The organism is Streptomyces sp. NPDC086077 (assembly GCF_040686175.1).
GTDB lineage: Bacteria > Actinomycetota > Actinomycetes > Streptomycetales > Streptomycetaceae > Streptomyces.
The window spans coordinates 56,799-114,469 of record NZ_JBFBJT010000003.1; the positions used below are offsets into that span (position 1 = coordinate 56,799).

The window sequence follows — 57,671 nt, forward strand, 5'->3', positions numbered from 1 at the left end:
CCGGCGGCCTTCTCCCAGTGGCGGCGCATGTCGTCGGGGTAGCCGCGGCCGTGGACGGGGTCGAGGAACCAGCGGTTGACATACCCGTCGGAGTGCCGGGCGGCCTCGCGGTCGGCGGGGTCGCCGGCGTTGTCGGGGGTGTGCGGGAACAGGCTGTAGGCGATGCCGGTTCTGGTGTCGCCGCGGGCGCCGGAGCGCAGTTCTCCAGCCGCCAGACCGTGCGCGAGCAGCAGGTGGTGCATGACGGTGACCGACGCCCTGACGTCCTTCTCACCGGGGGCGTGCAGGCCGAGCTGGTGGCCGAGCACTCCGACGATCCAGGGCTCGTTGACGGTCACCCAGTCGCGCACCCGGTCACCGAAGGCGTCCCGGCAGACGGCGGCGTACCGGGCGAAGTACTCGGCGGTGTCGCGGTTTCGCCAGCCGCCGGACTCCTGCAGCTTCTGCGGCAGATCCCAGTGGTAGAGGGTGACCAGCGGCTCGATGCCCCGCTCCAGCAAGCAGTCGATGAAGCGGTCGTAGTGCGCGAGGCCGCGCTGTTCCACACTTCCCCGACCGTCGGGCACGATCCGGGGCCAGGCGATCGAGAAGCGGTGCGCGTTGGTGTGGAGGCGGGCCATGAGGTCGGCGTCCTCCTCGGCGCGCCGGTAGTGGTCGCAGGCGACGTCCCCGGTGTCGCCGTGCTCGACGGCGCCGGGGGAACGGCAGAAGCGGTCCCAGATGGACTCGCCCCGACCGTCGGCGCCGACGGCGCCCTCCACCTGGTACGCCGAGGTCGAGGTGCCCCAGCGGAAGCCGGGCGGGAAGCGCAGCGCGCCGGTGGGGCCAGGTCGGTCGGTGCTCACAGCTCCTCCTGGAATTCGGGCAGGCCGAGGGCGTGTTCGCAGGCGTACAGCAGCACTCCGGCGGACCAGGCGTGGGAGAGCGTGAGCAGCATGCCCTTGGCCTGGAAGCAGTCGGTCTGGTAGAAGCGCTCGCTGACCATGCCTCGGTAGGCGTTGAAGTCTCCGTCGGCCCGGGCGACGAACTGCCGGAAGCAGTCCAGGTTCTCGCGTGCCGAGCGCAGGTAGTAGGGGTCGCCGAGGTGGCGGGCCAGGCGGACGGTCTCCGGCAGACAGATCAGGCCGAAGGCGTGCAGGTGCTGGTTGGAGGGGGAGGCCTGGTCCGCGCCGCGGGTGCGGAAGCCGTAGCGGCCGAGCAGGGTGCGGGGATCGAAGCGAACGTCGTAGGTGTAGCGGAACGTCAGTGTCCAGTCGGCGGACCGTCGTGCCAGGTCCAGCCACCGGCCGTCGTGGTCGCCGGCCTCGTGCAGGAGGGTGTAGGCGATGACCGCGTTGTAGCCGTCCTCGGAGGTCGGGGCGAGGGAGACGTCCTCCGGCGCGCCGCACAGGAACTCGGATGTGACGTCGGCGGCGTAGGCGTGCCCGGCCCGCCGTGCCGCTTCCAGGTAGTCGGGGGCGTCGAACAGGGCGGCCGCCTCGACGAGGGCGCTGACGAAGGCGAGCCCGGCCGCACCGCGGTGGTCGACGGCCCCACCGGTGTCGGCGCGGTGAGCCGCGGCGAGGCGTCCGGTGACCGGATCCTGCCCCCGCAGCGCGGCCCTGAGGTTGGCCCTCGCCGCCCGCTCCCACAAGGGGTGGTCGACGCCTCGGGCCCGTTCGGCGCGCAGTGCGCGCAGAACGAAGAGGGTGGCGTCGCCGAGGGTGCGGGCGTGCAGCTTGTTGGGGTCACCCGTCCAGCCCGCCGACCAGCCTCGCGCGGCCGTCCACTGGCCCCAGAAGGTGCCGCCGGGCGTCACATGGGAGCAGATGTGGTCCAGCACGCCGGTGGCGGCGTCGGCCAAGGCCGCGTCACCGGTGCGGTGCGCGTGCAGCAGCAGGGCGTGCGCGTAGGGTGCGCCACTGACCCAGGAGACGTGCATGGCCTGCCGGTCGCCGCGCTCGCCCAGCGCCTCACGGTCGAAGGCGGCGGTCTCCAGCAGGACGGGCGGATCGGCCCGGTAGTGCCACCGGTGCAGGCCCTCCGCGCTCAGCGCGGCCGCCTCGCGCACACCGACCCACGCGGCGGCTTCGCCCGGCCTCGCGGTGTCGGTGTGCAGGGTGCGCAGGACGGGCGCGTAGGCGTGCGGATCGGCGTCGAGGAGGTGCAGCGTGAAGGTCAGGGTGTGCCGCTCCCCCGGTTGCCAGCGGTGCTCGGGCAGGTCGGCGGGGCGTGGCCGCTCCGAGCCGTAGTACGACACCGGCTCCTCACGGTAGGGAGCGTGCAGCCGCAGCGCCGGGTGGTTGTCGTCGACCAGGGCGAAGCCGACGCCGTGCTGGCCCAGGCTGCCGTGTTCCCCGGTGGCGAGCGCGGCACCGGCGCGGCGGTCGCGGGCGAAGACGGCGGGTGTGGCGCAGCGATCGGCCCGGAACGACCAGGCCGGCGCGGTGAGGCCCGTCGGGTCGTCGTCGCCGGCCGGGGCGAAGCGCGGGAAAGGGCGGGAGGAGCCGGGCAGGCGGTTCTGCCCGTAGAACACGCCGGGCACGAGCCAGCCGGGGTCGTCGGTGGGGCCGAGCCGCACCTCGACGCGCAGGCCCGCCGCGACGGGGGCCCGCTCGGTGCGGGTGACTGTGAGGATTGCCGTGTGCCGACCGTGACCGACGGGTTCGAGGCGCAGGTCGGCGTGGAACCCGCCGGCGGAGCCGGTGGCATGGACGGTGCCCGCCGCGCCGGTCACCACGGAGGTGGCGGGCACGGCCAGGCACGTGCCGTCGGCGGCGAGGAGGCCGACCACGTAGGGGAACCGTACGAGGCCGTCGTCCGCGTCACGCAGGGTGAACCCGCCGTGCCCGCAGCGGGGTTGCGCGATGGCGGAGGCGAGCGAGTCAGTCGAGGAGACGGGCATCGGTGTTCCAGCCTTCGAGTAGCAGGGCGCGCCCTTCGAGAGGTGCGTCGCGCCAGGTGACGGGGAGGCGGACGGTTTCGCCCGGCAGCAGGTCGATCATGGAGTCGTCCGGTACGGCCCAGCCGGCGGCGGCGTAGGGCCGGGCGTCGGTCAGGGACAGGCCCAGTGCCGCGGGGCCGCCCATGTGGGTCAGGCGCACGGCTGCGAGACCTGTCTCGGCCTCGGTCTCGATGCGGGCCGGCGCGAGGTCGAACAGCGGGGCCAGGTCATCGGTGGTGCTGTGGACGTAGCGGTTGGCCGCCAGCAGTCCGCCTTCGTCGTCGCGCAGCGTCAGGTCGAGCAGAAACAAGGGGCCGGGGATCTCGGAGAGGGGCACGTTCAGTTCGCCGTTGCTCTCACCGATGACCTCGCCCTCCAGGGTCAGGACACGGACCAGGACGGTGCCGGCCCCGCCACCGCTGCCGGTGTCCGGGTGCGTGCGCCACGCACGGGGCGTCGCGGTGAAGAGTCGGCGCCCGCCCCACGCCTGGGTGGCGAAGGACGCGCAGACGTGGTCGGGCCGGTAGGCGCGGCGCACTCCGTAATAGGCCGGCTTGGGATCGCCCCGGTGATCCACGGCGGCCGTGCACCAGGCGTTGGGGAAGGGCTCGTTGAACTGCCACGGCAGGGCACCGCTGCTGCGCGGAGCACGGCGGAGGTTGGCCTCGACGGCGTAGCGCAGTCCGTCGTACTGGAGCTGCTGGCTGGCCCGCCGCATTCCGTCCACGTCGACCGGTCGGCCGCCGAACGCGGCGCGGACCAAAGGGGTGTTGTTCCACCATGCGCCGAGGTGCTCCATGACGGGGTTGTCGCGTCCGGTGGGCCACTGCTGGTCCTCGGGTACGACGTGCTGCCAGGTGCGGCGGTTGGCCATGCCCTCGACGCCGAACTCCGAGTGCAGCAGGCACGTACCCGCGTCGTACAACTCCTGGTGGGCTCCGAGGCCCTGGTGCTCCCAGGGCCCGTGCACGTCGTGCTGTGCCTCGGGGTCGGCGCGGATCAGGTCGAGGCGGTTCAGGAAGGCGCGACCGGAGGGGGATCCGGGCAACCACGCGCGGCCGGGGTCGAGTTCGGCGACGACGCCGGCGAGGCGGGCGATCACGGGGGCGTCCGACTCGGACAGCGGGCGGGCCGTGGCGGTGTCGTGCAGTTCGTTGCCCGGACCCCACAGTGCGAGTGCGGGGTGGTGGCGCAGCCCCGGGACGATGTGCCGCGCCTCCTCCTCCATGAGCGTGAGGTAGTCCGGGTGCTCGGAGGGCACGCTGTCGATGCCGGAGCTTGACAGGCTGAACTCCTGCCACACCAGCAGGCCCAGCCGGTCACAGGCGTCGTAGAATTCCTCGCTCTCGATCAGCCCGCCGCCCCACACCCGCAGCAGGGTCACGTGTGCGTCGGCGGCGAGCGTGAGCAGGTGGTCCAGGCGCCCCGGCCGGGCGGCACCGTACAGGATGTCGTGGGGTACCCAGTTCCACCCCTTGGTGTACAGCCGGCGGCCGTTGACCTCCAGGGTGTACGGCAGGGCGTCGGCGGGCGCGCCGGGGTTGGGGCGCAGCGTGACGCGGCGGAAGCCGCAGCGGCGCTCGGCCCGGCCCACGGTCGGTCCGGCCGCGTCGCGCAGGCTCACGGTGACCGTGTAAAGAGGCCTGTCGCCGTGGCCGTTGGGCCACCACAGGCGTGGGGCGCGGACGGTGAGGCGTGCCGAGACCTCCTGCGCCCCTGCGGCGTGGCCCACTTCGGTCCCGGCGACGTCCCTCCCCTCGGGGTCGTGGACGGTGATGCGTACGCTGCCCGGTGTGGTGGCGTCGAGCCGGGCGGTGACGTCCACCGTGCCGTCGGTGCCGTCGTCGGCCAGAGTGGCTCCGACAGTGGTGCCGGCCAGGCGAACCGGTCCGGCGATCTCCAGTCGCACCGGCTTCCACACCCCCTGGTGGACCATCCGCGGGCAGAAGTCCCAGCCGTAGCCCATCCGGGACTTGTGGGTGCGGACCCGGTCGGTGCGGCCCACCTGCGGCTCGCCGGGCGGCGCTGCGTGCACGGCGACGGCGAGCAGCACGCTGCCCCCACCGCTGGGCACCCGGTCCGTGAGGTCACACGTGAAAGGCGTGTACATCCCGACGTGGTGGGCCACCTCCGCGCCGTCGACCAGGACGGTCGCCTCGTGATCGATTCCGTCGCAGTGCAGCAGGACCCGCTGCCCGGGCCCGAGCGGCGGCACGGTCAGCGTGCGCCGGTAGAGCCAGGTGCGCTGCGGCACCCATTCGCTGAGCAGGCTGTCGGTGCCCCGGTACGGGTCCGGTACGACGCCGGCCTCCCGCAGGTCGTCGAGGACGGACCCGGGTACCCGGGCGGGCAGCCACCCGGGTTCCCCGCCGGGCCGGCCGGGTCCGCACAGCCAGCGCCAGGTGTCGCCGAGGCAGCCGCGCAGTTCCCAGCCATCTGTGAGGAGCTGCACGTCAGGCGTCCTCGGGGCTGCGTGGGTGGTCCGGGGTGAGCTCCAGCAGATCGGTCTCGGTCACCGGCATTTCCGGATCGCGCGGTACGCGGAAGGTCCTGATCTCGTGACGGCCGAACTCGGCCTCGATGACGCGGTCGCCGAGCATGGGCAGAGCGATGCGCGCACCTGCCGGCCGCCCCTGGGACTCGTACGCCCGCACGACGAGGTCTCCCGACCCGTCCTCGGCACCCTTGACGACGGTGACGACGACGGCGCCCGCTGCGTCGTCGACGTTGGCCCGCACCTGCGCCAGCGGGCCGCTGTGGAAGGTCTCCAGAAGGGCGAAGGCGGGCTGGTTGAGTTCGGCGGCGCGGCGCGCGGGGTCGGCGACACGCCAGTCGCCACCGTGCGGCAGGAGCAGGTAGCGGAACTCCTGCCGGCCCTGGTCCAGGTACTCGTAGACGCCGTCGTCGTCGAGGACGCGCGGCTCGTGCCAGGCGTAGACCGGGCTGCGCAGGGCTGTCATCCCGATCTCGGCACCGCGCACGTCGTGTCCGTGCTTGCTGTCGTTGACCACGGTCAGTCCGCCCCGCGCGCCATCCGGCAGCGTGCCGGTGACGTCGACCCACGCCTGAGTGGGCTCCTCGGTGCCGTCGGGGCTGCGCTCCAAGTGGCCGTAGGGGATCTCGTGGGTGGCGGTGACGTCGGTGAGTGCGGTGGGGAAGCGCAGCTTGAGCAGCTTCAGCCGTTCGTGCCAGTCGACGACGGTGCGGACTTCGACGTGGCGCGCGCCGGCGGACAGGACGAGTTCCTCCGCCATCTCCGAGCGGCCGTAGGTGCTCTCGATGCGCAGGACTGCGCGGACGGGGCCGGACTCGACCAGGCGGCAGCGGCCGGTCGTGAAATGGCCGATGACCTTGTCGTAGGAGTGGATGCGATGGCCCCAGGTGTCGCTGGGATCGTCGACGACCACGGCATGGGCGCCGGGGCCCTTGGGCATCAACTCGGCGCCGGTCTCCTTGTCCACCAGGGAGCTCAGCCAGCCGGTGGCCGGGTCGACCTCGATCCGCAGGTGCTCGTTCTCCAAGCTGCTGTCGGTGGCGGTGACGGGCCCCTGGCTGCCTTGCTCCGCGCCGTTCATGAGGTGGTAGACGCGGTGGCCGAGCGGCGGGACGCTCGCGCGGAACGCGAGGCGCCCGCGGTTTCCGACCATGGTCGCCTCCGACCGGGTCAGCTGAGCAGGCACGGGTGCGCCGGTGTCGTCGGTCAGCCGGACGGCTGCGGCCTGGCCGAACTCGACCTCCACATCGCCGTCGAGGGTCCAGGGGTGCGGGTTGAAGACGACCAGGGGCGTCGTGTCCTCGCGCAACGGGATGTCGATGCGGCGGGCCACGGCCTGCACGGCCCTGTTGAACACGTCGGCTGCGATCGAGCGGGCCCGGCCGTACTCGTCGCGGGCGTCGTCGTAGGCGGAGCGGACGGAGGTGCCTGCCAGGATGTCGTGGAACTGGTTGAACAGCACCAGCTTCCAGGCCTCGGTGAGCTGGTCGCCGGGGTACTGCTCGCCGGTGACGACGGAGGCCACGGACGCCCATTTCTCGGCACGCTGCAGTTCGTTCTCGGCGCGGCGGTTCCAGGCCTTCACCCCCGAGTGCGCCGAGTAGCAGCCGGGTCCGTGATGCTGGAGCTCCCCGGTGTGCACGGGGACGTCGTCGCGGTCGCTTATGCGGGAGAAGAACGCCTCGGGGTGGCTCAGGCGCAGGGTGGGCAGGCCGCCGAGGGAGTCCAGGCGCCGGATGGAGTCGAGGTTGGCCTTGGTGGGTCCGCCACCGTGGTTGCCCACGCCGTAGAAGACCATGAGTTCGGGTTCGTCCGGCGGCATCAGCGCCAGCGACTTGTCGAGGTGGTTGCCGATGTCGGTGCCTGGTGTGCCGTACTCGTTGGGCAACCGGTAGGCGGTGACGCGGGAGCCGTCGGGGGATTCCCAGTGGAAGAACTGGCCCGGCAGAACCTGCTCGTGGGGACCGGGGCGCAGGAACACGTAGCCGTCCATGCCGGATTTGCGCAGGAGCTGCGGGATGGTCGCGTTGTGCCCGAAGGGGTCGAGGTTGCTGCCGATCGTCGCGGCCCTCCCGAACTTCTCCAGCAGGTAGCGCTGCCCGTACAGCGCCTGGCGGACGAAGGACTCACCGGCGGGAATGTTGCAGTCAGGCTCGATCCACCAGCCGCCGATGACCTGCCAGCGTCCCTCGGACACACGTTTTGCGATGGTCGCGAACAGCTCGGGATCGTGCTGTTCGATCCACTCCAGGTACATCACGGAGTCGCAGGTGAAGACGAAGTCGGGGTATTCCTCCATGCGGTCGACGGCGGACTGGAAGGTGGCGCGTATCTCCTGCAGGCCCTCGGGTTTGCGCCACAGCCATACGGGGTCGATGTGCGCGTTGCCGACGAGGTGCAGCAGCCGGTCGCGGGAGGCGGGGCGGGGCGTGCTCATACGGCGGCGGTCTCCTGTCGGTCGTCGTGCGGTGCGGTCGTCGTGTCGTCGCCGGCACCGCGCTCGCCGGCGGCCCAGGCGTCGACGTGCTCGCTGAGCAGGTGCAGGAGGGTGAGGTGTGTCTCCTGGATGCGCGCGGTGGCGGTGGCCGGCGCGACCAGCGTGATGTCGGCGTGCTCGGCGGCAGGCATGCCCTCCTCCGTCCCGCCGGTGAACAGGACGGTCACGGCTCCGCAGGAACGTGCCTGCTGCAGTCCGCGGACGACGTTGCCCGAGCGGCCCGAGGTGCTGAAGGCGATCACCATGTCCTCGGGCGTGGCGAGCGCCTGGACCTGGCGGGCGAAGACCTCGTCGAACGAGTAGTCGTTCGCGATGCACGACACGACCGTGGGGTCGGTCACCAGGGAGACGGCGGGCAGCGGACGGCGCTCGCGCAGGAAGCGTCCGATGAGCTCACCGGCGAGGTGCTGGGCGTCGGCGGCGCTGCCGCCGTTGCCGAAGGTGTAAAGGCGGCCGCCGCGACGGTAGACCTCGATGAGCCGGTCGCCCACGGCGCGCAGCGCGGGCAGGAGGGCGTGCAGCCCTTCGACGGCGGCGAGGTGGTCGGCGAGCTGGTCGGCGGGGGTGAGGGGCCCGCCTGGGCGGGCGATGGGGGTGGACATGTGTCTCCAGGGATGACAGCGGTGTGCGGCGGTCCGGCGGCCCGCCATGACGTTCGGGCGCGGGCACAGGGAGGGGCGGCGGGGGGACGTGGTGGGTGTACGGGACGGGAAGAGCGGTGGGTGCGCCGTGGCCGGGGCGCGGGCGACCGCGGCTTTGCGGTAGTCGTCCGCCTTGCCGCGGCTCGGCGGTCCGGCCCCTGACGGGAAGAGCGCGAAATACGAGGAGTGAACGATCAGTTGAGCTCCCCCTCGTCGTAAACGTGAGGTACGTCGACTGTGCCGACCAGTCGTTCGAAGGCGATGGCGGCGGCGCCGAGCACGCCGGCCCGGTCGCCGTTCGCGGCGGGGACAACGCGGACCGCCCGCGCCGCCGGGCGCATCGCGAGGCCGGCGACCGCGCTGCGTACGGGTGCCAGGAGTTGCTCACCGGCCCGGGTGACTCCGCCGCCCAGGACCACGACCTCGGGCTCGTAGAGGTTGACGATGGAGGTCACGCCCTGCCCCAGCAGCGCGGTGGCCTCGTCCCACAGCCGGGCGGCCAGCGGATCGCCTGCGCGTGCCTCGCGGGCCACGTCGGCGGCCGTGGCATCCTGCGGCAACGAGGTGTACTCCCCCCGCCCGACGGCCTCCCGGGCCAGCTCGCCCAGGGACGTGCCGGAGGCGTACGCCTCCAGGCACCCGGTCCGGCCGCAGCCGCGGCAGGGCCGGCCCTCGGAGCGGACGGTGATGTGGCCGGGTTCGCCGCCGTTGCCGGCCGCCCCGCGGTAGGTGCGTCCGTCGACGACGAACCCGCCGCCGATCCCCGTCGAGACCGTGAGATAGGCCAGGTGCCGGGTACCGCGGCCGGCACCGAAGCGCCACTCCCCCGCGGCGCCGGCCGTGCCGTCGTTGTCCAGGACGGCGGGCAGTCCGTAAGTGCTCTCGGCGAGCCGGGTGATGGGAACGTCGACCCACCCCGGCAGGTGCGGCGGGCACAGCACAACCCCCCGCGCGGAGTCCAGCGGGCCGCCGCAGCCGATGCCGCACCCCAGCAGCCGCGCCGGCGCGTCGCCCGGCTCCACGCCTGCCTGATCGAGCGCATGCTTCCCCAGGTCGAACAGGCGCGCGAGCGATGCCTCCGGGCCCCCTGCGATGTCGGTGGGACATGTCACGAACGACCGCACCTCGCCGTTGCCCCGCACGACTCCAGCGGCGAGCTTGGTGCCTCCTACATCCAGCGCGAGCACGGCATCTCGGGCGCGGATCTGTGGGGGGTGGGTCATTGTTTCCTCATCCCTTGCTTCCGGTCGTCGCCACGCCCTCGGTGAAGTGCCGCTGGCAGACGAGGAAGGCGATGATCATGGGCAGGGTGACGACGAGGGACGCCGCGCAGACGATCTCCCAGCGCATCTCACCACCGGCGCCGAACTGGTCCAGCACCGCCTTGAGTCCACGGGGCACGGTGTACAGGGCGGGGTCGCGAAGGTAGATCAGGGGGCGCACGAGGTCCGTCCAGGCGGCCTGGACCTCGAAGATGAAGGTGACGACGAGCGCCGGCCGGCACAGGGGAACGGCGATCCGCCAGAACAGCGTCCAGTAACTGGCGCCGTCGACGCGCGCCGCCTCGAACAGTTCGCGGGGCAGCCCCAGGAAGAACTGCCGCAGCAGGAAGATGTAGAAGGCGCTCCCGAACAGGTTGGGTGCCCACAGGGGTACCTGACTGCTGGCCAGGTGGAGCCAGTTCCACACCAAGTACTGGGGCACCATGGTGACCGCTGCCGGCAGCATCATCGTGCCGATCACCACGGCGAACAGGGCGTTGCGGCCGGGGAAGCGGAAGTAGGCGAATCCGAAGGCCACGAGCGCGCTGCTCACGGTGACGGTGACAGCGGCGGCGAGGGTGACCGCGACGCTGTTGCCGACCCAGGTGAGCAACGGCACCGCGTCCCAGATGGCGACGTAGTTCTGCCACTGCCACACATGCGGCACCAGCGCGTTGTCGAAGACGTCCGCGGAAGGCTTGACGGAGGCGCTGAGCAACCACAGGAACGGGTAGAGGAACGTCACCGTGGCGGCGCCCAGACCGAGCCCGCGCAGGATGCGGCTGAGGGTTCCGGCTCCGGCCCGGGACGTAAGAGTTCCCTCTCCCGCGTGACCGGGCAGCTTACGGCCCCGGTCGTCCCGGTGTGCGCGGCGAGCGGCCGCCTCGGTCGCGGAGAGCTGTGTCACCGCTCCTCCCCTTCGTAGTAGACGAACCGCTTGCTGACCCTGGCCTGGATGAGCGTGATGGCGACGATCACGAGGAACAGCAACCATGCGAGGGCGGAGGCGTAACCCATGTGGAGGTACTGGAAGGCCTGCTGGAAGAGGTAGACGACGTAGAACAACGCGGCGTCGTTGCTGTACGTCTGGGAGTTGGCACTGCCGAAGAAGGCGGTGTACGCCTCGGTGAAGGTCTGCAGCGACGCGATGGTGTTGACGACGAGGGTGAAGAAGAGGGTCCCGGAGATCTGCGGCACGGTCACATGGCGGAACCGGTTCCACCGGCCCACTCCGTCGAGTTCGGCCGCTTCGTACAGCTCACGTGGCACGCTGCGCAGCGCGGCGAAGTAGATGATCACCGTCGACCCGACCGACCAGAGGCTCGTCAGCACCAGGCCCGGTTTCACCCACTGGCCGTCCGTCGTCCAGCTGGGGCCGGTGATACCCACCCAGCCCAGCACCTCGTTGATCAGTCCGACGTTGCCGTTGAACAGCAGCAGGAAGAGGATGCCGATGGCCACGGGCGGGGTCATCACCGGCAGGTAGAAGATGGTGCGGAAGACACCCGAGGCGCGGCCGGCCTTCATCAGGAGCATCGCGAGCACGAGGGCCAGCGCCATCTGCAGGGGCACGCGCAGCGCGGTGAACACCAGCGTGTTGGTGAGGGACTTGGCCACCGAGGGGTCGGCGAAGAGCTGCTGGTAGTTGGCGGTGCCCACGCCGTGCGTGGTGCCGATGCCGTCGTAGTCGGTGAACGACAGAACCAGGCTGGCGATCATCGGGCCTGCGGTGAAGACGAGGAACCCGAAGACCCACGGGGACAGGAAGCCGTAGGCGGCCCAGGTCTCACGGCGGCGCCGGCGCTTCACGGCGGCGCCGGCCGCGACGGCACGTGGTGCGGGAGTGGTGGTCGTCATGGGGGTGGTCACCTGCCCTCGTTGGCGATGTCGAGGGCGCTCTGAGCCTGCCGCTGAGCCTGGTCGAGCGCCTGCCGCGGGCTCTGCTCACCGGAGAGCACCCGGTTGACCGCGTTCTGCCAGGCGTTCTTGAACTCCGTGCCCGCGGCGTTGGAAGGCACGGCGAAGCCCTGCCGGGAGATGTCGAAGAGGGTGCGGGTGGCCTTGTCGAACGCCGCGTTTCCGGTGGGCTTCCAGATGTCGTGCTCGATGATGCGGTCGGCCTGCAGGTTGCCCGTGACGTCGCCGGTGTAGGCGTGACCGGCGTCCCGCACCTCCTTGGCCTTGGTCCTCGCCGCGTGCACCCAGGTGCTGGTCGCCGTCATGGTCTTGATGAACGTGCAGGCCTCGTGGAGGTGGCGGGTGCCCTGGGGGATGGCCCATCCGAAGCCGGACGTCCAGTTCAGCGTCTTTCCTCGGCGATCCTCGAACACGCCGGTGGCGAGGGCCACGTCAGGGGACGAGCCGGCGAGGACGTCGACGTACCAGTCCTCCATCGGCATCGCCCCGATCTGGTCCGTGGCGAACTGGTTCTCGGCACCGAACTGGTCGAACGAGTCCCGCAGGGACTTGAACCGGCCCCAGCCGCCCTGGGCGTTGATCAGGCCGACGGTGTAGGTCAGCGCCTCAACGACCTTCGGGTCGCTCAGCCGCGCGGTGCGTCCGTCAGGGCTGATGAGGTCGGCGCCGTTGGCCTTCGCCCACAAGGGGAGGAATTCGGGGATCTTCGGATCGAAGCCGATGCGGGTGAGCTTCTTCCCGTCCGACTTCTTCAGCCGCTCGGTGAGGCTGCGCAGGGCCTCCCAGTCCCCCGTGTTCACGTCGGACGCCTGCATGCCGTTCTGTTTGACCACGTTGTCACCGATGAGCAGCAGGCGGCTGTTGTACGAGTCGGGCAGTGCGTAGACCGTCCCGTCGAGCGATCCCTCGGCGAGAGCCGTCTTGTTGAACAGGCCGAGGTCGATCCGCTCCTTCTTGATGCAGTCGGTCAGTGGCACCAGCGCTCCGCGGGCGGCGTAGCCTCCGATCAGGGTCCGGTCCATGTGCACGGCGTCGGGCGGATCACCCGCGGCGACGGCCGACAGGAACTGCTGCTCGTCGAACTGGCCCTCATTGACCTGGATGTTCAGACCCTTCAGAGCGGCTCGCGCCGTGTCCATACGGTCCGCGGCGAGGGCATCGTCCATGCCGTACCCCAGGGTGGTGAAGGTCGTCGACGCGGTGTCCGCGAGACTCACGCCACCGCACCCCGTGAGGACGGCGAGCGCCGCGGTCACGGAGACGAGCGCGAGAGTGCGGTGTGCGGTGCGGTGATGTGCTGCCACCATCGGCTCTCCTTTGAGGAAGCTGGCTACACGGGAGATCGAAGGGCTGACGCGACAGCAGGCGGGTCAGACGGCTCCAGGAGTGTGGCATCGATCCCACATGAGAACGTAACCACACCCCCTCCGTGCGTCAACGGGTCTGCGGGGACTCTTGGAGTCGAGGTGCGCATCGTTATCTCGCTTCAGCGGTCGCCCCGTTGGGCGCAGCGGAGGCAGCCGGAGCCGAACGTCACGCCGAGCCAGGTCCGGCAGAGCATCCCTCACAGCGGCACGCATGTCGGCGAACGGGCCATGTCGGAGCGTGGGAGTCGTCCTCACAACCTCGCACGAAGCCCACGGCCTCGTCCTCATGACGTTGCGTCAATCGGGTGTCGGGGCGGCCGGCGCGTGCCGCCCACACAGGGTCTTGCCCGACGGCCCGTCAGCCCTGCGGGACGGCGCGCGGGCGTCCAGGTACCGCGGCGCAGTTCGTGCGCGGGCTCAGCGCGCAGGTGCGGAGGTCGAGTCCCGAACCACCAGTTCCGGCTGGAGCACATGAGAGGCGCTGCGGCCGCCACCCCCGCGGCGCACCCGTTCGAGCAGCAGTCCGGCAGCACGCTCCCCCATGGCGAACACCGGCTGGCGCACCGCCGTCACAGCGGGGCTCACCATGCGCATCCATGGCAGGTCGTCGAAGGAGACCACGGAGCACTGCTCCGGCACGCGGACGGCCCGCCTCTTCAGCTCCAGCCACACCAGTTCCGCCACTACGTTGTTGGCGGCGAAGACGGCCGTAAGGGGAGGCTGCGAGTCCAGGAACCGGGCCACCTCCTCACGCGCGGGACGGTCGGTCTGCCCCAGGTCGAGGACGTACCGGCGCTGAGCGGTCACTCCGGCCGCGCGCAGAGCCCCCCGGTATCCCTTGAGCCGGTCGCGCCCCGTGTCCCAGAACGTCTCGTCAATCACGACGCCGACGGCCCGGTGTCCGAGGGCGAGGAGGTGGTCGACGGCTGCCCGTGCACCCGCCTCGCTGTCGATGCTCACCACGTCGCAGCCGCGCACGCCCGAGCGGCGGTCGACCTCCGTCACCGGCATGCCGTGTCCCACGAGCAGTTCGGTGGCTTGCCGGCCGACGGGAGCGAGGAGAACTCCGTCGGCCCGCATCGCGAGAAAAGCCCGGGCGGCGTCAACGGCCCGCTCCGCGCTGCCGTGGTCGTCGACCAGCACCACCTGGTAGCCCTCGGCCGACAGGGTGTGTTCCACCCCGGCGGCCAGTTCCGCGTAGAACTGGTTGCGCAGGTCGGACACCAGGAGGCCGATCACCCCACTGGCCCGGCCCTTCAGAGTCCGGGCGGACACGTCCGGCACGTATCCGAGGCGGTCGGCCGCCGCCTGCACCCGCTCCCTGATGTGCTCCGCGACGTACCCGCTCCCGCTCAGGGCCCGGGAGGCCGTGGAGCGCGAGGTCTGTGCCGACTCGGCGACGTCGCGCAGAGTCACCCGCGTCCGCTTGCCCCGCTCCGGCCCGCCGCCTGCCATGGCCCCCCGCCTTTCTCCCTGTCAACGGGACGCGCACGCCACCGGCTCCACAGCTCACGCAGCGCAGCGTAGTCGAGTTCCTCCAACGGTTCGCCGGTGCGGTCCAGGTGGCTGGAGACGTACAGGGCGGGCACGCCGAGTCGGTCCTTGACGCGTGTGTAGGCACGCCACTGCTCCCGGTCCGGCGCACACCAGTCGTCGGTGTCGATCAGTGTGTCCGGACAGGCCGCGGCGGCCACGGCGGCGCGCATCCGCATCTGCGGTACCACGGGCGCCCACGGATCGGGATCGTCCAGGCGGAGCATGTCGTTGAGGCGGACCATGTCCGTCACGTCGGCGAACGCGGGGTGCGGTGTGTGCGTCACGACCAGCGCGTCGGGCTTGGTCTGCTTGGCGGACCTGTGGAGGACCGCGAGGTATTGGTGCAGCAACGCGATCCCCCACCGGCCTGGTTGGGCGGTCAGGCCTTCGCCTGTCGGCGTGTCGGCGGTGAAGTCCACCTTGAGTCCGTCGGCGTTCAGGCCGTCCGGGTCGAGAATGCGGCGGACGTTCTCCGCGAGCAGCGCTCGCGCGTCAGGGCGACCGGGGTCCAGGGTCACGGGACGGCCGTCACCTGTGCGCACGCACCATTCTTCCGGTACGCCCTCCGTGGACCAGGCCTTCCACCACAGCAGCACCCGCCGGCCCCGCGCGTGCTGCCGCTCGATCCAGCCGCGCAGGTCGGGCCAGCGTTCCTCGTCGGGCTCCCAATGGCCGTAGCTGCGCTGCCACTTGTCGTCCACGACGACCGTCCCCGGGTCCAGTCCGTGCTCACGCAGATGCTCGAGGTGGGCGTCGTACTCCGCCTGCGTGCTCAGGTCGGGGGCCGGCACACCGGTGACACGGGTCCTGGCCATCTGGGCCCCCCAGCCGCAGAACATCGGCTCGCTCCACCACAACGGACGTGCCCCGGGGCCTTGGTACGGGACGGCGGCCCAGCCGTGCCCCTCCAGCCAGCGCCGGTGGGCGTGCAATCCCGCGTACGGGTCGGTGTGCCCCGGCGAGACCAGGACGGCCGGAGTGCGGTACCGCCCGTCGACCTCGGTGTGTCCCTCGTACTCCAGTCGCAGGTGGAGGCCGCCGTCGGAAGGCACATAGTGCAGTTGAGTGAACGTCAGGTCCCTCACGTCGGCGCCGACCGACAGGGTCCACCACGGCAGGGGGCCGCGCGCTCGCGCCGGATCGGTGTCATCGGGGAACCGGTTCTCCGAGAGGGCCAGGCAGAGCGGAGCGGGGGTGAAGAACCAGTGCCCACGCCCGGGCCGAGCGTCACCCACCACGCCGATGACCGCGCTCTCCCCTGCACCGCGCAGCAGGCGCCTGGGCGGGCCGGGATTGGGGCTGAACAAAGTGGAGAACGCGTGGCCGCTGGGCCGCAGTCCTCCCCCGCGCCCGCCGAACGCGGCACGTACCGCGAGGCACAGCACGTCGCGCAGCAGGCCTCGGCCCGCAACCTCCCAGCTGATCTCCGGTCCTTCGTCTGTGCACACGACGCGGGTCAGCGCCTCCCGCCAAACCGTGCTACGGCGCGGGACGACCAGCACCGGGCGGTCGTCCTCCGTGTGCCATGCGACAGGCCCCGTCTCCAGCGTCTCGTCCGTGCCGTCCGTGCGGTCGAGCGCGCCCGCCAACTGGAGCTCGACCGGGTGTCCGCCGCCGGCGGCGTGCACGAACGCCGTCTGGCCGTGCGCCGGCAGGGTCATCCGCCATCGCGCGGCCCTGATCGTGACCGTGCCGTCCTTGCGGCACACCACCTCGGGTGCGGTCGACTCGGCCCCCTTCGCGCCCGCGGCACGGGTCATCGCACACTCACCAGAGCCTCGGCCTGCTGACCCAAGGCAATCTGACCGACCGACATGTCGACGCCCACACGCTGCCGCTCCGTGCTCCGCTCGTCCGCCGGTATCCGCACGGCGAACGTCTCCGTCACCGACTCCCCGGCCCCGGCCTTCACTTCACGGAACGGCGGCTCGGCACTCCAGCCCCGCGGCAGCACGGGGACGAGCCGGACAACCTCGGCATGCGGCAGGGGGTTGCGGGCCTCCACGGTGACCCGCAGCGTGTCGCCCGGCGCGCGTACGGAGCGGTAGGGCGTGAGGCGGGCACCCAGGCCCTCGGCCTCCAGGTAGAAACCGGCGGGAAGAAGCTCGCGGTGCAGCCGTGCCAGGTGCTCCCCCTCCGACGCCAGCATGTCCAGGTAGGCCTCGGTGACCTCGTAGGGCGGCCAGTGCCCGCTGATCAGCACATCTGGCCGCAGTCGCCGGTAGAGGTCGGCGCTGCGGGCGAAGTCGTCGATGCGGAAGCGGTTGCGGTACTGGTAGTTGAGGATCTCGACCTCACCGCGTACCGGATCCCACGCGGTGTTCTGCTGGTCGCCGCTCGCCACGATGCGGCGTCCGTCGACGTTCATGGAGTACGCGGAGGCGTACAGGGTGTGCCCGGGGAGGTCGTGGACACCGATCTCGTACTCGCGCCAGCGGAATGCCCCCTCGCGGGGCAGGACGCGATCGACCGGGATCGGCTCGTACCACAAGCAGGGCAGATCCCAGTCGGTGGGCACGGACAGGACCTCGGCAATGTGCGCGGGCGACCAGACTTCGGTTCCGTGCACCTCGCGAAGCAGGTTGAACCCGGCGACGTGGTCGTCGTGGTAGTGCGTGGGCAGCGCGACCTCCACCCGGTCGACGCCGTACTGACGCCGCAGCGCTTCGACGGAGGCGAGCAGGGGCCGCCGTGAGGAACGGTCGTGTCCGCCGGGCAGCCCGGTGGTGAGGTCGTAGCCGAAGTCCAGCAGGAGCGCGCCGCCCTGATCCGACAGCAGGGCGTAGGACTGCGCCACGCTCGTGGTGTTGCGCAGCAAATGGGGTGTAACGGGCTCCCACGGCCGGTCCAGCAGCGCTTCGGGATCCCAGGGCGTACGCCGCCGGGAGTCGATCAGTTCGCGCAGCAGGGGCGTCAGACGTGCCACGGCCGCTTCCGGGTCGGTGACCGGTTCACCGTGCGAGGGCAGCAGGAGATCCACCCGCTCACGCAGCAGCAGGGCGCAGGACAGGACGGTCGCGGCGACTCCCTCCAGGCCGGCGTTCGGGTGGAAGCCCGTGTAGGCCCACTGGGTGGCGGCCAGGGACCACACGCGGCCGTCGCCGTGTATCAGGTCGCCGGTGAACGCCAGCCTGCGGCCGCAGGTTTCGACGAGGTAGCCGACCGAGCCGGGGGTGTGACCCGGGAGCGGCAGCGTGGTGATGTCGAAGGCGCCGAAGCGCCGGGTGCGGTACTCGGGCACCGTCCCGGTGACGGGCACCTGCCACAGCAGTGAGAAGCGGTCCTGTCGGACGTCGTAGTCGTTGTCCAGTGGCCTGGTCCGCCAGTGTTCGTCGACGTCGTCGATGAGGTGTCGCTCCGCCGGCGGCACCCAGATGCCGATTCCGCGGGCCGACGCGAGCGCCAGGCCTTGGACCTGATCCCGGTGGTGGTGCGTCACCAGGATGTCGGTGACCCGGGCGACGCCGACCTCGACCAGGTGGTTCAGCACACTCCCGGAACCGAAGTCGACCAGCACTGCCTCGTCGCCGTGCCGCAGGAGGTAGACGTGACAGGTGTCCTCCCAGCGAAAGACGTCTTGACCCACCTGAGTCCAGCCCACGTCCAGCACTTCCTCTCTCCCGTGACGACTGACCGGCGGCATGGGAACGATGCCAGATGGGAACGATGCCAGGCGCCGCATACGACGTCAATGGAGTCGCCCTGAGCGGAAGTCGCCTGCGCCAGCAGCACTTTCGGGACGAATGGGTGCTCCAGCAGGCATGCCATCGAGTCACCCGACGCCCGACTCACCACCTTCTATCCCCGTGCTCCAGGGACCCCAGGCAAGCAGCCGGCGAACTCACCGGCCGACGCGCAGCGCAGTAGCGCTGTTCGAAGGCTGCCGTGTCACCCCGGCGTGGGACGTGACCTTCGAGGATGTCCGACGGATGGACCCGTACGCGGGTGCGCGGACCACTGTCATAACGGCGGCGCAGACCCACGGCTGACCGCGGAGCGATGGGGGCCGGATCAAGTGAAAGACCTCCGGGCGGCGGAGCGTTTGCAGCGTCGGCCGATTTGGCGTCGCGTCTTGCCCTCGTGATGCGGCGTTCGCAACAGTCCTGGGTGCGCGGGTCGACGCGCACGCGAGTCTGCACGACTGGCCGTCGCCGATGTCGATGTCGATGTCGCCGGCCGTGCCCGATTCCGCGGCGGCCGGCACCGTGGGGCCGGTGCCCACGTTCCGGGGGTCCCGTTGCAGGCGGGCTCCATCCGGCTCTCGGGCTCGGACGCCTCGGACCCCTCAGACGTCCGGTGGCCAGCCGACTGGACGGTCGTGGCTGACGCCCCTCTTGGCCTCATCCCCTCGAACCCATGGCCAGGGGACCGTCGACACGCGGCACAACCGTGCCCGCGCCCCCCACTACAACCGGCTCGCCACGAGGCATCCGGTGCGGGTGCCCCGTTCCCTCGGAGAGAGGAGACCGCACAGGCAATGGATCACGCCGTCCCGCTTTCCGGGTACCGTCAGGGTATGAGTCACCCACACCCCGAACTGAAAGCAGCCCCACCCCTTCCCGAAGGAGGGCTGCGGGTCATCGCCCTGGGCGGCCTGGGTGAGATCGGCCGCAACATGACCGTCTTCGAGCACGCCGGCAAGCTGCTCATCGTCGACTGCGGCGTGCTGTTCCCCGAGGAGACCCAGCCCGGCGTGGACGTGATCCTGCCGGACTTCACCTCGATCCGGGACCGACTGGACGACATCGTGGCCGTGGTACTCACCCACGGCCACGAGGACCACATCGGCGGCGTGCCGTACCTGCTGCGCGAGCGGTCCGACATTCCTCTCGTCGGCTCCAAGCTGACGCTGGCGTTCCTGGAGGCCAAGCTCAAGGAACACGGGATCCGGCCGCGCACGGTGCGGGTGCGGGAGGGCGACCGGCGCGGCTTCGGGCCCTTCGACTGCGAGTTCGTGGCGGTCAACCACTCCATCCCGGACAGCCTCGCGGTCGCGATCCGCACCAGCGCCGGGATGGTGCTGCACACCGGCGACTTCAAGATGGACCAGTTCCCTCTCGACGATCGCATCACCGATCTGCGCGCCTTCGCCCGCCTCGGCGAGGAGGGCGTGGACCTGTTCCTCACCGACTCCACCAACGCCGAAGTACCCGGCTTCACCACCTCCGAGCGTGAGCTGAACCCCGCGATCGAGCAGGTGATGCGCACCGCGCCGCGCCGGGTCATCGTCTCCAGCTTCGCCAGTCATGTGCACCGCATCCAGCAGGTCCTGGACGCCGCCCACCAGCACGGCCGTAAGGTCGCCTTCGTAGGCCGGTCGATGGTCCGCAACATGGGCATCGCCCGTGACCTGGGTTATCTGAAGGTCCCGTCCGGTCTGGTCGTGAGCACTAAGGAGCTGGAGAAGCTCCCGGACCACAAGATCACTCTGGTGTGCACCGGCTCCCAGGGCGAACCGATGGCCGCCCTGTCACGGATGGCCAACCGCGACCACGTGATCCGCATCGGCAAGGGCGACACCGTCCTGCTCGCCAGCTCCCTCATCCCCGGCAACGAGAACGCCATCTACCGGGTGATCAACGGACTTACCCGGTGGGGCGCCCACGTGGTCCACAAGGGCAACGCCAAGGTGCACGTCTCCGGGCACGCCAGCGCCGGCGAACTCGTCTACTGCTACAACATCGTCAAACCCCGACACGTCATGCCCGTGCACGGCGAATGGCGCCACCTGCGGGCCAACGGTGACCTCGCCATCCGCACCGGTGTCGACCCCGACCGGGTCGTCATCGCCGAGGACGGCGTCGTCGTCGACCTCGTCGACGGGCGCGCGTCCATCACCGGCAAGGTCCCCGCCGGCAACGTCTACGTGGACGGCATGGAAGTCGGCGGCGCCACCGAGGCGTCCCTCAAGGACCGCCTCACCCTTGCCGCTGAAGGCGTGGTCACGGTGGTGGCGATCGTCGACGCGGACACCGGCGCCCTCGCGGAGGCCCCCGACTTCCTGGCCCGGGGCTTCGTCCACGACGACACCACCTTCGAGCCGGTCATCCCTGTCATCGAGAAGACCCTGGCCACCGCGGCGGAGGAAGGAGTCGGGGACGCGCGCCAACTCGAACAACTCGTCGCCCGCGCCGTGGCGAACTGGGCGTTCCGCACCCACCGCCGCAAGCCCCTCATCATCCCCGTCATCATCGACGCCTGAGCCACAGCCCGGCAGCACGGTCTGCGGTTCCAGTCGTCGCCCCGCGTGCATCGGGGTCGGGCGCGGGCGTCAGCAGCCACCCCCAGGAGGCCGGGGTGGCTGCTGCGAGGACTCTGGGGGCGGCGGAGGCCACGGCGCCCGTGGAGTCGCACGACGTGGTCGCGCACGCTCAAGGAGCACCTCGGCGGTCGGTGGTCTTGCCGCAGGGAAGGCGGTGTACAGGTGGGCGAGGTCCCGGACACCCTCGCATGCCGTGAGTCCTGGCGGATCTTCCGCAGTGGCCCGTTCGCAGCCCGAGTCAACCCGGGACCGAGCAGTCCAGGATCCGCCCGTCCACCGTCCCCACGACCAGCCGCTGTTGCTCTGCCCGGTACGCGACGGACACCGGCGTGACCGGGTGGCCGTGCGCGCGCAGGGTGTGCCGGGCTCGGACCTCGCCCGTCGCCGTGTCCAGGGTCTCCACCTCACCGGTGAGGTACACGACGTACACCCTCCGCTCGTCGCCGTCGAGATCCGCGAGCGGCTTGTCGGTGCCGTACACCCAGCGTGCCTGTCCGTCCGGCAGTCGGCGGCTCACGACGTATGTCCCCTCGCGGGCTTCCCCGTAGGTGGCGCCCTGTTCGTACGACCGGCCCGCGTGGACGAGGGTGTGTGTCAGCTCGACGGCGGGGCCGAACCAGGGCCTGAGTGCGGACGCCGGGTCCCAGCGCAAGGGGAAGAGGGCGCGCACAGCGGGGGGACCGTGGGCGCCTGGAGGGTCGATCGCGTGGATCCACGGCGCGTCGTCGTCCGGGCCGGGGCCGTCCACATACAGCAGACGGGCGCTGTGTCTGACGCGCAGCGCCGGGGAGTTGGAGCTGCTGGGGCCGAGGCCGAGGCGTGCCGCCTCCTCATTCGTGGGGGCGAGCAGCAGCGCGGCGTGTGCGTCGCGCCCTTGTGGACGCAGGGCGAGCCAGCCTTCGTCCGTGGCGCACAGTGCGGGGACCGATGGCACGTCCACGCGGTCCACCGCGCCACCGTCAGCCGTCGATATCCGCCGAACAGTGGTCGCGCGGTCAACCGGGCGACCGATCACTTCGTCGCGCCGGTAGCCCCGGTACGTCACCCACGCCGACTCGCCGTCAAAGGCCGCCTCGACCCGGACGCTCCCCTCCCCGTCCGCAGGAAGAGCCCACCTCAGCGCGCCCGACGGATCCCAGCATTCGAGGTCCGTGTGCCGGCCGGTGGCAAGCACCCGGCCGTCGGCCAGCACCGCCAGGTCCCGCACCTCCGCCCGCCGCCGCCACCGGCCCTCCGTCAGCCGCGCGAGGGTGTTCTCCACACGCGGGTCGTAGAGGAGCCCGCTCTCGACCATCGGATGGCGTGTGTCGTCGGGGTCGACCAGACCGGCCGGAGCAGACATCCAGTCGTCCACCGCGACGGCCAGCTCGAAGCCCTTACGGAAACCGCCGTCCTTGTCCTCGGGGGAGAGCAGCATCGCGAGCCTGCCGTCCTCCAGCCAGCGCAGGTGGCGCACTTGGCGGCTCTTGCTCAGCAGGTTCGTCACGCGCCCGGTCTCCAGGTGCAGCAGGAGCAGCTGTCCCTGAAAGTCCCACGAGCCGTCGTAGCGGCCGGTACCGACGGCGACGAGCGGCAGCTCGGGGTGAGGCTCGATGGCGCATACGGGGTAGCGGGAGGCGACGACGTGTCGCGGACGGAGGGTGCCGGCCTCGTACACGCCGATCCGGTAGCCGAGCCAGTGACCCGCACCGCGCCACATGACGTGCCCGAGGTCACCGGCCGCGATGACACAGCCGTGACCCTCGTCGGTCACCGCCCACACGGGGCGCCCGATCTCGGCGAACGGCTGGTCCCCGAGTACCCGGCGGACGCTCAGCTCATCCGGCACGACAACCTCCCCCTCCCAGCTGGCGCACAGTCTGCCAGTCCCGGCGCCTTCCTGCGGTCTTCCGAGGGCAGCGGCTCATCCATGTACGTGATCGGGAACAGATCCTTGCGGCACGCGTACCGAGGCCAGGTCGCAGACTGCCGTTTTGGCATCCCGAGGAGCAACCCCAGCAATTCCCCAACTCTCGTTTGGAGGAAGCCATTTATGGGGGCCGGGGTGAGCGAGCAGCCGCGCTCGCCGGCTTCCTGGGCACCGTTCCCGTCCTCGTCGCACCACTCGCCGACGGGTACGCGACGGGCCGGCAGCAACTGTCTGGCACCCCGACCGCCGCAGCACCGAGGAGGAGACATCTGAGGCCTGTGCCTCTTGCTACCACCCGTGGTGACTTCGACGCTGCCCTCGTCGTCAGGACCGACTACCAGGACGACCGGGCGTGTCGTGACGGTCACCACGCTGACGCGCCAGGACTGCGTGGACGACGAGGACTACGAGCAACTCACCGAGCTAGACAACGTCGAATTCGTTACCTTCCGGGTCCTGCAGCAGGACGGCGTAATGCCCCATGTCCGGCTCATCCGTGATCCGAAGCACGCTGGCGCCGGCGTTGACCAGTCTTTCCACCGTGGAGGTGACCCGCTGCGTGCGGACCGCCAGCGGGACGTCGCGCCCGCCGCCGACCTTCAGGTCCAGGTGTATCCGGTTCTTGGCGGCTTTTGGTTCCGGAACCTGCTGGAACCACACCCGGGGCCCTCGTCCTGCGGGATCCACGATCGACTCCGGGGTGTCGCCCGCCCCTGCCGGCAGCTCTTCTTCGGGCACCCCCATGGCTGCCCAGTACTCCCGCCACGTGGCATGGCCGCCCGGTGGAGGTTCGGGTACGTATCCCAGAGCCTCACTCCAGAACGCCACCAGCCTCTGCGGGTCGGCACAGTCGATCGTCAGTTGCAACGTCATCTCCATGACCAGAGCCTGACAGACACCTCTGACATTCATGCCGGACCGAACCCCGCAGGCGGGAGAGGCACACGTTCGAAGTACGCCTTGGTCGAGCGCCTGGACTTCGGCCGCGTTCCGGAATCCGGATCCCGCGAAGGGGGCCCTTGCAGGCCAAGCACCTTTCCCGCGGCCGTCCTTGCTGACCGCACCCAGAGCAGGATCCTGTCGCCGGCAGCGGACGCGCTGGCGGCGATCACGGGCCCATCACCCGGAACATGCCGATCGAGTCGTGGATGGCGGTATCGGCGAAGCCGAACATCTCGTAGAGGAAGCGGGCGGGGCCGTCCGCGATCAGCGAGACGTAGGCGGTGGCGGGCGCCCGGCGTTCCAGTTCCTCGGTGAGCGCGGCCATGATGCGCCTGCCCAGGCCGCGTCCTTGGTGGGAGGGGTGGACGCAGATGTCGACGATCTGGAACGCGGTACCGCCGTCACCGATGATCCTCCCCATGCCGATGGGCTCCCCCTTGTGGTGGAGGACCACCCCGTGCCAGGTGTGGGGCAGGGCGATCGCGACCGCCTCGGGGGCCTTGTCAGAAAGGCCGGCATCGGTGCGCAGCCGGCGGTAATCCTCGGCGGAGGGCACGCCCACGCTCAACTCGTACGGGTCGTCCAAACTGTCCGCCTCCGTTCGTGCGTCGTGCGCGGTGAGGGCTTCGGTGATGCCCGACCGCTGGTCAATGGCCGGCTTCGGCGTGGTCGCCATGGTCGCTGAGCTGCGCTTGGAACCAATCGTGCAGGGCGTCGACCAGGGCGGGCTCGACGGTGGTGTAGGTGAGGGTGGCTCCGTCGGACCGTTCCCGGTAGCGCACCTCGATTCGCTCGTAGCCGTCTTGCAGTGCTGCCAGGCCCGGCATGCTGCCGCCGTGGATCCGCGCGGGGTCGCCGAAGTCTCCCCGTCCGAACGCCTTGGCCTCCTGCTTCAGGTGGGTGCGGATGAGCGCTATCTGCTTGGCGTCATCGGGCTGGTCTGCGACGACGTCCTGGATGCCGCCAGATTCGGCCGGGGTGAAGTGGTGGGTGGTCTCTTCGAGATCGAAGGGCATCACGCTCCGGCCGCGTTCGGCGACCGCTTGCTGCCGGCCGGTCCGCCCCTGGTCGCCGCCCTGCTGCGGGCCGCCGATCCACAAGGCTGCGCCCAGTACCGCGCCGGCACATGCCGTAATGATGCCGGCTGACAGCAGCAGACGTCTTGCGCTGTTCATCGAGTACCTCCGTGAGCATGTCCAACGCGTCAGGCACGCCCGACGGTTGCGGGTGACATGGCTGCTGTATGGCCTGCAGGGTCCACGGGTCGTCGGCCTTGTCCTCGCCTCGGTTGCGGAGATGCGAACATGGCCCGCCCCATTGGGCTGGGGCCTACTCGTGCTCGGCGGGGATCAGCCACCGGGCGATGACGCCGGAGACCGCGGCCAGGCCGGCGGCGACGAGGAATGCGTTCTCGAAACCGGCAGCGGTCTGGGCACCGGTGCGGGCAGCGATGCTCGCGGCAGCGGCGCTGGAGACGGCCGCCGCGCCGGCCGCGGCACCGAACTCGTGGAAGGTGCTGACGATGCCCGACGTCACACCGGCCTCGTGGGGGGCGACGCCGGCCAACGCGGTGGCAGAGGCGACCACGAACAGAGCGCCCAGACCCGCAGCGGCGACGCTCACGCCGGTGACCATCGCGGCGGTTCCCGACCCAAGCACCGGAACGAGGAACCCGGCGGCTGCCACAGCCAGGGACATCACAGCCAGCAGTCGTGCCCCCAGACGGCCGATCACGCGGCCGGCAGCTGCGGCGGCGGCCATGGTCAGCAGCGCCACCGGCAGGAACAGTACGCCCGTCATCAGGGCACCGTGGCCCTGGCGGTTCTGGAGATAGAAGGAACCGAGGAAGAAGGCCCCCACCATCAGTGCCGTGGTGACGGCGATGACGAAGGTGCCCGCCACCACGGGGCGCCGACCCAGCAGCCGCAGGTCCATCAGCGGTGCCGCCGCCCTGCGTTGCCGGACGGCGAAACTCGCGTAGAGGGCTGCCGCAGAGGCGGCCAGAGCGACCGTGAGGAGGTCGAGCCAGCCGTGGTCACCGGCACGGATCAGGGAGTAGATGAGGGCGCCGGTCGCCGCGGCGACCAGGACGGCCCCGGCTATGTCGAGGGAGCCGGTGCCCGCGCGGGGAAGGCTCGGCAGGATCCGGGCGAGCGCGAGAAGGATGATCAGACCGACGGGGACGTTGACGAAGAACACCCAGGCCCAGCCCGGACCCGCCGTGATCAGCCCGCCCAGCAGCACGCCGAGCGCGGCACCCCCGCCACCGAGCGCCGACCAGATACCCAGCGCGCGGTTGCGCTCCTCGCCGTCGAACAGCCGCACCACCACCGACAGCGCAGCAGGCGACAACATTGCGGCACCCGCCCCCTGCGCGCTCCGGGCGGTGAGCAGCAGCGGGGCGCCGGTGGCCAGTCCGGCGGCCAATGACGCGCCGGTGAACATGGCGAGCCCGGCCAGGACGATGCGCTTCGGGCCGAACAGGTCCGCGGCCCGGCCGCCGAGCAGCATCAAGCTCCCGAATGTGAGGGCGTAGCCGCTGACCACCCAGGTCAGCGTCGCGCGGCCCAGGCCCAGTTCGTCACCCATGTCAGGCAGTGCGATCGCGACCACCGTGATGTCGAGGATCAGCATCAGCTGGGCCAGCCCGAGCAGTCCGAGGGCCGTCCAGCGCAGCGGATGCGGCGCATCCGGTGCGCGTGTGGTGGTGGTTTCCGCGTCACTCATGACACTCCCCCTCACAAACAAGTCGTACAGCGGTGTTCAGGTTATACACGCCAGGGGCATAACTTGAACAGCCCTGTACGACTTACTGGGGTACAGTTGGCGCATGGGCAGCAAGAACTCCCCGGGCACCAAACGCGCCGACGCTCTGCGCAGCATCGAAGCGATCGTGCAGGCCGCCGCCGAATGCCTCGGACGGAACCCCGAGGCGAGCCTGAGCGAGATCGCGCGGGCCGCAGGCGTGGGCCGGGTGACGCTGTATGCGCACTTCACCTCACGGGCGGAGGTAGTGGACGCGGCGATGAGCCGCGCCATCGACCGGGGCAACGAAGTACTGGACACGGTCGACCTCACCGGCGACCCCCAGCTCGCCCTTGCCCGGTACATCGAAGCGGGCTGGCCTCTGGTGGACCAGGCACGGGCGCTGCTCGCCGCCGCGCAACGCGAACTTCCCGCCGGACGCATCCGCGAACTGCACGCCGCCCCCGCCGCCCGGGTCGAGACGCTGGTCGCCCGCGGCCGCGCCGAAGGCGCCTTCCGCAGCGACCTGCCGATCGCCTGGATGGTCAATGTCCTGCACGCGCTCATGCACAGCGCGGCAGAGGAGATTCGCGCCGGCCGCCTTACCTCCGACCACGCCGCCGACCACATCACAGCGACAGCCCTCGCCGCCTTCACCCCGCCCGGCAGACCAGTACCCGGCAGTGGCAGCGGGACGTAACACCAAAGGCCTCGCGGCAGCTCGGCACATGAGGGCACGTCAGCCGCCCAAGGCCGACAGCCGAATCAAGGCGGTACGGGCACGTCGAACTGCTCAGCACGGGGTGCCTCGCGCGATCACCCCGAGCCCGTCAGCAGCTCACCCCTATGGGCGCCTGCTTCGCTGCGCTCGGCCGCACCCAGGTCCGTCGAGGAGAGCCCTGCCGCGGGACAGCTCACCGCGGTGACCATTCGCGCCAAGGGCCTAGCTGTAAGTGCCGATCAGGCCCAGCGCCCCTCTGGTCCATCAGTTTCGTGCCTAACGTGAGCCCGTGAACAACTACGTTATCCGGGCGGCCCGACTGTTCGACGGGAGCGTGTGGTCCGGCCCTCGCGCCCTGTACGTCGAGGAGGGACGCATCGCGAAGGTCACCGGCGTCGCCGACGCGGAGTCCGACCTCAGCGTGTCCGAACTCATCGATTTCGGGGACGACGCCAGCGTCGTGCCGGGGCTCATAGACACCCACCTGCACCTCGCTTTCGACGCCGGCGCCGACCCCGTCGCCACCCTCACCGGCTCCCACGACGAAGCAGTGCTGGATCAGATGCGGCGTGCGGCCGACACGGCAGTGTCGGCCGGCATCACGACCGTGCGTGACCTGGGCGACCGCGCGTACTTGGCGGTGGCGGTGGCACACGAGTTCCAGCACCACCCGGACCGGGGCCCGCACGTCGTCGCTGCAGGCCCGCCCCTGACGCCCGCCGGTGGGCACTTCCACTTCCTCGGGGGCGAGACCGAGGGGCAGGACGCCCTGCGGGCCGCCGTCCGTGCACGCAAGGAGCGGGGGTGCGACGTGGTCAAGGTCATGGTCAGCGGCGGTCACATGACGCCGGGTTCGAAGCCCGCTTACGCCTCGCAGTACACCCTCGACGAGCTGCGGATCGTCGTCGAGGAGGCGCACGGGCTCGGACTGCCGGTGGCCGCGCACGTGCACGGCACGGCCTCGATATTCGACGCGTTGGACGCGGGTGTCGACACGCTGGAGCACGTCAGTTTCATGACCCCCGCGAAGGGGTCGCCCCGAACGATGATGCCCTGGCCGCGGTGGCCGGAACAGCGCGTTCGCCAGCGTGACGATGGGCTTGGATCCCACCGTGCCGCTGCCGCCGCCTCTCGCCGCGGAGCTGGCCAAAGCTCGGGCAGGATACGGAGCCCTTCACGAGAGAGGGGCACGCGTCGTGGTGGGCACGGATGCCGGTGTCGCGCCGTTCAAGCCGCACAACGTGCTGCCCCACGCGGTCGCCGAACTCCGCACGGTCGGGTTCTCGGCCGAGGAGGCCCTGTCCGCGGTGACCGCGGTCGCCGCGGAGGCGGTCGGCCTCGAAGGCCGCAAAGGACGACTCGCCGCCGGCTTCGACGCCGACGTGCTCGTCGTCAACGGTGATCCGTCACAGGATCCGGCGGCGCTCCGGAATGTGACCGCGGTATTCCGTCGAGGGATCCGCGTGCGCTGACAGCGACCGGACCTCCCGCGCTGTCGAGGGGACTCGGCATGGAGAGTCCTAGACCACACGGCTCTTTGAGGGTGAGGGCCCCGGCACGTTCCGCCCGGGGCCCTCTCGCACCCTCTCGCTTTCCACACCGAAAGGCGGGGAAAGCAGGTCCGCGACCGCTGTGTCCTAGCGGTGCAGCCACTCCAGCACGTCCGACGGCGCCAATCGACGCGCACGATCCTCGTAATGGGCGAGTTCGCCAGAGGTGAGCACCTTTCGCCCCGTGTCGGAGGCGCCCCGGTGGAAAAGGCCTCAGGGTCCTTGAGAACGCCGCCCGCGTTGGGTGCAAGCCGGTGGGCACGAGACTTCATGCCGTCGAACGTGGCGGCCGCAACAAGCGCGGGCCACGCTTAATCGGCGCACGTTGCGATCCCTGCACGCTTCATGGATTCTCGTTGCAGCGGGCGCTGTAATATCAATTGAGTCGATACGCGCCCTCACCGCCAAATCTGGTCCACCGCAGAGGTGGAGACCCCGGACGCATTCCGTTATTGGTCGGACGCCGTCTGTGACGCCTGTTGCGTCCGTCTCGCGGCCAGGACGACGGGCGGCGCCCCTCTCTCAGGCCGGGTCGAGCGCAGTGTCGTGGACAATCTCAGCATTTCGATCGTGTCCTCGAAACAGCAGGAAGTAGCCAGGACGAAGCGCCTGATCGAGCTCGACCAGGCGGAATTCGTCCTGGCCTACGTTCAGATGAAGGGAGCGACACGCTTGCGGCAGGACGGCCGGCATGTCGCGATGTCGCCAGGATCCATGGCCTTTACCGACAGCGCCCGTCCCTACGTCTTGGAATTCGACGAGGACTTCCCGCAACTCGCCGTGCAGGTGCCTCGCTCCATGCTGCCGAGCCGTGTGCTCGCTGACGCCACAGCGGTCGAGCTGAACGGCTCCGGGCCCGGGAGGCTGGTTGCGAACTTCCTGGTGGGTCTGGAACGTGAACAGCGACTCGACGCGGACGCGGTGGCATCGATGATGCCGCACACACTGGGACTGCTCGACTTCGCTCTCGAATGGGCCGGGAAGGGACGCATCAGCCACAAAGGCGACGCAGCGCTCACCCGCGAGCGGATCCACCACTTCGTCCGGCGTCACGTCCACGATCCCTCCCTGGACGCGTCCACCGTCGCCACCGGCTGCCACATATCCCGGCGTACCCCTCTTCCGTGCCCTCTCCTCGGACAATGAGACGCTCACGGGCCTCATCCGCAGGTTGCGGGTCGGACGTGCCCAGCAGATCTTGCGCACGGCACCGCAACGGCCGCTTCACCTCGTGGCTCAGCAGTCCGGCTTCGGCAGTGCGGCTCAGTTGCACCGCGCTTTCCGCACTGTCACGGGTACAACCCCTGGCGTCTATCGGGAGATGTGGTGATCAGCGGGCAGTCAGCCCGAGGAGGTGGTCTCGCGTGGCGAAGGTCTGCTTCGAGGGCACGTCGACGCAGGAATCACTCCTCGTCGGCATGAGGACACCTGAGCGCACGCGCCGGAAGCGGTGAGATCCGCGTTCATGCCACCCTCGGCACCGCCTTCGCAGGCGCCATCTCATCAGCCGGCGCCGACGGCGTCTTCCTCGCCCGCCCCACGAGCCCATGGCAACGCGGTACGAACGAGAACACGTTCGCCATACCCACTGCCACCTGCGATTTTTCCTCGACTAACGGACGTTGTGGACAGTCGTACAGACGGGGCCGAGCAGGGGAAGGTGACGATGAAGCAGCCGGTAGAGGTATCACGCGCTCCTCGAACCATGAGTATTCACCGCGGAAGCGGTCTTCGGTTCTTTGAGTCGCATCCGAGTGAACCGGGAAAGGGCGTCAGCGTGGCGCCCGTCCTCGGGCCCGACAGCGGCGCCAGTCATTTGTCCATCGCGATCGTCGAACTCGAGCCCGGTGGTCACGTCATCGGCCACCGGCACCCGTTCGAGGAGTCGTTCTTCGTTCTGGAGGGCAACCCGCTGCTCGCGGTCGCAGACCACCAGTACGCCTTGGGTCCACAGGACTTCGGCCTTGTGCCCTATGCCGTCGGTCACGCCTGGAACAACCCGACTGAGCAGCGTGTACGCATGCTGCGGGTGTACGCTCCACAGCCGCGGCCGCTCGACGGCAGGGGGACATGGGGGGTGTTCGAGGCCAATGAGACACAGGTGCCGATCCACGGTGTGGCTGTCGACGAGCTCGACCCGGCCAGGCCGTATGTCGGTCACTTCGATCAAGCGGACATGGCACCGCCCGGTTCGATCTCGATGCCGGGATACCACGGCGCCAACGTGCAGAACGTCCAAATCCGCATGATGGTGGACGAGCTCCTCGGGGCGCGTCACCATGCCATGTTCATCGTGCAGTTCACGCCTGGGATAGTGAACAACGCCCCACTCAAGACCGCGAAGGAACATTTCCACCCGTTCGAGGAGATCTACTACCTGATCTCCGGCCAGGCGCGAGCCTTCTGCGACGGCAAGCAGGACCTGGCCGCTGCCGGCGACCTCGTCTTCGCCCCTGTCGGCGCATCGCACGGCTTCGCCGCCCTCGGCACGGAACCCCTGTGCTGGATCGAAGTGCAGTCACCGATGCCGCCGGCGAGCGGCGGATTCACGTTCCACAACGATTGGGCGCACCTCAAGAACATCGGTTGACCTCATCGTCGCGCGCTACCTCGCGGCCGCACCAACCTCCTGTCAGCTGGCGAGTCCGCGGCACGGCCTGCCACGCCGCGGCAGCCAGTCCATCTGCTGCTCGACAGCCTGTACGAACCGCGCGTCACCCGTTCCGAAAGGCTGGAAATGCGGCGGCGCAACGACCCTCGGGCCTGGAGCGCAGTGGAACGGCCATCTCCACAGCACCTGGCCCAAGCAGACGGCCCTGCCCTGCCCTGCCTTGACCAACGCTCCCGTTCATCACCTGCCCCGGCTCAGCGGCGGTAGGTGACACGGTTCAGCGTGTCTGGTAGCGCGCATAAATCAGTCCGCTGTCGAAGGCACGCTTCTCGACCAGCTTGAGATCGAGGCGCACGCCGTCGGGGAAGAACCGTCTGCCGCCGCCGACCACGCTCGTGGTGATGAACAGGTGGTACTCGTCCACCAGTCCGGCCGCGATCGCCTGGGCCGCGAGGTTCGGGCCGTCGACGGTGAGGTCGTGATCCGCCTCGGCCTTGAGTTTGCGCACCGCGTCCGGATCGAAGGCCCGCTCGATCCTGGTCTTCGTGCTGGACACCGACTCAAGCGTCGTGGAGTACACGATCTTCTCCGCCGCTTGCCAGTCGCGGGCGTACTGCAGGATGTGCGGCGGCTGCTCGGGCTCGGTGTGCGCGGTCTCCCTACGAGCGCGACAGTCTGCCAGCGGTCCTGCAGCCTCCGACCTCTGCACGGGCCATAACTCATCGGTCGACCGGCCCGCCGGTTCCCCCAACCGTCACGTGCCGTACGAAGCGCGCATCTCTTCGGCGGGTTGCCCGCGCGATTCGGCACCATGCCACTACACGTGACGTCATCGACACACCGCTCACCGAGCCGGCCTCGCCCCCGAACGCGCCCGCAGCCCTCGCATCGCCCGCCGCCACGTCACCGAACAAGGCCCACACGTGGCGGTCTGCCACAGAAGCGCCGTTGGCCTGCAACGGCCGTTCCGGCCTCGGGGTCCCGATCGGGCGCGGGGCCGCCCCGGGCGCGCGGCCACAGGTGGCCGAGCACCATCAGGTCAGGCTGCCCTGTCGATGTGTATTGGCGCCAGTGCCGGCAGCGAGCCCAACGAACGGCACCCCACCCCCGCAAGCGAGGCCACCCGCACATTGCGCCTCACCTGGCCGGCGGCGCCGTCCAAGGACAGGGCGAGCGGTCAATCGTCCAGCGGCGAGGGACCTCTGTGCCGTCGGTGGTTTCAGCGATGGCCTCGCGAGGCCGTGGCGCCGCTGGTCGTGGCTGTCGCGAAGATGCCCGCTGTGAGCTGACTCGGCCAGTCAGAAGTCGTAGTCGTCGATGTTGTCGGCGTCGAAGATCGTCGGTTCGCCGAGCGTGATGACGCTGTCCTCGCCGATGTAGAACCAACCCATGTCATCGGCCTGGAACATCTGGCCCTCCCTGCCGGTGACCTGCCCGGAAGCCAGCGCGACCGCGGCGTGACCCGCCAACTCGCCAAGCTTGGCCGGGTCCCACAGCAGGAAGGCCTCCACCGTTCCGTCCTTGATGTACGGCCGCATGTCGTTCGGGGCACCGAGGCCGGTGAGCTTCACGTTGCCTTTGTGAGGCGACTGCGAGAGATACCGCGCGGCGGCGGCGATCCCGTTGGTGGTGGGGGAGATGATCCCCTTCAGGTTCTCGTGTTCCACCACCAGCTCCTCGCTCTTCTGGTACGACTTTGCCGCCTCGTCGTCGCCGTAGACGACGTCGACGAGGCGCATGTCCTCATATCGCGGATTCGTCAGCTCCTCCTTGATGCTACTGATCCAGGCGTTCTGGTTCGTCGCCGTCTGCGCGGCGGACAGGATCGCGATGTCGCCTTTGTAGCCGATCTGTTTGCCGAGCAGTTCCAGCTGTCCCAGGGCGATGTCCTCGGCGCTGGCCGGCGAGATGAAGGCGTAGCGGCACTCCGGCTTGGTGTCGGAGTCGTAGGTGACTACCTTGATGCCCTCGTCCATGGCCTGCTTGAGTGCGTCACACAGCGCGTCGGGGTCCAGTGCGGAGACGGCGATCGCGTCGACCTTCGCCTGGGTGAGGGCGTTGATGTGCGACACCTGTCCGGCCGCGTCGGCGCCCTGCTCCGTGCCCACCTCCTCGAAGGTCGAGCCCAGCTCCTCGACAGCTCGCTCCCCGCCACGGTCGGCTACCGAGAAGTACGGCGTGTTGACCTGCTTTGGCAGAAAACCGACCGTCAGGCCCGTCTTGGTAGGCGCTTTGGGGGAGGCCTCGGCGTTCTTGGTGTTCGTGGCACCGTCGCCGTCGCCGTCACTGTCACCGCACGCGGCGGTGAGCAGACTCAGGGAGGACACAACGGCGAGGAGTATGGCGGCGCGGTGTGTGGGGGTGATGCGCATGTGCTTCTTTCGCGGATTCGAGGTGTGCAAACCAAGAGGCCGTTCACCGGCTCCGTTCAAGCAGGTGGTCTTGCGAATGCACGGGAAGTCAGGTGGGGGCGGCCCGAGTGTGGACCCAGAGTGCTGAAAGGATTCAAATGAAGCTGACGGGGACATTAAACAGAAACATCATTGAGGTCAATGGGTCCACAGGAAAGTGTCGTTGAGCACCCGGCCGTCAGCTGCACGTCACTCCCCCGAGGACCGCGGAACCGTCACCGGGGAGCAGAGGTTGGACCTGCGGCACCAGGAGTGGGCGAACGCCTCAGCAGGCCAGGCACTTCCGGGTCACGCTCGCGAGCGGCGCGGACGTACCACGATTCCACCCATGCAAGGAGAATTACCCCGCGGCACACAATGCCGTGCGAATTCCGCTTCCCCCGTGAACCATGCAGAGCAAGTAGAAGAGCGACTTCCACAAGAGTTGTCCAGAACACGCCAAGATACGGGGAACCCGGCCAGCAAATCTGTCGTCACTCCACCCAGCCCGGACGCACCTCTCCCGCTGCCGACCTGTGGCGGTACAGGAGGGGCGCAGACGTGCAACGCGCTCGCACCCCTCCTGTAAACCCCCGACCCCCGCCGGAACCTGTCGCGCGCCACCTCCTCACTCCCCCATCAGCCGTGCGGCACCGGCCGGCCACCAGCGGCGAGCAGCAGATGACAGCGGCCGGGACCGCATGCGAGGCGGACCCCTCCCCACCGGCCCGGCTCACGCACGATCGCAGCTTTCGCTCCGGCTCGGCCGGCTGCACCGACGCCCTGGTCCACCATGCCAACGGCCTCCCCGATCTGCCGGATCGTCGGCGCCTGGCCGTGATCGGCGATGTGCTGACACGCCTCGTGGTAGATCTCAGCCGTCTCCTGATGGAGGGTCGACGTTGCGCGCGTCGGCGTTCGTCGTCTCGATGCGCGGCCGTCCGGGCGGCCCTGCCGGGGCCGGGTAGACGTCAGTGGTATGCGACCCGGCAGGATCAGGCAAAAGTGCGGGAGGATCGTTCTTTCCGCGCGAAAGGCGGCGCGGTTGGCTTCATGTGTCACGTTCCGTACGAAGCCAAGGCTTCGCATGTAGGAGGCACAACATATGAAGGTAGCCGTCGTCACCGGCGCGAGCTCGGGCATCGGCCAGAGCGCAGCACTCCAGATCGCCCGACGCGGAGCCGGAGTCATCCTGACTTACAGCTCCAACGAGCAGGGCGCCAAGGACACCGTCAGCAGGATCGAGCAGTTGAGCGGCACCGCTGCGGCGCTGCACCTGGACATCGGCGATGCCGCGACCTTCCCGGCCTTTCGCGACGCCGTGGCCGACGTTCTGCGCGGGACCTTCCAGCGGGACTCCTTCGATTACTTGGTCAACAACGCGGGCTTTGCTGGATCGGCGATGATCGAAGACACCAGCGAGCAGGAGTTCGACAGGCTCACTGACGGCCTGTTCAAGGGTCCGTTCTTCCTCACCCAGGCCCTGCTGCCCCTGCTGGTCGACGGCGCCGCCATTGTCAACGTGACCAGCAACTCGGCCCTGCCCCACGTCACCGCGCCCGGCTACTCCGTCTACGCCTCACTCAAGGGCGCCATGGTCGTTCTGAGCCGCTACATGGCCAAGGAGTTCAGCGCGCGGGGCATCCGCGTCAACTCCGTCGCGCCCGGCGCCACCCGCACCCGGTTTGCCGATGACGCCTTCGCGAAACATCCCGAGATCATCCCGGAGTTGGCGAAGACTTTCGCCCTCGGACGGATCGGCGAGCCGGACGACATCGGGATGGCAATCGCCGTGCTCGTATCCGAAGAGGGGCGCTGGATCACCGGTCAGGACATCGAGGTCTCCGGCGGCATGAACCTCTGACCAGGCGCGGGACGCACACGCCGGACCGGTCCGCCACCGAAAGGGTGCCTGGCGCCGGTGCGTGATCAATCCATGCCTCTTGACGCCTCAGGGCACGGCCCCACACACCGCCTGTTGCACAATCCTGCTGGGATCTCGGCTGGATCGGTCGGATGGTGCAAAACTGGCGGCATGCTTCTGGACGAGATGAGCAAGCTGCTCGACCGCCATGCGCGCACTGACCGGAAGACAGCTGTGGAAGGCGTCCAGGCATGCAGATTCGACCGCACAGCACCCCCGGTGGTCGGCATGTCGGGAACCGTCCTCGCGGTGATCGCCCAGGGCGGCAAGCGCCTAGCCCTGGGTGATCACCTGTACGAGTACGGGCGAGGGCAGTACCTCGTGACCTCGGTCGACCTTCCGGTAACCGGGCGGCCGATCGACACGGGAGAGCCCACTCTGGGCTTCGGCATGGTCCTCAACCCCGCGGACATCGCCGAGCTGCTGCTGGAAGCCGACCCCCAGGATCTGCCGGCACCGGCGCGCTCGATCCGAGCTGGGATCGCAGTCACGGACGCCCCGGCCGAACTGCTCGACGCCATCGTTCGCCTGTTGCGTCTGCTGGACCGGCCCGCCGACCGCAAGATCCTCGCCCCGATGATCAAAAAGGAGATCCTCTGGTACCTGCTACGCGGTCAGCAGGGGTCGGTGATCCGCCAGCTCGGTCTCGCCGACAGCAGCCTGGCTCACATCAGCCGCGCCGCCCGGTGGATCAGGGAGAACTATGCGGACAGCTTCCGGGTCGAGGACCTGGCCCGGACAGTCGGCATGAGCGCTTCCACCTTCCACCGCAATTTCTCGGCTGTCACCGGGACGAGCCCTGTTCAGTTCCAAAAGCATATTCGCCTACAAGAAGCACGCCTCCTGCTCGCCAGCCACCCCTCCGACATCGCCGGAGTCAGCCACGCCGTCGGCTATGACAGTTCCTCACAGTTCAGCCGGGAATACCGCCGCATGTTCGGCGCGGCCCCCAGCCAGGACTCCGCCCGACTGCGTGCCACGCAGACACCGTCCGCGTTCCCTGTGCCATGACAGGGCAGCCGACAGCACACGCCGTCAGCACGTGCTCTGGACGGGTAGCTCACCGGCTTACCCTGTCGATGCACGGTTCGCCCGGTATCTACCCCTATGTCGAAGCCTGAGCACGCCCTTGACGGGCCTCATGGCTGGTATGCCTCGCACTGCTACGGCGGCGGTGGCAGGGGAACGGGGCGAGACTCTCGGGACGCCCTACGAGTCAGGCAAGCCCGGTTGCCTGTACCCCTCGTTCGCCGGTCCCCCGGTAGTCACCGTAGAAGGCAACACCGTATGACGTTGCCCAGGCGGCCTGGCGGCGGCTGGCTACGTAGGCGTCGCGGCGGGAGTTGCCGACCGCGTCCAGCAGCGGCTCGCGGTGGTCGCCGCCGAAGCGCCGGAACACGGGTCCGACCGGCCGTGTTCGCGCAGCAGCCTCATGGCAGGTGAGGTCGGCGACCCTGGCCATCTGGTTCTTGGTGGAGCGCTTGCCTGCCTGGTGGAAGACGAGCAGGACCGGTGGGCGCCCGCGAGGAGGACACTCAGGCATATGGCGGCCGCCCCGCGACCCGCTCATCAGCTCCTGCGGACCGCCCACGTCGGCGGCTGTGGCATCGCCGCGTGAGCGGAGCGCCCCGTTACGCGGTTCGGTCGAGTTTCCTGCCCGGCAGAGAGTCGGATGCCGTGACGAAGGCCCGGAGGAGGGGACGGTCGTCTCCTCGGCGTGTGGCGATCTGGATCCGGCTCGGTACGGGAGTCCCGGCAAGTTCGAGTCTTCGGGCACCTGGGGGAAGCAGTCTCGTGACGCTGTATGGGGCGACGCTGACGCCCAGGCCCGCCGCGACGAAGCTGATGATCGTGTACCAGCTTGAACACTCCTGCGCGACGTGGACGTCGATCCCGGAGCTCCGCAACGGCTGCGTGTAGAGGTCGAACGCGTGGGCCGCCGCCGAGCGCGGGAAGAGAACCAGCGGGTCGGAGGCCAGCGTCCTCGGGTCCACGTGGTCGCGCCCCGCGGCGGGATGCTCTGCGGGGACGACAGCGACGAGCCGTTCCGACGCCAGCAGGGACAGGTCGATGTCGTCACGCTCCTCGGCATCGCGCACGATCGCGACGTCGGCTGTACCCCGTTCCAGGGCCGCCAGGACGTCGGCGGTCAAGCCGTCGTGCGGCGTGACCTGGACGTTCGGGCGCAGGCGGCAGAACTCACGGAGGTGCTCGCTGACGATCGCGGCGGCGGAGGTACTGAAGGCGACATGCAGGCGGCCGGCCTCGCCGCGGCCCACGCGGCCGGCCTCATCGAGGTCGGCCGATAGGCGACTCAGCAGGTCGCGGGCCCTCTGCTGGAACGTCGCCCCCGCTTCGGTGAGCTGGACGCTGCGGGAGGTCCGCCGGAACAGCTCGACGCCGATGATCCTTTCGAGTTGCCTGATCTGCTGGGACAGGGCGGGCTGAGCGATGTGCAGTCGCTGGGCGGCCCGCCCGAAGTGCAGTTCCTCGGCCACGGCCACGAAATACCGCAGATGGCGAAACTCGACAGGCCGATCCATAGTTCCAAGTTATCAATAGCGGCGCAGTTCGATATTGGACGTACGGCTGAGGGGATTGCAGGCTCAAAGTATGAAGACAAACATCCGGGAAGGAACCGGTTTCATGTCCGATGTTGCCGTGTCGACCGCGGATTTTCCTGGAGGGCGCACTCGCGTGTCGATGGCGGTAGTCGGCGCCGGCGCCTTGGGAGGAGTCTTTGCCTGGGCGATGCACAGGGCCGGGCACGATGTGTCCGTCTGCGTCAGGTCGCCGCTCGACGAACTGGTGGTCACGACCGCCGCCGGCGAGGAACGGGTCCCGGTGCAAATCGTCACCGAACCCGGCCGGTTGAGGCCCGTGCAGTGGGTCCTGCTCGCCGTGAAGGCATTCGACACAATGGGTACCGCACCGTGGCTCACGGCCCTGTGTGACGAAAACACCACCGTTCTCGCGCTCCAGAACGGAGTCGACCAGGCTGAAAGCGTACGCGAACTCGTACCAGAGGCGACCGTCGTGCCTGCAATGGTGTACGTACAGGCAGAGCGCGAGGCACCCGGCCACATCAGGCTCGCCATCAACCAGGGCATTGACATCCCAGCGGGCCGCAAGGCAATGCAGGTAAGAGCACTGTTCAACGGCAGTGGTGTGGACGTGCGGCTACAGGAGGACCTGACCACTGCCGCGTGGCTCAAGCTCATGCTGAATGTCGCCACCAACTCTCTCACCGCGCTCACCTTGCGCCGCATGGAGGTGCTCCAGGACGACGGGGTACGCGAGCTGGCCGTGGGACTCATGCGTGAGGCGGCCGAGGTGGGCGTCAGTGCCGGCGCTCATCTCACCGAGCAGGACGTACAGCGGACACTCGACCTTGCGTCCACATACGCCGACGGAGGGACATCCATGTTGCACGACCGTCTGGCGGGCAGCCCATTGGAGCACGAGGCACTCAACGGCGCTGTGGTCAGGCTTGCCGAGGTCCACGGGATCGACGTCCCCCTCAACCGGGCGGTGGCAGCGCTTCTGCGCGCCCTTCGCCCATTGGACTCGGTAACCACCACAGCCGGCAGGACCGACCCGTGTGGCCCATCGGACTGGCCCGACCACGACACCGGCAACCCCGCCCGTTAGCCCGACCACGGCAGCTCAACAGTCATGCTCGTCGAGCGCCTCCCGACGGACGTCGATGCCGGGCAGAGGTGAGGAAGCCATCACTTCATCGACCACCCCGACCAAGACGCGCGAGGAAGCCCGACTCGCCGCAGCCGAGATCACCGCGTCGAACCCGGGCGACACCAACTCTCTACGGTTGCTCTGGTGATCAGCGTGGCAGCTTCGCCGGCCGGCGAAGCTGCCGGTGTTCGCAGCCGGCCCGCTCGGCCGGGACTTTCACCGCGCGTGGGACGAGACCTCTCCCGTCGGCAGTGTTCAACGAGCAGCGTTAAGATGAGGCGGGCTGGCCGATACGGACAGGGCATGACATCGACGCTCAGCTGCGGAGGCCGGGGGCGTTGGCGATGCGCGTGGAACGGCCTTGTCGGCCAGGTTCCGAAACCACCCTTGTCATGAGGTGAGTTGGGGGGCGGACCGTCGTGCGATCAGAGCGGTACGGACGAGGACTTGTCTCGTGAACTCGATCCTGGACACGTCCTTCATTCCGCAGCAGGATCGGGAGGAGACGATCCGCTCGGCGCTGTGGGAATCCTTCGTACGGGTCGAAGTCGACCACCACCGTCCGGCCAGGGACATCTCCGTGCGGATGCGGCTCGGCGCTGTCGGACCGATGCGGATCTGCTCAGCGGAGTCGACGGCGGTCACCGTGCGCCGGACAAGTCGGCTGGCCCGGGAGGACGAGGAGCCGGCGGTCTTCGTCGGTCTGCAGATGTCGGGGAGCAGTCTGGTGGAACAGCACGGCCGCCAGTCGCTGCTGCGGCCGGGCAACCTCACGGTGTACGAGTCGATCGCGCCTTACAACTTGCACTTTGAACAGGCACTCGACCACCACTTCCTGCGCATCCCCCGGGCGGTGCTCGCGCTCCCCGACCGGGCGCTGCGCGACATCACCGCGATCCCTCTCGGCTCCGACAACCCCGTCGCACGTCTGGCCTTTCGGTACTTCGCCGAACTGGCCGTCAGCAAGGACACGCTCAGCGGGGTGTACGCCGAGGCGATCGTCCAGCCGAGTATCGAACTGCTGCGGGCCGCCGTGACGTCCCAGCTCGGCGCATCCCGGATCAACCGTGCGGCGCTGGCGGCATCTCTCGGGCTGCGGATCACCCAGTACCTCCGGGAGCACCTCGCTGACCCGACCCTGTCGGCCGCGCGGATCGCCGCCGCGCACGGCATCTCCGTGCGCCATCTCTACACCGTGCTTGCCCAATCGGGGATCAGCCTCGGCGACTGGATCCGCTCCCACCGGCTGGCGGAGTGCAGACGAGAGCTGGCCGGACCGGGCGGGCGTCTGCGGACCATCGCAGGGATAGCCCGAAGCTGGGGTTTCACGGACCCGACCCACTTCAGCAAGGCGTTCAGACAGGCGTACGGCATCTCACCACGGGACTGGCGGGAACGCCACCACCCCGGGCCGTCGAGGCGCGAGGCCCTGACGGCCGACACGTCCTGACGGCGGCGCTCACCCGCCGAGCCTTGTCCGGCCCCGGCCGAGGCGGGCGAGTGGTCGCAGACGGTGCGTACGGCCCCGCAACCAGGTCCGCGGTAACTCGCGTTCAGCAGCGAGTCGGAGTCGCTGCGGACGGCGACTACGGACCGGCTACCCGCAACGCCATGAAGCGGTCGCACCGGACCAGCAGCGGTACACACTCCCACTGCGCCAAGATCTGATCCGAATCGGAGCAGCTCAATCAGGACGGCTGGGGTGTCGGCGTGGAGGGCATCCGTGCTCTCGTTGGGAAGGTGGCAGCGGGGATGGTGATCCATCCGGTGGAGTTCAGCGAGGACTGCGTTGGGGAACTTGCGGCTGAGCATGGCGGCGACGGTGTCGAGTTGGGTTCGGACCGCATCCGCGGTTGGCTGGGCAAGCAGAACCCGCGCACGTAACCGGGGAGTTCCCCTACCCCCACGCCCCCACCTGATCGTCTCCGCACGGCCGCGTTTTCTCCGGTTTCGGTGAGTTCCACGGTCGTGGCATCCGTCACGGGCACGGTCGAGCACACCCCGAGCCGGCCGACGCGCTCATGCTCACGGTGCACGGCGGACCCCGCCCTCGCGGCCGGTCGCGCTCGGCCGCGAGGAAGCTTGCTGCGGGCTCCAGGATCTCGTTGGCCGGCTTCAGTTCGGCGTTCTCCTTCTTCAGCGCCTTGAGCTGGGTGGAGCTGGGTGGACTCCTGCATCGTTGTCCTCGGATGTGTCCCGGTGTCGATCTCGTGCTGCTTCACCCAGTTCCGCAGCACCTCCCGCAAGCCGAGGCCCAGCTTCTCGGTCACCGCCTGCAAAGCGGCCGTCTCACTCGGATAGTCGTCGCGCACCTCAGCGACCGTGCGCACGGCACGTCGGCGCAGCTCAAAGCGGGCGAGGACAGTCGCGTCATGACTCCAATCCGTACGCGTTCGAATCCCTATGGCGTGGTCGGCGACACAGACCATTTCTCTGTCTCGTGCAACTAGGATGATCGCGCCGTACATACGGACATGACATCTCTCCCGGTTCCACCTCGCCCTCACGCCTGTGGAGTCGGCTGCGTCTGTAGGTTGTGCGGCGCCTACTACTACGACATACAGCACCGGAGATGTGTGTGCGCATAGGCAAGAGATCCGCCGGGCCGGCGACGAGCGGTCGCCGCATGCCGCGTGAGCGGCAGGAGCGGGGCAACCGGATCGTCGTTCTCGATGCACTGCGGCTCATCGCGGCCCTCATGGTCGTCTTCTACCACTATGTCGCCTTCGGTGAAGGGTGGGACGGTCCCCAGGCGCAGCTCTTCCCGGTCATCTTCCGGCCCTCCGCGTACGGATGGCTGGGGGTCGATCTGTTCTTCATGATCAGCGGCTTCGTCATCTGCATGAGCTGCTGGGGGCGAACGGTTCCGGACTTCTTCACCTCGCGAGTGATCCGGCTGTTTCCCGCCTACTGGCTGGGAGTGCTCGCCACCACCGCGGTGGTCGCCCTGGTCCCCGGCGGCCTTGCGCCGCACGCCTGGCGCGAAGTGCTGGTCAACCTGACCATGCTGCAGTGGCCGGTCGACATCGAGCACGTTGACGGGGTGTACTGGACGCTCTGGGCCGAGCTGCGTTTCTACCTGCTGTTCGCCCTCGTCGTCTGGCGCGGCCTCACATACCGGCGGGTGATCGCCTTCTGCTGTGTCTGGGCGACCGCCGCGCTGCTGGCCAAGGGATACGGTTCCGGCCCGGTAAGTGACCTGCTCATGGCCCAGTACTGCTGGTTCTTCATCGCCGGCCTGGCGTTTTTCCTGATCTACCGCTTCGGGCCGAACCTGCTTCTGTGGGGCATCGTAGGTCTCTGTTTCGCCATGGGACAGCACACCGCCATGCAGACCTGGCGACGGACCCTGCAGTACGTCGGGCACAACATCCCCGGCTGGGGCGTGGCCGTCCTCATCACCGTCTTCTTCGCCGTGATGGCCGGCGTCTCCCTGGGCTGGTTCCACCGCATCGACTGGCGCTGGCTGCCCGCCGCCGGAGCGCTCACGTACCCGCTCTACCTGCTCCACGAATCCATCGGCTGGGAGATCTTCCACCACCTGCAGCACAAGGTCGACCGCTGGACCCTGCTCACCGCCACCGTGGCAGGCATGCTCCTCCTCGCCCACCTGGTGCACCGCCTCGTGGAAAGGCCCGTCTCCAAGAGACTCAAGCGCAGCCTGAACACAGCCTTCGCCCAGGTGCGAGCCGGCGACACCGGCAACAGCCGGCACCCGGACAGCAGCACGCAGCCAAGGCTCAGTAACGCCAGCCAACCAGCCCCCGAACCGGCTGCCCCGCAGCTCGAGGCCGCCACAGCCGCCCCCGGCAACTGACAGCAACCAGCCAGCCCCCAGGCCGCCGATCTGCCGCCCCGGCGGTGTCGAAGCCTCGTGGAGCCGACCGCAAGACCCGCTCCACCCGCACCCGTCGCAAGACGAGTGCGGGGCGGGCAGGTGGCGCAGCCCTGCCGCACCAGCGGCATACGGAGACGAGAGACCGTCCTCCAGCCGAAGCCCTCACACTCTGGTGATGTGACGGACCTTCCGGGCCGAAGTACCCGGAATACTGAGGGCCGCTGAGGCTCTGAGCAACGGATGCAACGTCAACGGTTTGGCAGCGCACTACAGCGCTGTGCCCAGCGGGGCCGTCACCGGCGTCGGTGCGGCCTGCGACCCTGGCAGGGAGAGGGTGTTTGTGGAAGGACCGCGGGCCGTGGCGTTCAGTCGGGCTACCAGGTCGGCCTGCAGCATGCTCAGCCCGTGCGTAGTCCCGGCCGCCCACGTTGCGGCCTCGCACAACTCAGTGGCACGGCGGACGAGCCGTGCCTGCACTCCAAGTACCCGTGGGAGGGCTCGGAGGTTGCCACCGATCAGTCCGAGGGCGATGAGCGGCGTTCCGAGCAGCAGGAAAACGTCCGAATAGCTGAGGGCCTGCTCGGTGGCGAGGTCTTCCAAATGCCCTCGCTCCGGTCCGGCCAGCGTTGCGCTCCAGCCCCGCGTGACAGCGTGGTGGTGCCGTCAGGGCTGATGGTGACTCTGGCGCCGTAGACGGGGAGTTCCCCCGTACGACGAGCGCAGGGAAGGGCGATCTGGTGAGGTCCTGGCCTTCTTGATCGACGACCTGGGCGAACAGGTCGTTCAACCCGGACGGGTAGTCACTGCTGGGTTCGCCGATCAGTGACCTGTCCCCCGCCTGTCGGGGACGTGGCCGACTGTGAGTCGGTCGACGAGGATCACCGCCACGTCGTCTGTCAGGCGGTCGTCGGTGTGGCGGATGAGCTCCTGGTGCAGTTGTTCCAGGAAATCCGGTGGGGCTGCGTTGGCGGGTATCCGTTCCAAGGCCTTCGGCAGGTCGAAGAAGTCGTTGTCCCGGTTGCGGGCTTCGATCACGCCGTCGGTGTAAAGCAGCAGGCGGTCACCTGGTAGGAACGGATAGCTCTCGGGCTTGGCGGGAGGCCCCACGGTGAAGTCTTCCAGGCCGAGGGGCGGCAGCGGGCAGGTGGGCATCAGTGTCTGTGCCCGCCCTTGGTGCAGCAGCAGGGGCGGTGGATGGCCGCGGTTGACGAGGTGCACGACGAGCTTGTCCGCCGGTACCTGGGCGATAAGCGCGGTAGTGAAGCCCTCCAACAGTGTTTCCTGGTCGAACGCCTCTGGCACGGCGGCCTCTCGGTGCAGCGCGTCCGCGCAGCGGTCCACGACTTCCGCGAGCTCGTCCTCGTGGTACGCGGCCTCTCGGAAGGCGCCCAGGGCCACCGCGACCGCGCGCACGGCTTTGAGCCCTTTGCCTCTGACGTCCCCGACGATCAGGCGGACGCCGTATGGCGTCTGCACGGCCTCGTACAGATCACCGCCGATCTGTGCTTCCGCCTCGGCGGCCAGGCTCAGGCTGGCCGCCCGCACCGGGCCCAGCTGCGACGGGACGGGCCGCAGGATGACCTCCTGCGCTGCTACGGCGACCCGGCGGACCTGGTCGAGCTCGCTCTGCCTGCGCGCACGCACGGCATTACTCAGCGCGATGCTCGCGAGGGAGACCAGGAACAGCCCCAAGAAATTGCCGTAGACCTGCTCAGTGCCCCACGCCTGGTTGTAGGTGGCCGTGATCACGTTGATGGCGAGGGCTGTGGCTGAGGCGGCTAGGGTGCCTTTCGGGCCCATGGTCAGTGCGGCCAGCGCCGGCGTCGCGGTCAGGACAGGTCCGGTGACCATAATGTGCGCCGGCGAGAGCTCTATGGCCAGCACGCTCAGCGCGAGCACGAAGGGCGCCCACTTCGCGAGAACCAGGAGGGCACCACTACGGAAGAATGGTCTGCGCCAAGGCGGCGAGCGGGAGGACGACCACATAGAGTCAGCGTGCCTCGCCGCATCTCAATGTGCATCCGGTGGCCGTAGCGTCCAACCCTGGCACTGCTGAGCCCGCCGACTCAAGCGCTCACCCCCCAAGTGAAGCACTCAGTCCCACCGGGAACATAGCGCGGCTGCCGCGGTCCCGGAAATACACGTCTTCCAGTCCTTCGGCGATGATTCCGAGCATCTGCTGGTCGCCGGCACCGGAGTCGCGGGCGTCGAAATAGGGGGCGCTGCGCGTACGCCGTAGGGAGATGCACGGTGAGCTCGCCGGAACCGTCCGTCGTCGGTCGTGCCGACCGGCGCGGTGTACCGGACCGGGCGCGTGTCGCCACGGTGATCCCGCCCGTGGCGGCGGCCTGGCGCTGCCGGCGTTCACGCACGCCGGGCTGCCGACGGGAGCGCACCGCCGCGTCGATCCTCGCAGCGACGTCCGATCGGGCGTGCCTGCGGGCGCCGCGCCGGTAGCGGTTGACGGAGTCGGCGGTGCCCCCGATCTCCGCTGCGACGGCCGGCGCGGTGCCCGACCCCCGGATGAAGTAGCCGATCTGGCCCTTCAGCGTCTTGGGCGGCACATGGGTGGACGCTTCCCGGTCGACCCAATCGATCGCGTCCTCCACTTCGCCCATGGGAGCCTCCCCATCCTCGAGATCGCCTGTAGTGGCTTGTGCGGGCCGATCTCCACCCCCGGGCGAGAAGTGGGGCCCGACAGGCGCAGATCGGCGCCCTGAGGCGCCCTCAGGGCCCTTTGCGGAGTGCAGGTTCTCGCGGTTCGTGTCCTGAGGCGGCGTTGTGATGCGGAAACCGTGCACTGTCTGACGCCGTGTCGTAGCCGGTCGGTCTCACGTTCGTGTCCAAGTCCCCGAACTAGCCACGAGCGAGCGGCAGTTGATCTGCGGATGGGCACCGAAGGGTCCCCGGGTGCATGGCCGCGTGACTGAACCTGTCACGGTAACTGGCAGCTCCCTTCCGCGGGGCCGGGGATGTCCGTTGGGTGGCGGGTGAGACAGACTGGGCCAGCACCTGGGCACGCGACTACCACTTGGAGCACGGCGGATGAGCAGCAACGTACTGACCATGTACGGCGGGCCGAAACGAGTTGCCGGCCAGGGTCAGGCGAAGGTGGCGGACATGGTCAGCTTCTCCGATGCGTCGGGGCCGTCGCCGTCGGCCGTGTACGTGGAGCGCGAACTGCCGCCGGGAGGCACGTCCGCGTACCTTGCGGCCCGGGGCGGCGGGGCCCGTTCCTTCGCCCTGTGGGCCGACGATCAACGCCGGCAGCGGGTGGCCACCGTGGTGACCTTGTCGGCCGGCGGCGGCGTCGCAAGGTTTCAGGTGCTCGGCGCGCACGGCGAGGTCATCGGCACGCTCATGCGCGAGAAGGCGCTCCGCGGCAGGGGCCTGCGCACCCGCTGGACCGTGCACCAGCCCGGCGGCTTGGAAGCGGTCGGCTTCAAGGGAAGGATCGTGTGGTGGTGGATGTGGTGGCTCTTGCTGCCCCTGATGACGGTGGTCCTTTTGATCAGCGTCTTCGACAGCGTCCCTGGCAACGAGGGCGGCTTCGCCCGCGCGCCCCGGCGCATCCGGTGGCGCGCCAACGGGCAGGTCCCCCTGGAGTTCAGGTCCAAGGGCGACAGACTGCACGTACACGCACCCGGTGTGGACTGGCGGCTCGCAGCCGCGCTGATCGCCCTCCTGCGCAGCTTCAACGCCGGCGCGTGGGACTCGGTGAAGTAGCGACACGGGGGACGACGCTCCGGCGCGGTGCGTGTTGTGGCGGCGGAAGTTGGTGTTCCGGGGCCACGCACCGTAGAACTGGGCCTCATGTCTGACCAGAGGCCGGCCCAACGCCCGGCGCAAAGGCCCTTGCCCGGTCCGCCCGGCTGGTACGGGCCGCCGCCGTTCCAGGAGGTCAGCGCCGGGTACCGGCGTTGGTCCGGCGTCCTGCTCTGGCTCGCGATCACCGTCGCGGGTCTCATGGTGGTCGCTTTGGTGGCCAGCATCGTCTTCCTGATGAAAGCGGACGCGGACGTGGACGACGCCGCCTACGGCTACCTCGCGGTCTTCCTCTGGTTCGGGATCGCCGCCGCGATCCCGGTGCTGCTGGCGCTCGGTATCCCCGCAATCATCATGACGCGGCGGGTACGGCAACAGGAGCGGCTGAGCCACGATGCTGTGCACCAAGGGCTTGAACTCGGCGAACAGTAGCCGAGCGGGCCACGGTGCCATCACACTGAGCCCGGCCGGTTAGCGCTACCCCTCACCTGCCACGCCTCGCACGCCACTGAGCCGGTCTCTTCGTCGCGACACCGCGTGATGGAACGTCTTACGCGGACACAGTCGGCCAAAGTGACACGACGCGTCGGACGTGACGTCATCGGACCAGGAACTGCACCGGCCCGACCACGACGCTCACCAGCGAAGCCGCGGCACATTTCCGGCCACCTTGCGGACCGTTCAGGCCCGCGAGCCCTGGTGCGGTAGGGCGATGCTGAGGCCGCCGCTCAGGAGGGTTCGTGTGACTCCACGTCGCGCAGGGGGCCACGCCCCGGTGTTCCCTGGGGCGCGCTGTCCGCCGACCACTGCAGGAGGAAGCGCAGGGCCTCAGCGGACGGAGTGCCGGGCTGGGCGGTGTAGGTGACCAGGGACTGGCCGCTCTGCCCCTCGATGGTCAGCTGCTGGATGTGCAGGGCCATCGGCCCGACCAGGGGGTGCTGATATGTCTTGGTGCGTGGCTTGGCACCGCGTACCCGGTGGCTGGCCCACCAGGCGCGGAAGTCGCTGTCCTTGACGCTCAGTTCACCGACGAGAGCGGCCAGCGCCGGGTCCTCGGGGTGGCGGCCCGCCTCCATCCACAGCGCGGCGACGCACTCGCGTGCGATGCCCTCCCATGCCTCCCCGTACAGCTTGCGGTAGGCGGTGTCGAGGAAGGTCAGCCGGATGAGGTTGCGGTGCTCGGGCGGCAGGGCGGCGAAGTCGGTCAGGAGCGCGGCAGCCGGGGCGTTCCAGGCGAGGACGTCCTGCCGGCGGTCCACGACCAGCGCGGGAACGTCGTGCATGCTGTCCAGCAGCTGTTGGATCTGGGGCAGCACCCGCTGCGCGGGGGCCGGGCGGGACGCCTTCGGCTGGGCGACGTCGGCGATGGCGAACAGGTAGGCACGTTCGTCGGGGGCCAGTTCCAGCGCGTCAGCCAGGGACTCCAGCACGGCCTGCGAGACCCGGCGGGTTCGGCCCTGTTCCAAGCGCACCACGTAGTCGACGCTGACGTGGGCGCGCTCGGCCAGTTCTTCGCGGCGCAGTCCCGGGTACGCGTCGGCGCCGCCCGTCTTCCGGCAGGCCCAGGTGCTCGATGTCGACCGCGCCCCGCTGGGCGCGCAGGAAGTCCCCGAGCGCGTTGTCGGTGCGGTGCGGGTGATGGGCGGAAGTCATGCCTCCATTGTCGGCGCCCCCTTCGGCACGTGCCTGGTACGGCCAGTCCCATGGACGCTCTGTCCCTGGTCGGCCCAGCTGGGAGGGCCGAGTGTGGGGTTGTCCTCGGCGGCCGGTACGCACCGTATTGGAGCCGCCATTCTGCGCGATTGTCCGAGGGAATACTTGATGATCATTTACGATCGGCTCTTCATCGGCGGCCAGTGGGCCCCCGCGTCAGCGGGGGCGTGATCGAGGTCCGCTCATCACACGATGGGTCCCTGGTCGGCCACGCCGCCGAAGCCACGACGGCGGACGTCGACCGGGCCGTTGCCGCTGCCCGAACCGCCTTCGACGAGGGGCCGTGGCCGCGCATGCGCCCCGAGGAGCGGCAGGTGATCGTGGCCCGCTTCGACGAACTGCACCTGGCCAGGGCCGCCGAGATCGCCGAACTGATCACGGCCGAGAACGGCTCCCCCCACTGGTTCACCTCGATGCTGCAGACCGCCGTGTCCGTGCAGACCCAGGGCTTTCTGCGGGGCGCCCGCGAGCTGGCCTGGGAGGAGCGTCGGCCGGCCGCCGGCAGCGGGCACACCGTCGTCCGCCACGAGCCGGTTGGTGTGGTGGCCGCGGTGATCCCGTGGAACGCCCCCCACCAGTCGGCGCTGGCGAAGCTGATCCCCGCGCTGCTCGCCGGCTGCACGGTGGTGCTGAAGCCGTCCCCGGAGACCGCCCTGGACGGCCTGCTGCTGGGGGAGCTCTTCGCAGAGGCGGGCTTCCCGGACGGGGTGCTCAGCATCGTGCCAGGCGGCCGCGAGATCGGCGCCCACCTGGTCGCCCACCCCGACATCGACAAGATCGCCTTCACCGGCTCCACAGGGGCGGGCCGCGCCATCGCGGGCGTCGCGGCGGAGACCTTCAAGCGGGTCACGCTGGAACTGGGCGGCAAGTCTGCCGCGATCGTCCTGGAGGACGCCGACCTCGACGCGGTCGTCTCGGGGAATCGAGTCCCCTCGTACATCGAACTCGGTATCCAGGAGGGCGCGCGACTGGTCGCCGGAGGCCCGGAGATACCGGAAGGCCTGGAGACCGGCCACTACGTACGGCCCACGGTCTTCGCCGACGTCGACAACTCCACGCGAATCGCCCGCGAGGAGATCTTCGGCCCGGTGCTGGTCGTCATCCCCTTCGATGACGAGGACGATGCGGTGCGAATCGCCAACGACTCGCCCTACGGGCTCAGCGGCGCAGTATGGACTGCGGACCTCGAACACAGGCTCGAGATCGCCCGCCACATCCGCACCGGCACTCTCCAGGTCAACGGCGCAGCCACTGACCTGGCGGCCCCCTTCGAAGACCGCCGTGTCGGTCAGGTCGGTAGTACAGCTCGCCCTGGCCGTGTGGGGGAGGCCCCGTGCGCGAAGCTGGGGCTGCCCCTTGGGTCCTGGGCCCTGCAATGCACACCATGAGAAGTCCAGTTCTCCGAGATCAGCCATTACCCCCCTTCTGGCTGCCCACCGGACCGCTTCACCCGACACTGAGGTACATAATCGATGAAACTGCCACAGAACGTACACTCGAAAGATGTCTCAAGCGCTTCCGAAACCATCCAGAACCGCGCCGGGATGCGCGCGGCAGTTCTCCTGAAGTGAAGCGGCCAGCTTCTGATCCGCATCGCCCCCGCGGCACAGCGTCGCGCCGGGGTCCGGGGACGAGTTTGTGGGGTTCGTGGCAGTCTTTCACCGTCCACGGCCGGGGCCCGCTCGTCGTCACGCTCAGCATGCTCGCCGTGATTCTCGCCGTTGGCTTCATGCTGCCGAAGTCGGAGCACCTCGGCTCGCTGATGGTCGTCGTCCCGGCCACGACCGCCGCTCTCGCCGGCAGCCGGATGACGGCACTGTCCGCTGTCCTTTCCTGTCTCGGCGCACTCGCGCTCGACACCTACGACAACCTGCTCGACACCTCCATCTTCGCCGTCCACCTGCTGGCGATCGCCCTCGTGTCGGCGTTCGTGATCACGTTCGGCCGGTACAAAGAACGGAACATACGCGAGCTGACCGAGGTCCGCACGGTGTCCGAGACGGTCCAGCGCATCCTGCTCAGGCCCCTGCCGCCACGCGTCGGCGACCTGCGCATCGCGGCCGTCTACCACGCGTCGCACCCGCACGCGCTGGTCGGCGGCGACCTCTACGCGGCGGCGCGGACCGAGGGAGCCCTGCGGGTCGTCATCGGGGACGTCAAGGGCAAGGGCCTCCCCGCCGTGGACGACGCGGCCGCGCTGCTCGCCGCGTTCCGCGGGGCGCCCCACAAGGCACTCACACTTCCGCAACTCGTGGCCCATCTAGAGGTAGGCATGCGGGCCCACTTCGAGGACGCGGAGCTCAGGGAGGGAGACGTGTCGGAGCGGTTCCTGACCCTGCTGATATTGGAGATCCCCGACAGCTCAGCGGAAGTTCACATGATCAACTGCGGCCATCCCCCTCTGTATCTGGTCTCGCGGGCCGGTGCTCGCGCGGTGCCGCCCGGCATCCCCTCGCCGCCCATCGGCCTCAACAGCGTCCACGCCCGGGACTACGCCGTAGACACCTTCATGCTCGACCAGCACAGCACCATCCTCCTCTACACCGACGGGGCGATGGAGGCCCGGGACACCGCCGGCCGCTTCTACGACCTCCACGGCAGGATCGTCTCCTGGCGCCACGCCGGGCCCGGCGACCTCATCCGGCATGTCCTGGACGGCCTCGCCGAGCACGTCGGCGGTGAGATGCGCCTCGACGACGACATCGCCCTCGTGGCCATCTCGTACAGCCCAAAGGACGGCAAAGCCCGCCTGCGTCGCCCGGCCGAGCGGGCGCAGCTACGGGGTTAGCGCCTGTGATGTCACTCAGAGTTACGTCGCACGCGGCGATACCGATCGCCCCAGGTGACGACCGGGGCGAATGATCACTGTTCTGACGTCTCCCGCGCTTGAGCGCGGGATTTCTGGTTCAGCTCGTTCTTCAACGTCCAGCCTCGAAATGCGCCTTCGACCAACTTGAGACTCAACCCGCAGGAGCCTTCGGGGCGTGACTCGCATACTGGTCCCGATGAGTTCGATCTCCGCGCACCACCGGTTCCGGGACCCTCGCAGCACGAAGTACGACTTTCTGGCGTCGGTTCTCGTGCGCTGTCCTGGCTGCGAGAAGGTCGCGCATGTCGGTACAGCACCAAACCCGCCCCCCGGTTGCACGACCAGGGCCTCTTCGCGCCAAGGCGTCCCGCTTGCCGGAGCTGCGAAACGGCGAAGGAATGGGGCCGCGGCGGTGTGGCCTTGCACCGCGACCGACACGCGCCGGCCATGGGTCCGTACTTCGATGTCCGTCTCTGGCTGCAGACCGAGACCCGGCACGGGTGGCCATGGGCATACAACCTGGCACACCTGGACCTGATCAGACGATTCTTGCGGGCTCCGCTGCGTGAAGGGATTCCCGGGGTAGGTGGGCCACCACGGTCGTCCTCCGGCTGTGGTCGTGCCACCGCTCGAGCGGAGTGGGCCGAACCGGGCCCACGAGGACCCGGTCCAGGTACGCGCCTTCTCCGCGCAAGCGGAGGTGAGCCGTTGTCGATCACGTCGCTGAAGGACACAACCGCGCCTGCAAGGGCGCCACATTCATGGACGTCTGGATGGGCCCCTCTTCCATGGCAAGCGCAAGCCGGGTGGCAAGAGCAGCGGCAGCCGTGCTGACCTGATTCACGCCACCCTCTTGAAAAGAGTGACTTATAGGTAAAAATAGACCCATACGTCTGAGGAATGCGACCGCCGAGGAGTTACACGCCGCATGACCCAGGGACCCCGCTTCCCTCACATCCCTCCACCCCCTCACCCCGATCTGTCAGAGGCACTGAACTGCGATCACTGCCTCGGGTGGGGAACCGTTGTCACATCCGACGGCCGCCATGAATTGTGTGGAGCCTGCCAGCAAGAAGTATCCGCCCAGCCCCAAACCGGCAACGAACGCTCATAGCCCTCGCCCCACCGCGCTGACTGCCGCCTCACCAGCTCCGTCCTCCGGCAAATGGCACTTCTGGCCGCCGAACGGCCGTGCTCGCCTTGCCACCGCGGCCGGCGGTTCGGCTGACGTCCCGGAGCAGAGCTGGTACATCGTCGCGGGCCCGGGTGGCCAGGTGCAGTCGCATCGGACGGTCCCGGGCGGGATGCCGCGGCAGGCCAGACCCTCAACGACGGCCTTCGGTCGCATTCTGCAGCACCCCTGGCTCAACTCCAGAAGGGCCGCCGGCCAGCCCACCTCTACGCTGATCGGTCACCGCCGGGCACCGAGGACATCGGACAGGCCCATGAGGCCGGCCTCACCGCAGCCACCGTCCATGTACGCGTCGACAACCGGCGCCGCGGCAACGCACAGCTGTCAGGTGCCGACGACGTCGTGCAGGGGCGTGCGGCTGTAGGTGTGGCGGGGGTCCTTCAGGCCTTGTCCTCGTCCCGCTGGAAAGCCGGCACCCACGTTGCGGCGCGGCGGTCGTGCGGCCGGTCCCGGCGGGGCGGAGCGCCGCTCTGGCCTGGGCCCGCGCCGCTGCCCTACCCCGGGGAGGCTCGTTATCGTGGTTGACGCTCGGTGCCCGGGCAGGCGACGGCCACGGGCAGGCAGAGCCATGCGGCTGCCTGGCTCTGCCTGCTGCGTCCGGTCAGCCTCGGACGATGTTCTGGGCCTGCGGGCCCTTCTGTCCCTGGCCGATGTCGAAGGTGACGTGTTCGCCCTCGGTCAGCTCGCGGTATCCGCTGCCCTTGATCTCGGAGTAGTGCGCGAAGACGTCCGGGCCTCCGCCGTCCTGCTCGATGAAGCCGAAGCCCTTTTCGGCGTTGAACCACTTCACGGTGCCACTTGCCATACCGGTCGATCCTTCGTCCGTGCCCAGGAACAGCCCTCATCCAGGCATGTTCCGGCTCCCTGCAATCGCACGAGCCAACAGTCGTTCTACCCGAAATACGCCGCTCACCTCACTGGGGACACAGTGTTCACGCATCACGAGCTCGCCAGGCATCGTCGCTTCCGCTTCCCGGTGGCAGACGACGCCGGTCCGGCTGCCCGGCCCGTGCGATCACATGGCCGTTGGGCCGACCACGGCTGCGGTGGGCTACCTACTGCCTTCGACGGGCCGCGAGACCCGCATCCATGGGGAGTCACAGGCGCTCCGCGCTTACGCGTCAGGTCGCCGTTGTGTTGCCCGGTGACAGGTGCTCGATGGTGATCGTTCCCGTGGAGCCGTCAACCGTGATCAGCTGCCCGGTCCGGATGCGTTCGGTGGCGTCCGGGACGCAGATCACGGCGGGGATGCCGTACTCCCGTGCCACGGTAGATCCGTGCGCCATCACTGCGCCGGTCTCGGTGACGAGCCCGGCCGCGGTGAGGAACAGCGGTGTCCAGCCCGGGTTGGTCGTCGGCGCTACGAGGATTTCGCCCGGCTCGATCAACGCGTCGCCCGGGTCGCGGATCATGCGAAAGCTGGAACACCAACTCACTCACATCCAGTGTGATCCCCCATCGAGATGCCGATGAGTTCCCGTCTCCTAGTTGGTCAACCCTTCAACAACAGGGTCAACTTGGGCCACTGACACGCGAGAGGTTCTGAGATGAGCGAGAACACCACCACCGGTTTCCCCTACACCGTCTCACGCACCATGGCCGCCCCGGTCGCCCGCGCCTGGGCGGCGTACACGACGGCTGCGGAGTGGCCGGCCTGGTTCGGCGCGGCCGAGGGCAGCGTCGAAATAGATGTACGAGCGGGGGGCGCCTGGAAGGCCACACTGCTTGGCCCGGAAGGCGAGCGTTACCCGCTCACGGGCAACTTCCTGGAGGTCGAGGAAGGCCGTCGGCTCGTCCTCACGATGGATGTGCCCCACGCCCCTGCCGACGTCATGGCGATCACGTTCGAGGAGCACGGGGACGGCGCGAAGGTCACCATCGACCAGACCAACGCGACCACGGAGGCACGCGAACAGGCCCGGCAGGGCAGCACGATGATCCTCGCCGGCCTGGCCGCCCACGTTGAGGCCTGACCGGGGTCAGGGCACCGACTCTCACCACCTCGCGAGAACCCGAGCCCAAGACCCAACCCGCTGACAGCTCCCAGCCCTCGGCCCCGCCGCCCTCGCGGGTGCCGGGGCCGACGGGATCGCGCCCATGCTGCCGTCACTTCTCGGGCTCTGGCGCGCTTCCCGTGGAGGGCTGGCTGACCGTCGGTCAGCGCAGGTCCGTGACGGGTCGACCGGGCGACCGGCTCGCCGGTGGTGACCGAGGCCGCCGAAGGGATGGGCGCGGGTGAGCAGCCGCCGCCATTCGCTGCGCCGCGGTTTGAGCGGCGGGCGGACACGGTAAGGACAGCTCCACCTCCCCCACACCCAAGGACGTCCCCGTGGATCTGAAGCTCGAAGTCCTCGTGCTGCCCGTCTCCGACACGGACCGGGCAAAGGCCTTCTACGACAAGCTGGGCTTCCGCCTGGACCTCGACACGGGTGCCGGCGGCGACTTCCGGTGTGTGCACTTCACCCCGCCCGGCTCCGGCTGCTCGATCATGTTCGGCGAGGGCATGACCGCCGCCGAGCCCGGTTCAGTGCAGGGCCTGTACCTCATCGTCTCCGACATCAACGCGGCCCGCGCCGAGCTCGCCGACCGGGGCGTCGGCATCAGCGACGTCTTCCACGACGCGAACGGTGTGCTGTTCCACGGCCATGAGGGCGGAGACGTCACCCACTCCCTGCCGGGTCAGGAGCGGCTGGCGGGCCGCCACCCGGAGGCCAACACCTACTCCTCCTACGCTTCCTTCGCCGACCCGGACGGCAACGGATGGGTGTTGCAGGAGATCACGGAGCGGTTCCCCGGCCGCTGAGGACAGACCACCGGCAAGGAGCCACACGCCGAGGCCGCTCAACCCGCCGGGCCCGGCATCGCACCTTCAGCGAACTTGATGCGGGTCGAGACGTTCATGTTGACGACGTCGGCGGCGATCTCGAGCATTTCCTCCGGGCTGAAGTGCGCAGCGAGCGCGTCGTGGTAGAGCTGGAGCACCGCGTGACGGTCGGTGTCGGCGACGCGGGTAAGTGCCTCGGCGTAGCGGAGCGCCGCCTCCTCGGCCTCGCGGTGCAGCTGGGTCTCCACCACGCGGCCAGGGCGTCGATCCGGGTCGCGTGGCGGGAGATGCCCCGCTCACGCGCCGCCTCGTAGTGCAGGTTGAGCCAGTAGGTGCAGGCGTTGAGCTGCGAGAGCCGCAGGCGCAGCGGCTGGGTGAGGCCGCGGTCGCTACACAGCTTCGCTGCGTATCCACACGCATCGGCGCCCATCCGAGCCATGCCTATCAGCGCCTCGTTTTCACTCCGGTCGAGTCGGCGGTCCGCGATCTGCGCATCATCAGCCATATCGGTGTCTGCACCCCCAGTGGCCGACGTCTGGTCTGGACGGGCTCATGGACAGGCAGCGCGAACCCCTGGAGGTGATCGGCGACAAGCTCCATCAGCTGGCGGCCACTGGAGCTGTAGTGGGCAATGGGAGCTGCTGAGGCTGGCTGGTAGCCGGTGCACCAGCCCGCAACGCCTTCCGAGTTGCTGCGAGTGTCGGTTGGCGGAGACCGGTCTGGCTGGGGTAGACGTCGAGGAATGAGCACACCCGGCAGTGGTCAGGTTCCGTCAACCACAAAAGGACGGCCCAGACGACGACATCGCTCTCGTCGTCGTTCAACTCTGAACCCGCGCCCTGGCATCCCCAACGTCGCCTCACCACAGGAAGCATTTGGTCACACCACGAGTGCCTACAGGCTTGCAGCCAGCCGCTCGATGTCGGTGTGAACTCCATTGAAGGCCCGGAGCGCGGGGGCCACCGCGATACCGCACAACTCCTGCCCGTCGGTGCCGGCTCCTCTTCCGGACTCCCGCGTGACGTCTCGGGGCCCGCGTGCGCTCTCCGGTAGTCATTTCCGTCATCGTGGGCACGGTCAGGGGCGACGCAATCCGAACAAGCTGCCGCGGCGGCGTGTACGTTCATCTTCTGCCGGTGATGGCACCGTAGGTCTCCGGCACACCCTCGTCTGCGACCGCACCGCCCAAGCTTCGGCTGAAGCGGACTGCACCATTAGAGGCGGAGCAGGCGTTGAGTGATCTCCCGGTACTGCCGCAGCGCGAGGTGGAGCTCGGCGGACTGTGTCTCGGGATCGTGGTCCTGCCAGGCCGCGCGGAGGGTACGTCGCTGTTCGGCGAGGGCCTCCATGAGCTGGGCGGTTGTCTCGTCGAAGGCGCCTTCGGCTTCCTCCAGGGACTCACGCGGAGTGTCGGGGAACGTGTTGACGGCCCGTCCGAGACGACGGACGATCTTGTCGCGCTCGTCCGACGGGAACAGCGGTACCGGGCCGGGAGCGCGGCGCCCCGCGACGCCGCGGGGCTGGTCCGCAGGCTGTTGAGCGCGTGTCTGGTCGTACATCATCAAGTGCCGTTTCCTGTGCGTCGTGTCCAATTTCCTGAGCGGCATGGCCCTGAGCCGTGTTGCCAGTCAAAGTCCCGTGTCGGCTCGTGTCAATGCGATGCCCGTCCCAAGCGACAACCCGTGATCCCGGCCGCGCCATCGGCATCAAGGCCGAGAAACCACGTATGCCGCTCAGTCCGGCTCATCCACGGCGGTCACACCGTCGGACATCGTCCCGCCGTCAAAGCTACGACGGCTCATCCTCTGCACGAACACAGGTCTCGGCGTCACGCGCGGCCTCACCCACAGCGGCTACGGCGCCGAGCGCGGTCTGCTCGACCCGTCGGTCGCCGTCATCCAGCAGCTGCGACATCTGAGATTCGCCGGCTGGACCACTGCGGCGGAGCTCTTCGCGGACCGCTGTCTACTGGCCACATATCGCCACAGGGATGCTTTTCCTTCCGCGAGTTGGTGGCCCTCACCATGAAGGCAGGAGATCGTGACGCCGCGATCGACCATCTGAGGACAGCGTCCTGATGCCCGTGAGTTGCCGAGGGCGAGTGACCGCCCTGAACGCCAGGATCGCCCAGCCCACTCGCGCTGCC

At 69.2% G+C, this 57,671-nt stretch carries 45 protein-coding genes and 2 pseudogenes (1 of these 47 only partly in view); 19 read left to right on the top strand and 28 right to left on the bottom strand.

The features are described from left to right. From AB0O67_RS01425 to AB0O67_RS01480, 12 genes are all read right to left on the bottom strand, one after another. Positions 1 to 845 carry the 5' portion of a GH1 family beta-glucosidase gene (locus AB0O67_RS01425; RefSeq protein WP_365444224.1) on the bottom strand. 568 nt of this gene lie to the left of the window's left edge, so the window shows 845 of its 1,413 coding nt (coding positions 1-845); the start codon lies at positions 843 to 845; its stop codon lies off the left edge, out of view. Beyond that, entirely contained in the window at positions 842 to 2,884 is a 2,043-nt protein-coding gene (locus AB0O67_RS01430) for a hypothetical protein (protein ID WP_365444227.1), read from the bottom strand. The genes AB0O67_RS01425 and AB0O67_RS01430 overlap by 4 nt, the downstream gene beginning before the upstream one ends. Continuing rightward, positions 2,865 to 5,375, bottom strand: coding sequence for a hypothetical protein (locus AB0O67_RS01435; protein WP_365444230.1), 2,511 nt, complete (start codon positions 5,373 to 5,375; stop codon positions 2,865 to 2,867). Before AB0O67_RS01435 ends, AB0O67_RS01430 begins: the two co-directional genes overlap by 20 nt. Before the next feature lies 1 nt (position 5,376). After that, complete coding sequence (locus AB0O67_RS01440; RefSeq protein WP_365444233.1) at positions 5,377 to 7,854, bottom strand: glycoside hydrolase family 38 C-terminal domain-containing protein; 2,478 nt, start codon at positions 7,852 to 7,854, stop codon at positions 5,377 to 5,379. Then, entirely contained in the window at positions 7,851 to 8,516 is a 666-nt protein-coding gene (locus AB0O67_RS01445; RefSeq protein ID WP_365444236.1) for an SIS domain-containing protein, read from the bottom strand. The genes AB0O67_RS01440 and AB0O67_RS01445 overlap by 4 nt, the downstream gene beginning before the upstream one ends. A gap of 233 nt (positions 8,517 to 8,749) precedes the next feature. Further along, positions 8,750 to 9,778: an ROK family protein gene (locus tag AB0O67_RS01450; RefSeq protein WP_365444239.1), complete on the bottom strand. Its 1,029-nt coding sequence runs from the start codon at positions 9,776 to 9,778 to the stop codon at positions 8,750 to 8,752. A gap of 7 nt (positions 9,779 to 9,785) precedes the next feature. After that, the gene (locus AB0O67_RS01455; protein ID WP_365444242.1) at positions 9,786 to 10,724 is read right to left on the bottom strand and encodes a carbohydrate ABC transporter permease; all 939 of its coding nucleotides are present in this window, start codon (positions 10,722 to 10,724) and stop codon (positions 9,786 to 9,788) included. After that, positions 10,721 to 11,674 carry a sugar ABC transporter permease gene (locus AB0O67_RS01460; protein WP_365444245.1) on the bottom strand — a complete coding sequence of 318 codons (954 nt, stop codon included), beginning with the start codon at positions 11,672 to 11,674 and terminating at the stop codon, positions 10,721 to 10,723. Before AB0O67_RS01460 ends, AB0O67_RS01455 begins: the two co-directional genes overlap by 4 nt. A gap of 8 nt (positions 11,675 to 11,682) precedes the next feature. After that, complete coding sequence (locus AB0O67_RS01465; protein WP_365444248.1) at positions 11,683 to 13,041, bottom strand: extracellular solute-binding protein; 1,359 nt, start codon at positions 13,039 to 13,041, stop codon at positions 11,683 to 11,685. 477 nt (positions 13,042 to 13,518) lie between these two features. Then, positions 13,519 to 14,556 carry a LacI family DNA-binding transcriptional regulator gene (locus tag AB0O67_RS01470; RefSeq protein WP_365444251.1) on the bottom strand — a complete coding sequence of 346 codons (1,038 nt, stop codon included), beginning with the start codon at positions 14,554 to 14,556 and terminating at the stop codon, positions 13,519 to 13,521. After that, on the bottom strand, positions 14,514 to 16,397 hold the full coding sequence (locus tag AB0O67_RS01475) for a hypothetical protein (protein ID WP_365444254.1): 1,884 nt from the start codon (positions 16,395 to 16,397) through the stop codon (positions 14,514 to 14,516). Before AB0O67_RS01475 ends, AB0O67_RS01470 begins: the two co-directional genes overlap by 43 nt. Next, positions 16,394 to 18,238: an MBL fold metallo-hydrolase gene (locus AB0O67_RS01480; RefSeq protein WP_365444257.1), complete on the bottom strand. Its 1,845-nt coding sequence runs from the start codon at positions 18,236 to 18,238 to the stop codon at positions 16,394 to 16,396. The genes AB0O67_RS01475 and AB0O67_RS01480 overlap by 4 nt, the downstream gene beginning before the upstream one ends. Before the next feature lie 915 nt (positions 18,239 to 19,153). Between AB0O67_RS01480 and AB0O67_RS01485 the strand changes: the two genes are divergently transcribed. Beyond that, positions 19,154 to 20,839 carry a ribonuclease J gene (locus AB0O67_RS01485; protein ID WP_365444260.1) on the top strand — a complete coding sequence of 562 codons (1,686 nt, stop codon included), beginning with the start codon at positions 19,154 to 19,156 and terminating at the stop codon, positions 20,837 to 20,839. 298 nt (positions 20,840 to 21,137) lie between these two features. On the opposite strand, the gene AB0O67_RS01490 is transcribed toward AB0O67_RS01485, so the two are convergent. The 5 genes from AB0O67_RS01490 to AB0O67_RS01510 all read right to left on the bottom strand — a co-directional run bounded on the left by AB0O67_RS01490 (position 21,138) and on the right by AB0O67_RS01510 (position 26,477). Further along, the gene (locus AB0O67_RS01490) at positions 21,138 to 22,727 is read right to left on the bottom strand and encodes a hypothetical protein (RefSeq protein ID WP_365444263.1); all 1,590 of its coding nucleotides are present in this window, start codon (positions 22,725 to 22,727) and stop codon (positions 21,138 to 21,140) included. Positions 22,728 to 23,231: 504 nt separating this feature from the next. After that, positions 23,232 to 23,687, bottom strand: a complete 456-nt coding sequence (locus AB0O67_RS01495) for a VOC family protein (RefSeq protein WP_365444266.1) — start codon at positions 23,685 to 23,687, stop codon at positions 23,232 to 23,234. Positions 23,688 to 23,916: 229 nt separating this feature from the next. After that, positions 23,917 to 24,336: a GNAT family N-acetyltransferase gene (locus AB0O67_RS01500; RefSeq protein ID WP_365444394.1), complete on the bottom strand. Its 420-nt coding sequence runs from the start codon at positions 24,334 to 24,336 to the stop codon at positions 23,917 to 23,919. 61 nt (positions 24,337 to 24,397) lie between these two features. Further along, the gene (locus AB0O67_RS01505) at positions 24,398 to 24,925 is read right to left on the bottom strand and encodes an aspartate carbamoyltransferase (protein WP_365444269.1); all 528 of its coding nucleotides are present in this window, start codon (positions 24,923 to 24,925) and stop codon (positions 24,398 to 24,400) included. A 154-nt stretch (positions 24,926 to 25,079) separates the two neighbouring features. Further along, positions 25,080 to 26,477, bottom strand: a complete 1,398-nt coding sequence (locus AB0O67_RS01510; RefSeq protein WP_365444272.1) for an MFS transporter — start codon at positions 26,475 to 26,477, stop codon at positions 25,080 to 25,082. A gap of 103 nt (positions 26,478 to 26,580) precedes the next feature. Here AB0O67_RS01510 and AB0O67_RS01515 point away from each other — a divergent pair, with 103 nt between their 5' ends. From AB0O67_RS01515 to AB0O67_RS01540, 6 genes and pseudogenes are all read left to right on the top strand, one after another. After that, entirely contained in the window at positions 26,581 to 27,195 is a 615-nt protein-coding gene (locus tag AB0O67_RS01515) for a TetR/AcrR family transcriptional regulator (RefSeq protein ID WP_365444275.1), read from the top strand. A gap of 481 nt (positions 27,196 to 27,676) precedes the next feature. Beyond that, positions 27,677 to 28,180: pseudogene (locus tag AB0O67_RS01520) on the top strand (amidohydrolase family protein); the annotation flags it as partial. Positions 28,181 to 28,310: 130 nt separating this feature from the next. Further along, complete coding sequence (locus AB0O67_RS01525; protein WP_365444397.1) at positions 28,311 to 28,688, top strand: amidohydrolase family protein; 378 nt, start codon at positions 28,311 to 28,313, stop codon at positions 28,686 to 28,688. A 504-nt stretch (positions 28,689 to 29,192) separates the two neighbouring features. Then, the gene (locus AB0O67_RS01530) at positions 29,193 to 29,912 is read left to right on the top strand and encodes an AraC family transcriptional regulator (RefSeq protein WP_365444278.1); all 720 of its coding nucleotides are present in this window, start codon (positions 29,193 to 29,195) and stop codon (positions 29,910 to 29,912) included. Positions 29,913 to 29,964: 52 nt separating this feature from the next. Next, positions 29,965 to 30,096 carry a helix-turn-helix domain-containing protein gene (locus AB0O67_RS01535; protein WP_365444281.1) on the top strand — a complete coding sequence of 44 codons (132 nt, stop codon included), beginning with the start codon at positions 29,965 to 29,967 and terminating at the stop codon, positions 30,094 to 30,096. Positions 30,097 to 30,543: 447 nt separating this feature from the next. Beyond that, positions 30,544 to 31,356 carry a cupin domain-containing protein gene (locus AB0O67_RS01540; protein ID WP_365444284.1) on the top strand — a complete coding sequence of 271 codons (813 nt, stop codon included), beginning with the start codon at positions 30,544 to 30,546 and terminating at the stop codon, positions 31,354 to 31,356. Positions 31,357 to 31,654: 298 nt separating this feature from the next. Here AB0O67_RS01540 and AB0O67_RS01545 read toward each other — a convergent pair whose 3' ends face one another. Together AB0O67_RS01545 and rhaS are read right to left on the bottom strand one after the other, a co-directional pair. Beyond that, positions 31,655 to 32,086 carry a dihydrofolate reductase family protein gene (locus AB0O67_RS01545; protein WP_365444287.1) on the bottom strand — a complete coding sequence of 144 codons (432 nt, stop codon included), beginning with the start codon at positions 32,084 to 32,086 and terminating at the stop codon, positions 31,655 to 31,657. A 589-nt stretch (positions 32,087 to 32,675) separates the two neighbouring features. Continuing rightward, positions 32,676 to 33,749, bottom strand: a complete 1,074-nt coding sequence (gene rhaS / locus AB0O67_RS01550; protein ID WP_365444290.1) for a rhamnose ABC transporter substrate-binding protein — start codon at positions 33,747 to 33,749, stop codon at positions 32,676 to 32,678. Positions 33,750 to 34,872: 1,123 nt separating this feature from the next. Here rhaS and AB0O67_RS01555 point away from each other — a divergent pair. Together AB0O67_RS01555 and AB0O67_RS01560 are read left to right on the top strand one after the other, a co-directional pair. Beyond that, a complete protein-coding gene (locus AB0O67_RS01555) occupies positions 34,873 to 35,631 on the top strand; it encodes an SDR family oxidoreductase (RefSeq protein WP_365444293.1) in 759 nt (252 codons plus the stop codon). A gap of 171 nt (positions 35,632 to 35,802) precedes the next feature. Further along, positions 35,803 to 36,702 carry an AraC family transcriptional regulator gene (locus AB0O67_RS01560; protein WP_365444296.1) on the top strand — a complete coding sequence of 300 codons (900 nt, stop codon included), beginning with the start codon at positions 35,803 to 35,805 and terminating at the stop codon, positions 36,700 to 36,702. Positions 36,703 to 36,907: 205 nt separating this feature from the next. Here the strand turns inward: AB0O67_RS01560 and AB0O67_RS01565 are convergent, their stop codons facing one another. Both AB0O67_RS01565 and AB0O67_RS01570 read right to left on the bottom strand, forming a co-directional pair. Further along, positions 36,908 to 37,234 carry a hypothetical protein gene (locus tag AB0O67_RS01565; protein WP_365444299.1) on the bottom strand — a complete coding sequence of 109 codons (327 nt, stop codon included), beginning with the start codon at positions 37,232 to 37,234 and terminating at the stop codon, positions 36,908 to 36,910. An 88-nt stretch (positions 37,235 to 37,322) separates the two neighbouring features. Next, positions 37,323 to 38,234: a LysR substrate-binding domain-containing protein gene (locus AB0O67_RS01570; protein WP_365444302.1), complete on the bottom strand. Its 912-nt coding sequence runs from the start codon at positions 38,232 to 38,234 to the stop codon at positions 37,323 to 37,325. 70 nt (positions 38,235 to 38,304) lie between these two features. Here AB0O67_RS01570 and AB0O67_RS01575 point away from each other — a divergent pair, with 70 nt between their 5' ends. The 4 genes from AB0O67_RS01575 (at position 38,305) to AB0O67_RS01590 (ending at position 43,201) form a co-directional block, all read left to right on the top strand. Further along, a complete protein-coding gene (locus AB0O67_RS01575) occupies positions 38,305 to 39,342 on the top strand; it encodes a 2-dehydropantoate 2-reductase (protein WP_365444305.1) in 1,038 nt (345 codons plus the stop codon). 496 nt (positions 39,343 to 39,838) lie between these two features. Further along, positions 39,839 to 40,834, top strand: coding sequence for a helix-turn-helix domain-containing protein (locus tag AB0O67_RS01580; RefSeq protein ID WP_365444308.1), 996 nt, complete (start codon positions 39,839 to 39,841; stop codon positions 40,832 to 40,834). Between the two features lie 50 nt (positions 40,835 to 40,884). Next, a complete protein-coding gene (locus tag AB0O67_RS01585; protein ID WP_365444311.1) occupies positions 40,885 to 41,052 on the top strand; it encodes a peptidoglycan-binding domain-containing protein in 168 nt (55 codons plus the stop codon). Between the two features lie 958 nt (positions 41,053 to 42,010). Further along, positions 42,011 to 43,201 (top strand): acyltransferase, encoded by a 1,191-nt coding sequence (locus AB0O67_RS01590; RefSeq protein ID WP_365444314.1) that lies wholly within the window; start codon positions 42,011 to 42,013, stop codon positions 43,199 to 43,201. An 840-nt stretch (positions 43,202 to 44,041) separates the two neighbouring features. Here the strand turns inward: AB0O67_RS01590 and AB0O67_RS01595 are convergent. Both AB0O67_RS01595 and AB0O67_RS01600 read right to left on the bottom strand, forming a co-directional pair. Beyond that, the gene (locus AB0O67_RS01595) at positions 44,042 to 45,121 is read right to left on the bottom strand and encodes a PP2C family protein-serine/threonine phosphatase (RefSeq protein WP_365444317.1); all 1,080 of its coding nucleotides are present in this window, start codon (positions 45,119 to 45,121) and stop codon (positions 44,042 to 44,044) included. 175 nt (positions 45,122 to 45,296) lie between these two features. Then, positions 45,297 to 45,840, bottom strand: a pseudogene (locus tag AB0O67_RS01600) (XRE family transcriptional regulator). Positions 45,841 to 46,267: 427 nt separating this feature from the next. On the opposite strand from AB0O67_RS01600, the gene AB0O67_RS01605 reads away from it, so the two are divergent. Both AB0O67_RS01605 and AB0O67_RS01610 read left to right on the top strand, forming a co-directional pair. Then, on the top strand, positions 46,268 to 46,948 hold the full coding sequence (locus tag AB0O67_RS01605; protein ID WP_365444320.1) for a hypothetical protein: 681 nt from the start codon (positions 46,268 to 46,270) through the stop codon (positions 46,946 to 46,948). Between the two features lie 87 nt (positions 46,949 to 47,035). Further along, positions 47,036 to 47,419 (top strand): hypothetical protein, encoded by a 384-nt coding sequence (locus tag AB0O67_RS01610; RefSeq protein ID WP_365444323.1) that lies wholly within the window; start codon positions 47,036 to 47,038, stop codon positions 47,417 to 47,419. Between the two features lie 296 nt (positions 47,420 to 47,715). On the opposite strand, the gene AB0O67_RS01615 is transcribed toward AB0O67_RS01610, so the two are convergent. Further along, a complete protein-coding gene (locus AB0O67_RS01615; protein WP_365444326.1) occupies positions 47,716 to 48,462 on the bottom strand; it encodes a helix-turn-helix transcriptional regulator in 747 nt (248 codons plus the stop codon). A 228-nt stretch (positions 48,463 to 48,690) separates the two neighbouring features. Between AB0O67_RS01615 and AB0O67_RS01620 the strand changes: the two genes are divergently transcribed. Together AB0O67_RS01620 and AB0O67_RS01625 are read left to right on the top strand one after the other, a co-directional pair. Next, positions 48,691 to 50,088 (top strand): aldehyde dehydrogenase family protein, encoded by a 1,398-nt coding sequence (locus AB0O67_RS01620; protein ID WP_365444329.1) that lies wholly within the window; start codon positions 48,691 to 48,693, stop codon positions 50,086 to 50,088. Positions 50,089 to 50,408: 320 nt separating this feature from the next. Further along, positions 50,409 to 51,488: a PP2C family protein-serine/threonine phosphatase gene (locus AB0O67_RS01625; protein ID WP_365444332.1), complete on the top strand. Its 1,080-nt coding sequence runs from the start codon at positions 50,409 to 50,411 to the stop codon at positions 51,486 to 51,488. A 1,814-nt stretch (positions 51,489 to 53,302) separates the two neighbouring features. Here AB0O67_RS01625 and AB0O67_RS01630 read toward each other — a convergent pair. Together AB0O67_RS01630 and AB0O67_RS01635 are read right to left on the bottom strand one after the other, a co-directional pair. Beyond that, entirely contained in the window at positions 53,303 to 53,506 is a 204-nt protein-coding gene (locus tag AB0O67_RS01630) for a cold-shock protein (protein ID WP_055711351.1), read from the bottom strand. Positions 53,507 to 53,822: 316 nt separating this feature from the next. After that, entirely contained in the window at positions 53,823 to 54,113 is a 291-nt protein-coding gene (locus AB0O67_RS01635; RefSeq protein ID WP_365444334.1) for a PEP-utilizing enzyme, read from the bottom strand. A gap of 135 nt (positions 54,114 to 54,248) precedes the next feature. Between AB0O67_RS01635 and AB0O67_RS01640 the strand changes: the two genes are divergently transcribed. Both AB0O67_RS01640 and AB0O67_RS01645 read left to right on the top strand, forming a co-directional pair. Beyond that, on the top strand, positions 54,249 to 54,674 hold the full coding sequence (locus AB0O67_RS01640) for an SRPBCC domain-containing protein (RefSeq protein ID WP_365444337.1): 426 nt from the start codon (positions 54,249 to 54,251) through the stop codon (positions 54,672 to 54,674). A gap of 356 nt (positions 54,675 to 55,030) precedes the next feature. Then, positions 55,031 to 55,504, top strand: a complete 474-nt coding sequence (locus AB0O67_RS01645; protein WP_365444340.1) for a VOC family protein — start codon at positions 55,031 to 55,033, stop codon at positions 55,502 to 55,504. Between the two features lie 38 nt (positions 55,505 to 55,542). On the opposite strand, the gene AB0O67_RS01650 is transcribed toward AB0O67_RS01645, so the two are convergent. Both AB0O67_RS01650 and AB0O67_RS01655 read right to left on the bottom strand, forming a co-directional pair. After that, on the bottom strand, positions 55,543 to 55,776 hold the full coding sequence (locus AB0O67_RS01650) for a hypothetical protein (protein WP_365444343.1): 234 nt from the start codon (positions 55,774 to 55,776) through the stop codon (positions 55,543 to 55,545). 963 nt (positions 55,777 to 56,739) lie between these two features. Beyond that, positions 56,740 to 57,087, bottom strand: a complete 348-nt coding sequence (locus AB0O67_RS01655) for a hypothetical protein (RefSeq protein WP_365444346.1) — start codon at positions 57,085 to 57,087, stop codon at positions 56,740 to 56,742. Positions 57,088 to 57,671 lie beyond the last annotated feature (584 nt).

What these genes read in the sequence shown, in the direction of transcription:
- AB0O67_RS01555 (WP_365444293.1), top strand. Translation starts at nt 34,873, where the DNA reads ATGAAGGTAGCCGTCGTCACCGGCGCGAGCTCGGGCATCGGCCAGAGC.
- AB0O67_RS01635 (WP_365444334.1), bottom strand. Translation starts at nt 54,113, where the DNA reads ATGATCCGCGACCCGGGCGACGCGTTGATCGAGCCGGGCGAAATCCTC.
- AB0O67_RS01515 (WP_365444275.1), top strand. Translation starts at nt 26,581, where the DNA reads ATGGGCAGCAAGAACTCCCCGGGCACCAAACGCGCCGACGCTCTGCGC.
- AB0O67_RS01460 (WP_365444245.1), bottom strand. Translation starts at nt 11,674, where the DNA reads ATGACGACCACCACTCCCGCACCACGTGCCGTCGCGGCCGGCGCCGCC.
- AB0O67_RS01525 (WP_365444397.1), top strand. Translation starts at nt 28,311, where the DNA reads ATGGGCTTGGATCCCACCGTGCCGCTGCCGCCGCCTCTCGCCGCGGAG.
- AB0O67_RS01560 (WP_365444296.1), top strand. Translation starts at nt 35,803, where the DNA reads ATGCTTCTGGACGAGATGAGCAAGCTGCTCGACCGCCATGCGCGCACT.
- AB0O67_RS01475 (WP_365444254.1), bottom strand. Translation starts at nt 16,397, where the DNA reads ATGACCCGTGCCGCGGGCGCGAAGGGGGCCGAGTCGACCGCACCCGAG.
- AB0O67_RS01430 (WP_365444227.1), bottom strand. Translation starts at nt 2,884, where the DNA reads ATGCCCGTCTCCTCGACTGACTCGCTCGCCTCCGCCATCGCGCAACCC.
- AB0O67_RS01610 (WP_365444323.1), top strand. Translation starts at nt 47,036, where the DNA reads ATGTCTGACCAGAGGCCGGCCCAACGCCCGGCGCAAAGGCCCTTGCCC.
- AB0O67_RS01655 (WP_365444346.1), bottom strand. Translation starts at nt 57,087, where the DNA reads ATGATGTACGACCAGACACGCGCTCAACAGCCTGCGGACCAGCCCCGC.
- AB0O67_RS01485 (WP_365444260.1), top strand. Translation starts at nt 19,154, where the DNA reads ATGAGTCACCCACACCCCGAACTGAAAGCAGCCCCACCCCTTCCCGAA.
- AB0O67_RS01605 (WP_365444320.1), top strand. Translation starts at nt 46,268, where the DNA reads ATGAGCAGCAACGTACTGACCATGTACGGCGGGCCGAAACGAGTTGCC.
- rhaS (WP_365444290.1), bottom strand. Translation starts at nt 33,749, where the DNA reads ATGCGCATCACCCCCACACACCGCGCCGCCATACTCCTCGCCGTTGTG.
- AB0O67_RS01630 (WP_055711351.1), bottom strand. Translation starts at nt 53,506, where the DNA reads ATGGCAAGTGGCACCGTGAAGTGGTTCAACGCCGAAAAGGGCTTCGGC.
- AB0O67_RS01465 (WP_365444248.1), bottom strand. Translation starts at nt 13,041, where the DNA reads ATGGTGGCAGCACATCACCGCACCGCACACCGCACTCTCGCGCTCGTC.
- AB0O67_RS01590 (WP_365444314.1), top strand. Translation starts at nt 42,011, where the DNA reads ATGCCGCGTGAGCGGCAGGAGCGGGGCAACCGGATCGTCGTTCTCGAT.
- AB0O67_RS01445 (WP_365444236.1), bottom strand. Translation starts at nt 8,516, where the DNA reads ATGTCCACCCCCATCGCCCGCCCAGGCGGGCCCCTCACCCCCGCCGAC.
- AB0O67_RS01470 (WP_365444251.1), bottom strand. Translation starts at nt 14,556, where the DNA reads ATGGCAGGCGGCGGGCCGGAGCGGGGCAAGCGGACGCGGGTGACTCTG.
- AB0O67_RS01575 (WP_365444305.1), top strand. Translation starts at nt 38,305, where the DNA reads ATGAAGACAAACATCCGGGAAGGAACCGGTTTCATGTCCGATGTTGCC.
- AB0O67_RS01450 (WP_365444239.1), bottom strand. Translation starts at nt 9,778, where the DNA reads ATGACCCACCCCCCACAGATCCGCGCCCGAGATGCCGTGCTCGCGCTG.
- AB0O67_RS01495 (WP_365444266.1), bottom strand. Translation starts at nt 23,687, where the DNA reads ATGGAGATGACGTTGCAACTGACGATCGACTGTGCCGACCCGCAGAGG.
- AB0O67_RS01570 (WP_365444302.1), bottom strand. Translation starts at nt 38,234, where the DNA reads ATGGATCGGCCTGTCGAGTTTCGCCATCTGCGGTATTTCGTGGCCGTG.
- AB0O67_RS01440 (WP_365444233.1), bottom strand. Translation starts at nt 7,854, where the DNA reads ATGAGCACGCCCCGCCCCGCCTCCCGCGACCGGCTGCTGCACCTCGTC.
- AB0O67_RS01620 (WP_365444329.1), top strand. Translation starts at nt 48,691, where the DNA reads ATGGACGCTCTGTCCCTGGTCGGCCCAGCTGGGAGGGCCGAGTGTGGG.
- AB0O67_RS01505 (WP_365444269.1), bottom strand. Translation starts at nt 24,925, where the DNA reads ATGAACAGCGCAAGACGTCTGCTGCTGTCAGCCGGCATCATTACGGCA.
- AB0O67_RS01640 (WP_365444337.1), top strand. Translation starts at nt 54,249, where the DNA reads ATGAGCGAGAACACCACCACCGGTTTCCCCTACACCGTCTCACGCACC.
- AB0O67_RS01565 (WP_365444299.1), bottom strand. Translation starts at nt 37,234, where the DNA reads ATGCCTGAGTGTCCTCCTCGCGGGCGCCCACCGGTCCTGCTCGTCTTC.
- AB0O67_RS01510 (WP_365444272.1), bottom strand. Translation starts at nt 26,477, where the DNA reads ATGAGTGACGCGGAAACCACCACCACACGCGCACCGGATGCGCCGCAT.